This window comes from Streptomyces sp. NPDC031132 (genome assembly GCF_055570595.1).
Map to the genome: position 1 here is coordinate 55,362 of NZ_JBVIGX010000004.1, position 44,271 is coordinate 99,632.

34 protein-coding genes and 1 pseudogene (1 of these 35 cut by a window edge) are annotated in these 44,271 nt (G+C 72.9%); 13 read left to right on the top strand and 22 right to left on the bottom strand.

Going from position 1 to position 44,271, the window contains the following annotated elements; genetic code table 11:
- The 3 genes in view from ACZ49B_RS07960 to ACZ49B_RS07970 are tightly spaced (at most 20 nt apart) and all read left to right on the top strand, a layout consistent with a single transcriptional unit that may run on beyond the window.
- Positions 1–131, top strand: partial view of a YndJ family protein gene (locus ACZ49B_RS07960; RefSeq protein WP_468301725.1) — the 3' end only. Its footprint begins 739 nt before the window's first position; 131 of the gene's 870 nt are visible here — the last part of the coding sequence; its start codon lies beyond the left edge, outside the window; its stop codon occupies positions 129–131.
- Positions 128–661, top strand: coding sequence for a DUF1990 family protein (locus ACZ49B_RS07965; RefSeq protein ID WP_468301728.1), 534 nt, complete (start codon positions 128–130; stop codon positions 659–661). Before ACZ49B_RS07960 ends, ACZ49B_RS07965 begins: the two co-directional genes overlap by 4 nt.
- Before the next feature lie 20 nt (positions 662–681).
- Positions 682–2,121 (top strand): lipase maturation factor family protein, encoded by a 1,440-nt coding sequence (locus tag ACZ49B_RS07970; RefSeq protein WP_468301731.1) that lies wholly within the window; start codon positions 682–684, stop codon positions 2,119–2,121.
- Here the strand turns inward: ACZ49B_RS07970 and ACZ49B_RS07975 are convergent.
- Positions 2,107–3,090 (bottom strand): NAD-dependent epimerase/dehydratase family protein, encoded by a 984-nt coding sequence (locus ACZ49B_RS07975; protein WP_468301734.1) that lies wholly within the window; start codon positions 3,088–3,090, stop codon positions 2,107–2,109. The genes ACZ49B_RS07970 and ACZ49B_RS07975 overlap by 15 nt on opposite strands.
- A 168-nt stretch (positions 3,091–3,258) precedes the next feature.
- Positions 3,259–3,435 (bottom strand): hypothetical protein, encoded by a 177-nt coding sequence (locus ACZ49B_RS07980; protein ID WP_468301737.1) that lies wholly within the window; start codon positions 3,433–3,435, stop codon positions 3,259–3,261.
- 343 nt (positions 3,436–3,778) lie between these two features.
- Here ACZ49B_RS07980 and ACZ49B_RS07985 point away from each other — a divergent pair, with 343 nt between their 5' ends.
- A complete protein-coding gene (locus tag ACZ49B_RS07985) occupies positions 3,779–4,306 on the top strand; it encodes an HD domain-containing protein (protein ID WP_468302447.1) in 528 nt (175 codons plus the stop codon).
- 108 nt (positions 4,307–4,414) lie between these two features.
- Here ACZ49B_RS07985 and ACZ49B_RS07990 read toward each other — a convergent pair whose 3' ends face one another.
- A complete protein-coding gene (locus ACZ49B_RS07990) occupies positions 4,415–5,908 on the bottom strand; it encodes an SDR family NAD(P)-dependent oxidoreductase (protein ID WP_468301739.1) in 1,494 nt (497 codons plus the stop codon).
- Positions 5,909–6,154: 246 nt separating this feature from the next.
- On the opposite strand from ACZ49B_RS07990, the pseudogene ACZ49B_RS07995 reads away from it, so the two are divergent.
- Positions 6,155–6,967 (top strand): annotated as a pseudogene (locus ACZ49B_RS07995) (DMT family transporter); the annotation flags it as partial.
- Between the two features lie 24 nt (positions 6,968–6,991).
- Here the strand turns inward: ACZ49B_RS07995 and ACZ49B_RS08000 are convergent.
- Positions 6,992–8,251: a transglycosylase family protein gene (locus ACZ49B_RS08000; RefSeq protein WP_468301742.1), complete on the bottom strand. Its 1,260-nt coding sequence runs from the start codon at positions 8,249–8,251 to the stop codon at positions 6,992–6,994.
- Between the two features lie 185 nt (positions 8,252–8,436).
- Between ACZ49B_RS08000 and gndA the strand changes: the two genes are divergently transcribed.
- Positions 8,437–9,879 (top strand): NADP-dependent phosphogluconate dehydrogenase, encoded by a 1,443-nt coding sequence (gene gndA, locus ACZ49B_RS08005; RefSeq protein ID WP_468301744.1) that lies wholly within the window; start codon positions 8,437–8,439, stop codon positions 9,877–9,879.
- Between the two features lie 441 nt (positions 9,880–10,320).
- Here gndA and ACZ49B_RS08010 read toward each other — a convergent pair whose 3' ends face one another.
- From ACZ49B_RS08010 to panD, 4 genes are read right to left on the bottom strand one after another with little or no spacing between them, the layout of a single operon-like run.
- Positions 10,321–12,093, bottom strand: coding sequence for an FG-GAP-like repeat-containing protein (locus tag ACZ49B_RS08010; RefSeq protein ID WP_468301747.1), 1,773 nt, complete (start codon positions 12,091–12,093; stop codon positions 10,321–10,323).
- 19 nt (positions 12,094–12,112) lie between these two features.
- Positions 12,113–12,826 (bottom strand): aspartate/glutamate racemase family protein, encoded by a 714-nt coding sequence (locus ACZ49B_RS08015; protein ID WP_468301750.1) that lies wholly within the window; start codon positions 12,824–12,826, stop codon positions 12,113–12,115.
- Complete coding sequence (locus ACZ49B_RS08020; RefSeq protein WP_468301752.1) at positions 12,820–13,173, bottom strand: GNAT family N-acetyltransferase; 354 nt, start codon at positions 13,171–13,173, stop codon at positions 12,820–12,822. Before ACZ49B_RS08020 ends, ACZ49B_RS08015 begins: the two co-directional genes overlap by 7 nt.
- A gap of 16 nt (positions 13,174–13,189) precedes the next feature.
- Positions 13,190–13,609, bottom strand: coding sequence for an aspartate 1-decarboxylase (panD, locus tag ACZ49B_RS08025; RefSeq protein ID WP_132754471.1), 420 nt, complete (start codon positions 13,607–13,609; stop codon positions 13,190–13,192).
- 169 nt (positions 13,610–13,778) lie between these two features.
- On the opposite strand from panD, the gene ACZ49B_RS08030 reads away from it, so the two are divergent.
- The 3 genes from ACZ49B_RS08030 to ACZ49B_RS08040 all read left to right on the top strand — a co-directional run bounded on the left by ACZ49B_RS08030 (position 13,779) and on the right by ACZ49B_RS08040 (position 20,512).
- Positions 13,779–16,613, top strand: a complete 2,835-nt coding sequence (locus tag ACZ49B_RS08030) for a SpoIIE family protein phosphatase (RefSeq protein ID WP_468301757.1) — start codon at positions 13,779–13,781, stop codon at positions 16,611–16,613.
- Between the two features lie 122 nt (positions 16,614–16,735).
- Positions 16,736–17,881, top strand: a complete 1,146-nt coding sequence (locus tag ACZ49B_RS08035; protein WP_468301759.1) for an ABC transporter substrate-binding protein — start codon at positions 16,736–16,738, stop codon at positions 17,879–17,881.
- A gap of 165 nt (positions 17,882–18,046) precedes the next feature.
- Positions 18,047–20,512, top strand: coding sequence for a SpoIIE family protein phosphatase (locus ACZ49B_RS08040; RefSeq protein WP_468301762.1), 2,466 nt, complete (start codon positions 18,047–18,049; stop codon positions 20,510–20,512).
- Positions 20,513–20,568: 56 nt separating this feature from the next.
- Here the strand turns inward: ACZ49B_RS08040 and fusA are convergent, their stop codons facing one another.
- The 5 genes from fusA to ACZ49B_RS08065 all read right to left on the bottom strand — a co-directional run bounded on the left by fusA (position 20,569) and on the right by ACZ49B_RS08065 (position 27,360).
- Entirely contained in the window at positions 20,569–22,647 is a 2,079-nt protein-coding gene (gene fusA, locus ACZ49B_RS08045) for an elongation factor G (protein WP_468301765.1), read from the bottom strand.
- Between the two features lie 380 nt (positions 22,648–23,027).
- Positions 23,028–23,582 (bottom strand): hypothetical protein, encoded by a 555-nt coding sequence (locus tag ACZ49B_RS08050; protein ID WP_468301768.1) that lies wholly within the window; start codon positions 23,580–23,582, stop codon positions 23,028–23,030.
- Between the two features lie 70 nt (positions 23,583–23,652).
- Complete coding sequence (locus ACZ49B_RS08055) at positions 23,653–24,690, bottom strand: SCO0930 family lipoprotein (protein ID WP_468301770.1); 1,038 nt, start codon at positions 24,688–24,690, stop codon at positions 23,653–23,655.
- 163 nt (positions 24,691–24,853) lie between these two features.
- Positions 24,854–26,302, bottom strand: coding sequence for an NADH-ubiquinone oxidoreductase-F iron-sulfur binding region domain-containing protein (locus ACZ49B_RS08060; protein WP_468301773.1), 1,449 nt, complete (start codon positions 26,300–26,302; stop codon positions 24,854–24,856).
- Positions 26,299–27,360, bottom strand: a complete 1,062-nt coding sequence (locus tag ACZ49B_RS08065) for a hypothetical protein (protein ID WP_468301775.1) — start codon at positions 27,358–27,360, stop codon at positions 26,299–26,301. The genes ACZ49B_RS08060 and ACZ49B_RS08065 overlap by 4 nt, the downstream gene beginning before the upstream one ends.
- A gap of 531 nt (positions 27,361–27,891) precedes the next feature.
- Between ACZ49B_RS08065 and ACZ49B_RS08070 the strand changes: the two genes are divergently transcribed.
- Positions 27,892–29,172: a PucR family transcriptional regulator gene (locus ACZ49B_RS08070; RefSeq protein ID WP_468301778.1), complete on the top strand. Its 1,281-nt coding sequence runs from the start codon at positions 27,892–27,894 to the stop codon at positions 29,170–29,172.
- 178 nt (positions 29,173–29,350) lie between these two features.
- Here the strand turns inward: ACZ49B_RS08070 and ACZ49B_RS08075 are convergent, their stop codons facing one another.
- The 4 genes from ACZ49B_RS08075 to ACZ49B_RS08090 all read right to left on the bottom strand — a co-directional run bounded on the left by ACZ49B_RS08075 (position 29,351) and on the right by ACZ49B_RS08090 (position 34,738).
- Complete coding sequence (locus ACZ49B_RS08075; protein ID WP_468301781.1) at positions 29,351–30,169, bottom strand: RNA polymerase sigma factor; 819 nt, start codon at positions 30,167–30,169, stop codon at positions 29,351–29,353.
- Between the two features lie 150 nt (positions 30,170–30,319).
- A complete protein-coding gene (locus ACZ49B_RS08080) occupies positions 30,320–31,720 on the bottom strand; it encodes a DUF1996 domain-containing protein (protein ID WP_468301784.1) in 1,401 nt (466 codons plus the stop codon).
- A gap of 9 nt (positions 31,721–31,729) precedes the next feature.
- Positions 31,730–32,395 (bottom strand): DUF4142 domain-containing protein, encoded by a 666-nt coding sequence (locus ACZ49B_RS08085; RefSeq protein WP_468302450.1) that lies wholly within the window; start codon positions 32,393–32,395, stop codon positions 31,730–31,732.
- A gap of 246 nt (positions 32,396–32,641) precedes the next feature.
- Positions 32,642–34,738, bottom strand: coding sequence for a SpoIIE family protein phosphatase (locus ACZ49B_RS08090; RefSeq protein ID WP_468301786.1), 2,097 nt, complete (start codon positions 34,736–34,738; stop codon positions 32,642–32,644).
- Positions 34,739–34,944: 206 nt separating this feature from the next.
- On the opposite strand from ACZ49B_RS08090, the gene ACZ49B_RS08095 reads away from it, so the two are divergent.
- Positions 34,945–36,066 (top strand): PP2C family protein-serine/threonine phosphatase, encoded by a 1,122-nt coding sequence (locus ACZ49B_RS08095; protein WP_468301788.1) that lies wholly within the window; start codon positions 34,945–34,947, stop codon positions 36,064–36,066.
- 268 nt (positions 36,067–36,334) lie between these two features.
- Positions 36,335–37,888, top strand: coding sequence for an alpha/beta hydrolase (locus tag ACZ49B_RS08100; RefSeq protein WP_468302452.1), 1,554 nt, complete (start codon positions 36,335–36,337; stop codon positions 37,886–37,888).
- Positions 37,889–37,910: 22 nt separating this feature from the next.
- Here ACZ49B_RS08100 and ACZ49B_RS08105 read toward each other — a convergent pair whose 3' ends face one another.
- From ACZ49B_RS08105 to ACZ49B_RS08125, 5 genes are all read right to left on the bottom strand, one after another.
- Positions 37,911–38,354 (bottom strand): SRPBCC family protein, encoded by a 444-nt coding sequence (locus ACZ49B_RS08105; protein WP_468301790.1) that lies wholly within the window; start codon positions 38,352–38,354, stop codon positions 37,911–37,913.
- 120 nt (positions 38,355–38,474) lie between these two features.
- Positions 38,475–39,788, bottom strand: a complete 1,314-nt coding sequence (locus ACZ49B_RS08110; RefSeq protein WP_468301793.1) for an MFS transporter — start codon at positions 39,786–39,788, stop codon at positions 38,475–38,477.
- A gap of 6 nt (positions 39,789–39,794) precedes the next feature.
- Positions 39,795–40,208: a PaaI family thioesterase gene (locus ACZ49B_RS08115; protein ID WP_468301796.1), complete on the bottom strand. Its 414-nt coding sequence runs from the start codon at positions 40,206–40,208 to the stop codon at positions 39,795–39,797.
- 80 nt (positions 40,209–40,288) lie between these two features.
- Positions 40,289–42,313 carry an oxidoreductase gene (locus ACZ49B_RS08120; protein WP_468301798.1) on the bottom strand — a complete coding sequence of 675 codons (2,025 nt, stop codon included), beginning with the start codon at positions 42,311–42,313 and terminating at the stop codon, positions 40,289–40,291.
- Positions 42,314–42,403: 90 nt separating this feature from the next.
- Positions 42,404–43,087: a DUF4328 domain-containing protein gene (locus tag ACZ49B_RS08125; protein ID WP_468301801.1), complete on the bottom strand. Its 684-nt coding sequence runs from the start codon at positions 43,085–43,087 to the stop codon at positions 42,404–42,406.
- A gap of 105 nt (positions 43,088–43,192) precedes the next feature.
- Between ACZ49B_RS08125 and ACZ49B_RS08130 the strand changes: the two genes are divergently transcribed.
- On the top strand, positions 43,193–43,897 hold the full coding sequence (locus tag ACZ49B_RS08130) for an alpha/beta fold hydrolase (RefSeq protein WP_468301803.1): 705 nt from the start codon (positions 43,193–43,195) through the stop codon (positions 43,895–43,897).
- The last annotated feature ends 374 nt before the right edge of the window (positions 43,898–44,271 follow it).

The window sequence follows — 44,271 nt, forward strand, 5'->3', positions numbered from 1 at the left end:
CCGGGATCACGCACCCCACCCTGACCTGGATGGCCGCCACCCACGGCCTCGGCAACGCGCTCGGTTTCGCCCTGTGCTCGGTACTGGCCTGGCGCCGGCTGACCGTCGACCGAATGGAGATCACGCCATGACCCGCCTCATCAGCGACGGCCGTGACACCGTCAACTACCCCGACCGCGGGGCGACGCGGCGGCGGCCGCTGCCCGCCGGATACCACCACCTGCACCACCGCACCCGGATCGGCCACGGGCAGGCCGTCTTCGAGGCCGCCGGGACCGCCGTCACCACCTTCGGAGCCCACCGGGCCTCGGGCATGCTGGTCCGGGCCGGGCACGGCGCCGTCCGGGCGGGGAGCCGGGTGGTGGTCGGGATCGGCTTCGGACCACTGCGGATCGACGCCCCGTGCGAGGTGCTCTGGACCTCCTACGAACCCCACCGGGTCGGTTTCGCGTACGGGACGCTCACCGGCCACCCGGAGTGCGGCGAGGAGTCCTTCATGGTGCACCGGGACCCGGACGGCACGGTGTGGTTCGAGGTGACCGCCTTCAGCCGGCCGGCCGCCTGGTACACCCGGCTCGCCGGCCCGGTGATCCCCTTCCTCCAGCTGCGCTACGCCCGCCGGCTGGGCCGCACCGTGCGCAAGCTGGCCGCCGCGGCCTGATCCGCCCGATACTGGAAGCGATGGACTGGTTCACGGCGCCCGGTTACTGGCTGGGCCGGCTGGTCTTCCAGCGGGCCCTCGCCGGCGTCTACCTCTTCGCCTTCGTCGCGGCCGCCCTGCAGTTCCGGGCACTGATCGGGGCGCACGGCATGCTGCCCGTGCCGCGCTATGTGCGGTACGTGCCGTTCAAACACGCCCCGAGCCTGTTCCAACTGCGCTACTCGGACCGGCTCTTCGCCTGCTGCGCCTGGGCGGGGGCTGCCGTGGCCGCAGCTCTGGCCGCGGGGGCCGGGGACCTCGTTCCGCTGGGTGCGGCCATGGGGATGTGGGCGCTGCTGTGGCTGCTGTACCTGTCGGTCGTGAACGTGGGGCAGACCTGGTACTCCTTCGGCTGGGAGTCGCTTCTGCTGGAGGTGGGCTTCCTGGCGGTCTTCCTCGGCAATGCGCAGGTCGGGCCACCGGTGCTGGTGCTGTGGCTGCTGCGCTGGGTGGTGTTCCGGGTGGAGTTCGGCGCGGGGCTGATCAAGATGCGCGGGGACTCGTGCTGGCGCGAGCTGACCTGCCTCTACTACCACCACGAGACGCAGCCGATGCCGGGGCCGCTGAGCTGGTTCTTCCACCATCTGCCGAGGCCGCTGCACCGGGTGGAGTGCGCGGCCAACCACGTGACCCAACTGGTGGTGCCGGTGCTGCTGTTCACTCCGCAGCCGGTGGCCTCGTACGCGGCCGGGATCATCGTGGCGACGCAGCTGTGGCTGGTGCTGTCGGGCAACTTCGCCTGGCTGAACTGGATCACCATCACGGCGGCCCTGCCGGCGGTCGACTTCACGGGGCTCGCCGGGCCGCCGCCGGCCGCCGCGTCGCGCCCGGCGCCCGTCTGGTTCGCGGTCCTGGTGTGTGCGGTGACCGTGCTGGTGCTGGTGCTGAGCCGGCATCCGGTGATCAACATGGTCTCGCGGCGCCAGGTGATGAACCGCTCCTTCGACCCCCTGCACCTGGTCAACACGTACGGGGCCTTCGGCACGGTGGGCCGGATCCGGGACGAGGTGGTGGTCGAGGGCACCGCGGACCGGGTGCCGCGGGAGGACGGGGCGTGGCGGGAGTACGGGTTCAAGGGCAAACCGGGTGATCTGCGCCGGATGCCGGGCCAGTTCGCCCCGTACCATCTGCGGCTGGACTGGCTGATGTGGTTCGCGGCGCTCTCCCCCGGCTATGCGCGGGACTGGTTCGGGCCGTTCGTGGAGCGGCTGCTGGCGGGCGACCGGGACACGCTGCGGCTGATCCGCCACAACCCGTTCCCGGACGCCCCGCCCGTGTACGTGCGGGCCAGGCTGTACCGCTACCGGTTCACCACCTGGCGGGAGCTGCGCGAGACGGGCGCCTGGTGGCACCGCAGGCTGCTGCGCGAGTACCTCCCGCCGACCCGCCTCGCCGAGGCCTCCTGGTCAGAGCCCGAGTAGCGCGGCCTCCCGCTCGGGCGCGAGCCCCTTGGTCGAGCGGTCCGGGCGCAGGGGCGCCTCGCCTCCGATGGAGGACAGCCAGGTCCAGGTGTCGGCCACGGTCTCCTCGACGGGTCGGCACACCAGTCCCGCCGCCAGGGCCTTGCCGACGTCGGCACGGAACATGTAGTCGTGGGCCTCGCCCTCCGGGATCCACACGGGCAGTTCGGTCCAGGGCTCGATGCCGGCCGCCTCGAGGGTGGCGGCGTCCGTCCAGCGGGGTTCGGCGACGCCCCCGGCCGCGGCGACGCAGGCGTCGAGGAAGCCGCCCATCGTGGCGTGGCCGGGCGGGGAGACCAGGTTGTAGGCACCGCCGAGGCCGGCCTCGGCGGCGTCGAGGGTCCAGCGGGCGAGGTCGCGCACGTCGATGTACTGGATCGGCAGGTCGCGGGGGCCGGGGGCGAGGAACGGGCCGCTGCGCGCGACGCGGGTCAGCCACCAGGGCAGCCGGCCGACGTTCTCGTACGGGCCGAGGATCAGGCCGGCGCGCACCAGCAGGGCGCGCTCCCCGAGAGCGGCCTCGGCGGCGAGTTCACCGCCGCGCTTGTCCTCGGCGTAGGCGACGGAGTCGGCATCGGGCGAGCCCTCCACGAGGGGGCCCTCCTCGTCGAGCCCCGCGGGGGCCGGGTAGGCGTACACGGAACGGGTGGAGATGTACGCGTACCGTCCCACCCGGCCCGCGAGCAGCCGGGCGCTGTCGCGCACGGCGGTCGGGGCGCCGCCCCAGGTGTCGACGACCAGGTCCCACGCGCCCGTGGCGAGGGCGTCCAGGCCCCCGGGTGCGGTGCGGTCGCCGTGCAGGGCGGAGGTGCCCGGCGGCGGCGCGTGCTGGCCGCGGTGGAAGACGGTGACCTCCCAGCCCCGGGCCAGGGCGTCCTCGGTGATCGCGCGTCCGACGAATTCGGTACCGCCCAGCATCAGTAGCTTCATGCGGGCCAGCGTGCTGGAGCCGGAGGGCGGCCGGAAGTCTTGATCGCCGACAGCGATGACGCTCAGGGCGTACGGCCGACGGGAACCCCTCCGGAGTCCCGCACGGTCGGCGCAGCACCGCGCCCCCGTCACCGGTCGGCTCGGGGGCGCTGCGTGGCGTCGTGGGGACTAATCGATGCCGGGCAGGATGTGGGACTCCGCCAGGTCGTCTTCGTAGCCCGCGAGCCGGATGGGGGCGGACCGGGCCCAGACTTCGAGGCTGCCGAGCTCGTCGGTCTGGGGGCGGACCCGCCCTGCGGGGCGCTCTCCCAGCGTCTCGTCGGACTTCGTCGTCGTGTCTGTCACCGCGCACTCCTTTGTGTCGCGTAACCCGGAGGGCGAGCCGCGCGCCGGGCACAAGGGATAAAGGGTTTCCGGACGCGGTGGCGCCTTGGTGGAGCGTGGCCTGGATGCGGCCGTCTTGTGCCACTCAGAGTACACATATGAGCGCGTCCCTGCTCAATAGACTGGCAAAATCCACTCGACGGCTTGATTTCTCCGCGAGTTCAGGACGTCGTACGCCGATGTGTCCGTGACGGGTGGTCTGCTCGACCGCAGCAGCACGACTGGAGTACGGGCGGCGGAAGGAGCGGCGGTGGCGAGGTCCGGAGTGCCGGAGGTGCCGAGGGTCGACAGCATCGAGGAGCTGATGGAGCTGCTGCTCGCGTGCCGCGGGGCGTGGGACACGCCCGACCGCAGCGGAGACCCGGTCGATCTGCACGATCATGGGCTCCAGACTGCTGCACTGCTGCGCCGCTCGCATCCGTTCGACAAGGAGCTCCAGGTCGCCGGACTCGTCCACGACCTGGGTCATCTGCTCTTCCCGGGAGACGACGCGGGCCACGCCGACCATGCGGCGGAGGCCATCCGTCCGCTGCTCGGGGAACGGGTGGCCCGGCTGGTACGGCTGCACGTGCCGGCCAAGCGCCATCTGGCGGCCGTGGAGCCCGATCGGGTGCTGTCCCCGCAGAGCGCGCTGACGCTGCGCGCGCAGGGCGGCCTGATGGACGGGGCGGAGGTCCGCGCCTTCGCCGCCGACCCCGATGCAGAGGCGGCCGTGACGTTGCGCCAAGCGGATGACGCGGGCAAGGTCGTCGGGCTCGACGCGGGCGTGATGGAGGACTGGCGTCCGGTCCTGGAGCTGGTGGCGGCGAGGGCGTACGAGCGCACGCCGTGAAACGACCGTGCCCCGGCCCCCTCGAGAGGGGTGCCGGGGCACGGTCGTACGGCAGGCGGTGACGCGGGGCGGCGGGCCCCGGCGGCGGCGCGTGGCCGCCCGGGCCGGCTACCAGTTGGCCGGCGCGTAGTCCTTGAGGAAGACGCCGTACAGGTCCTCGCCGGCCTCGCCGCGGACGACGGGGTCGTAGACCCGGGCCGCACCGTCGACCAGGTCGAGGGGGGCGTGGAAGCCCTCCTCGGCCAGGCGCAGCTTGTCGAAGTGCGGGCGCTCGTCGGTGATCCAGCCGGTGTCGACCGAGGTCATGAGGATGCGGTCGGTCTGGAACATCTCCTGGCCGCTGGTGCGCGTCACCATGTTCATCGCGGCCTTGGCGGCGTTGGTGTTCGGGTGCCCCGCGCCCTTGTAACCGCGGCTGAACACGCCTTCCATCGCCGAGACGTTGACCACGTACGCCCGCCCGCTGGACGCCCTGCGGGCGGCCTCGGCCATCGCCGGCCGGAGCGCGCTGATCAGGATGAACGGCGACGTGTAGTTGCACAGCTGGGTCTCGAGCAGCTCCACCGGGGAGATCTGGTCGATGGTCTGCACCCACGTGTTGGTCTCGACGACGTCGGGCAGCAGGCCGCCCGCGTCGATGGCGGTGCCGTCGAGGTGCCGTTCGATGCTGGCGTTGCCCGCGACCAGGGCGAGGTCGGCGACCTTCTGCGCGTCGAGCCCGCTCACGCCGACGGGCAGCGCCGCCAGGCCGTCGACCGCGCCGGAGTTGAACGCGCCGATGACGTGGTGGGCGGGGAGCTCGCCGGCCGGCAGCGGGGCGCTCTCCCCCTCGACCAGCGCGGCGTACGCGCTGGGCAGGCGGCGCACGGTCTGCGTCGCGTTGTTGATCAGGATGTCGAGCGGACCGGCCTCGGCCACCTGGTCGGCGAGCGCCACGGCCTGGGCCGGGTCGCGCAGGTCGAGTCCGACGACCTCCAGGCGGTGCATCCAGTCCGCCGAGTCGTCCATCGCCTTGAAGCGGCGGATGGCGTCCTTGGGGAAGCGGGTGGTGATCGTCGTGTGGGCGCCGTCGCGCAGCAGCCGCAGCGCGATGTACATGCCGATCTTCGCCCGGCCGCCGGTGAGCAGCGCGCGCTTGCCGGCGAGGTCGGCGCGGGCCTCGCGCTTGGCCCGGTTCTCGGCGGCGCAGTCCTGACAGAGCTGGTGGTAGAAGTAGTCGACCTCGACGTAGCGCGTCTTGCAGATGTAGCAGGAGCGCGGGCGCTGGAGTATCCCGGCGATCCGGCCGGCCTCCGTGACCGAGGAAGGCAGGATGCCCTCGGTCTCGTCGTCGATGCGCTCGGCGGAGCCCGTCGCGGTGGCCTCGGTGACGGCCTTGTCGTTGGCGGTCTTGGCGGCGCGGCGCTCCTGGCGGCGGCGCTGCTTGACCGTGCGGTAGAGGCCCGCGGTGGCACGGCGTACGGTGATGGCGTCCGGGTGGTCGACGTCGAGCTTGTCGAGCTCGTCCAGCACGCTGAGGCAGAGGGCCAGCCGGTCGGGGTCGATGCCCGGCCCGTAGCCGTGGTCGTCCCCGGTCACGTGGTTGTCTTCGGTCACCGTCATGGCCGCTGCCGTTCCTTGATCACTCGTCCGCCACCGCCTGCTGCGGAAGTCCCCAAAACCGCCACTGTACGGATCCGACGCGCCGGGAACCAAACCCGTCCTCCCGCGTATCACGCACCGCGACAGGGCCGTCACCTTGGGCAGGGACCGACCGGCCTGTACTCCTTTCGGAGTATGCCCAAGGTATGACTGGTGACCACCTGTAGGAGGAGGAATAGGCAGCTCAGGTCGGGCATTGTGGAATTCATGAGTGCCCTAGCGCTGTCGGTCCTGCTCTGCCTGGTGTCCGCCGTCGCGTACGCGGGCGGCGCGATCGTCCAGGAACAGGTCGCGGCGAGCACCCCGGACCGCCCGTACGCGCCGCTGCGCCGGGCGGGCTGGTGGTGCGCGGTCGGGCTGAACGGCCTGGGCGCCCTGCTGCACGTGGTGGCCCTCGCGTACGGACCGCTCAGCCTGGTGCAGCCGCTCGGCGCGCTGACCATCGTCTTCGCGCTGCCGATGGCGGCGGTCCTCGTACACCGGCGGGCGGGTGCGGCGGCCTGGCGCGGCGCGGTGCTGGCCACGGTCGGACTGGCCGGGCTGCTGGCGCTGACCGGTGGGGACGCGGACACGGAGCAGCCGCTGGCGGGCGGGGAGCGGAGCCTGCTGCTGATCGTCACCGGGGCCGGGGTGGCCGTGCTCTTCGTGGCGGCGCACCGCATGCACCGCCCGGTGCTGCGCAGTGTGCTGCTGGCGGCCGCGGCGGGTACGGCCTTCGGCATGGCCTCCGTGTTCACCAAGTCGGTGGCCGAGGACTTCTCCCCGGGCGCGCTCGGCCCGCTGTGGCCCGACTTGGCGGCGATCGCCGTCCTGGCCTCCGGCGGACTGCTGCTTTCCCAGGCGGCCTACCGGGGCGCGGGGCTGACCGCACCGCTGGCCACGGTGACGGTGGTGAACCCGGTGGTCGCGGCGGCGGTCGGCATCTCCGTGTTCGACGAGGGCTTCCGGTACGGGGCGGCGGGCACGGCGGCGGCACTGGCGAGCGCCGTGCTGGCGGCGGCCGGCCTGATCCTGCTCACGGTCGTGCCGCCGCACGTACGGGGGTCAGATGCCGACGCCGCGGCCGCGGAGGTACTTCAGCGGGTCGATGTCGGAGCCGTAGCCGGGGGACGTGCGGATCTCGAAGTGGAGGTGCGGTCCGCTGGTGTTGCCGGTGGAACCGGAACGGCCGATCCGCTGGCCGCCCGAGACCTGCTGCCCGGCCTTGATGCCGAGCGCCGACAGGTGCGCGTACTGGGAGTACCGGCCGTCGGCGTGCCGGATGACGACCTGGTAGCCGTACGCACCGGCCCAGCCGGCGGAGACGACCTCGCCGGGGCCGACGGCCTTGACGGAGGTCCCGGTGGCCACCGGGAAGTCGACGCCCGTGTGGTAGCCGCTGGACCAGGAGGAACCCGCGACGCGGTACGAGGTGCCGATGGCGGCGTCCACGGGGGCGACGAAGCCGCCCGAGGCGGGCTTCTGCTGCACTGAGGCGGGTGCGGGGGCGGGCTTCTCGGCAGGCTTCTCCGCCGGTTTTTCGGCGGGTTTTTCGGCGGGCTTCTGCGCCGGCTTCTGCGCGTTCGGCTCCACGGGCTTGACCGGCTCGGCCGTCCGCGGCGGCTTCTCGGGGTTCTGCGCGGGCGGGGCCGGAGCGGCGGTGACGCGCAGGGTGAGCCGCTGACCCGGGAAGATCAGGTTCGGGTTGCCGCCCACGGTGGCCCGGTTCGTCTCGTACAGCGCCTGCCAGCCGCCCTCGACGTGCTGGCTCGTGGCGATCGCCGAGAGGGAGTCGCCGGGCGCGACCACGTACGGGTTCGGCAGGACCGAAGTCCCGGTCGGGCGGGGCGTGGTGGTCTGCGGGGCGGCGGGCTTCGCCTCCTGGACCTGTACCTGGACCTTCACGCCCTGGCCCTGGCCCTGCGGGGAGACGGCGGGCGCCGGGCCGCTGCGCGAGAGCCCGGCCTGCTTCCCGCAGACCGGCCAGGCCTGCGGGCCCTGTCCCTTGAGGACCTTCTCGGCGACCGCGATCTGCTGGTCCTTGGTGGCCTGGTCGGCGCGGGCGGCGTACGCGGTGCCGCCGAAGGCGCGCCACGTGCTCTGGCTGAACTGGAGTCCGCCGTAGTAACCGTTGCCGGTGTTGATGTGCCAGTTGTTGGTGGACTCGCAGTCGGCGACCTTGTTCCACGTGTCCACCGAGGCGGCGTGGGCGGTTCCGGCACCGATCAGAGGAAGTGCGAGCCCGGCGCCACCGGCGGTGACGGCGAGCGAGGCGCGGTTGATGCTGCTCGGCTGGTACCGGCGGTGCCGACCCCGTACACCCATGGGAGCCCCCATTGAAGACATCAGGAACCGCACAACCTAACGGCGCGATCAGAGCATGACAAGGGGCGCAACAGGGCGCACCTTCGCGGAAGTTGACAAGCTTTCGCATGGCGTGGGATCTGCCGGTATATCTGCCCGTGTAGCGTCGCTTTGACCCGCACATCGAAGCACTCAGGAGCGCATGCATGAGCAGCACGGCCCAGATCGGTGTCACCGGGCTCGCGGTGATGGGAAGCAACCTCGCCCGGAACTTCGCCCGCAACGGCTACACCGTCGCCGTCCACAACCGGACGGCCGCGAAGACCACCGCGCTGGTGGAGGAGTTCGGGCACGAGGGGAGCTTCCTCGCCGCCGAGTCCGCCAAGGAGTTCGTGGACGCGCTGGAGCGGCCGCGCCGTCTGATCGTCATGGTGAAGGCCGGGGATCCGACCGATGCGGTGATCCGCGAGTTCGCCCCGCTGCTGGAGCCGGGCGACGTCGTCATCGACGGCGGCAACGCGCACTTCGAGGACACCCGGCGGCGTGAGAAGGAGCTGCGCGAGCAGGGCATCCACTTCGTGGGTGCGGGCATCTCGGGCGGTGAGGAGGGCGCGCTGCTCGGCCCGAGCATCATGCCGGGCGGCTCGGCGGAGTCGTACGCGTCCCTCGGTCCGATGCTGGAGAAGATCGCGGCGAAGGCCGAGGACGGTACGCCGTGCGTCTCGCACGTCGGCCCCGACGGCGCCGGACACTTCGTCAAGATGGTGCACAACGGCATCGAGTACGCCGACATGCAGCTCATCGCCGAGGCCTACCACCTGCTGCGGGAGGTCGCCGGCTACTCCCCCGCGAAGATCGCGGAGACGTTCCGGGCGTGGAACCGGGGCCGGCTGGACTCGTACCTGATCGAGATCACGGCGGAGGTGCTCGCCCACACGGACGCCGAGACCGGGCGCCCGTTCGTCGACGTCGTGGCCGACGCGGCCGAGCAGAAGGGCACCGGCCGCTGGACCGTGCAGATCGCGCTGGACCTGGGCGTGCCGGTGTCGGGTATCGCGGAGGCGGTCTTCGCCCGGTCGGTTTCGGGCCACGCGGAGCTGCGTACGGCTGCCCGTGGGCTCGCGGGCCCGGCGGCCGCGCCGCTGTCGGCGGAGGCGGCGGACGCGTTCGCCGCCCGGGTGGAGCAGGCGCTGTACGCCTCGAAGATCGTCTCGTACACGCAGGGCTTCCACCAGATCCTGGCGGGCAGCGAGGAGTACGGCTGGGGCGTGGACCCGGGCGCGGTGGCCTCGCTGTGGCGGGGCGGCTGCATCATCCGGGCAGCTTTCCTGGACCGGATCCGCACGGCGTACGACGCGCAGCCGGACCTGCCGAGCCTGCTGGCGGACGCGGGCTTCGCGCAGGAGATCGGCGCGGCCCAGGACGACTGGCGGGAGGCCCTGGCGGCGGCGGTGCGCCACGGCATCCCGGCCCCGGCGTTCGCGGCCTCACTGGCGTACTACGACGCGCTGCGCGCGGAGCGGCTCCCGGCGGCCCTCACCCAGGGCCAGCGGGACTTCTTCGGGGCGCACACCTACCGGCGCACCGACCGCGAGGGCTCGTTCCACACCCTCTGGAGCGGCGACCGCTCCGAGGTCCGTACTCCCTGATCCTGCCAGACCCCACCGGCCAGACGAGACTTTGACGACACCCCCTAGCTCCGGGCGGCTCGGCTCCGCGCCCGGTCCCGGCTCAGCGGTCCCGGCTGAGCGGCCCGGGCTGCGGGATCGGCGCGGGCCCGGGCGGCGGCGGCACCGGATCGGGCTCGGGCACCGGCGCGGGTACGGGCGGCACCGGCCGTGGGATGGGCTCGGGGTCGGGGAACGGATGCGGCTCGGGCGGGGGCGGCACGGGATCCGGCCCGGGGGCGGGCGGCTGCGTCATCTCAACGTTTCGCACCATAAGCCCCACCTTCCCCGGATCCGCCCGGGTACGCCCGGTGGACGGGGCAGACAAGTGACCACCACTCCCGCCCCACCGGCTCTCCCCACGCAGAACGGCGCCCCCGGCAGCGAGAAGCCGCCGGGGGCACCGTCGTGCGCGCGCCGGGATCAGCCGCCGGAAACGGGGCTCCCGTCGAGGCCCGTGGCGGTACCGCGGAAGGCCACGACCTTCCCGTCGGCCGCGACGGCCCACAGGTCCGCCAGGCCGTCGCCGGTGAGGTCACCGCTCGATCCGAGGACCGGATAGGCCGCCTGGGCGATGCCCGAGGCGATCTTCACCCGGTTCGCGGACACACCCCAGCCGGCGGGGTCGAGCTTGCCGTCGGCGCCCTTGACGCCGAACACGGTGAACACATCGCCCGAGGCGTCGTCGCGCAGCCACAGGTCGGCGACGCCGTCACCGTTGGTGTCGCCCGGCACGACCGCCGTGTGCGTGTCCCAGTCGGCGCCGCCGACCAGGACGGGCGGGGCCACGTCGAGGAGGCTCATGCCGTTGCCGTAGTACGCCCACAGCTCCTTGCCCTGCTTCACCAGCAGGTCGGGAGTGCCGTCCGCGTTGAGGTCGCCCGCGTCGACGATGCCCTCGGCGTCGTGCCAGTGGTCGTCGGCGGTCTCGCAGCCGAGGTCGGGGTCGGCTACCGGGCAGCCGACGGTCAGTTCGACGCGGTCGTCCCGGACGACACCGTTGCCGGGGTTCGGGTAGACCCAGAGCATGTTCTTCCGCGCGGCCTCGTTGTACTCCATCACCACGAGGTCGTTGTGGCCGCTGCCGGACCAGTCGCCGCTCGCCACGACCTTGGCGCCGGCGGCGAGGCTGATCCCGCCGTCGACGGCCGGTGCGAAGGTGCCGTCACCGCGGCCGGCGGAGAACCGCAGCCGCCCGTCGGCGCCGAGGCTCCACACGTCGCGCAGGCCGTCGCCGTTGAGATCTCCGGCGCGGTCGGGGCCGCCGGGGCGCTTGTTCGCGTAGAACAGGTAGGTCGCGGTGTCGGAGCGGTTGCCGGCCTTATCGACGCTGTAGGCGTAGACGGAGTGCGGACCTTCCGACTGCGGCGTCAGGGATGCGGAGACGCCGGGCGCCACCGTGACCTCCGCGGGCGCGAAGTCCGTCCAGTAGACGACCTTCTCGATGTTCGCGGCGCCGCCCACGCCGAAGGTGAACGTTCCTGCGGTGCCCTCCGTGCCGGTCTGCGCGGGCCAGCCGTTCCTGCCGTCCGGGTACTCGGCCGAGGCGATCACCGGCGAAGCGGGGCGGGCCACGTCCGCGTCGAGCTTGACGCTCGTCGGCGCGAAGCGCTTCCAGGCACCGGTGTCGGACTCGTTCGCGGCGAAGAGGCCGACGGTGACGGTGGCCAGGTTCTTCGCCGCCGCCTCCTTGATCAGCGCGGTCGCGTCGAAGACGATCTCGCCGGCGGCGCAGTCCGGGCGGCCCTTCGCGGCGCTCACCGTGGACAACTTGACGCCCTTGGCGGGCTGCTTGTTCCAGGTGGTCGCGGCGGACACGGCGCCCGTGCTCCACAGCTCGACCGGCTTCGCCGTGCAGGACGGCGCGCCGGTGTTGCCGATCCGGAAGGTGGCGGAGTTCACCGTGGCGCCCTTGAGGCGGGAGGTGTCCAGCTGGACGTACGAACGGGTCAGCCCCTGGGCGGAGGGACCCTCGTTGCCGACCCGGAGGTCCTCCGCGGCCTTCCAGTACGAGCGGGCGGGGTACTTCTTGGACACGTGCGTCCAGGCCTGCGCGGCGACGGGAGCCTCCCCCGCACCCGCGACGCGCGCGGCCGGCCCCGCGGCCGCGGCCGCGGGCGCCGATATGACGGCCCCGGTCACGGCCAGACCGCTGACCAGGGCCAATGAGACGGCGCCCGCTCTCTTCTTGTGCATGTACGACTCCAGATGTTGATCAGTTCGGCGCGATCCTAGCCGCGAGATCAACATCCGGGTACGCATGAACGGGCTCTTGACGGGCTGCCTGGACGGCGGCCGCGAGGCCCGGCGCCGGGCTGGCGAGGAGGGGGGTGCGCGTCGTGGTCAGAGGGGTGGCTCCGGCCATCGAGGCCTGGGCCAGGACGATGACGTCCGCGTCCGTGACGGCGTCGGCCGCCTCGGCCACGAGGTCGAGGGAGCCGGCGGTGTCCCCCGCCGCGAAGCGGTCCCAGGCCCCGGCGACCAGATGCGTACGGACCGACACCGCGCGGCCGGCCCGCTCCGCCTCCTGCGCCACGAGGGCGACGGTCGGGGCCAGCGTCGACTCCACGGTGGCCAGGACCACGATGCGCGGGCCGGTGCGGACGGCCTCGGCCGCCATCGGGCGGTCGACGCGGAGCACCGGGACGCCCAGTTCGGGGGCGAGGGACTCCGCGACGCCGCCGATGCTCGAGCAGGTGACGAGGACCGGGTCGCCGGAGCCGGCCAGCAGGGCCCGCAGGTCCGGAGCCACCGAGTCCGGGTCCTGCGTACGGGCCCGCTCCAGCAGCTCCGGCACCACGAGGTGGCGCAGCACGGCGCCGGGGTGGTCCCGGTCCCGCAGGGCGTCGAAGACCGGCACGTGGACCGGCGAGGTGTGCAGCAGCGTCAGGCTCGTCGGACCCGTCGCGCCCGACGGGCCGGTCACCACAGGTCGGGGCTCGCGTCCAGCTGCGCCTTCGCCGCCGCGACGACCCCGGCCGGTGCCTCGGGCGCCTGGTCGGGGTGGCGGGCGGCCCAGCTCGCCGCGTACGGGCACAGCGGAACCACCGGTACGCCCTCGGCGGCGGCGATCCCGTAGAAGCCCTTCACCAGGTCCCCGGCGATCCCCCGCCCTTCGTGCCCGGGCTCGACGATGGTGTGCACCGCCACCAGGGCGCGGGGCGCCGCGTCGAGCACGAAGTACGCGATGAGGCCGACCACCTCACCGTCCTCGACGGCGAGCAGCCGTCCGGCCTTGCGATCGTCCTTGAACTCGATGGCCCCGGTCTGCGACATGGTCCCCGAACTCCCCTCAGACAGCCACCGCGTGGGGGCTGCGCTCCTGGTCCGTACCCGGCACCGGGGCGGACGGGTCCGCGCCCAGTTCGATGATGCGGTTGTCCGCGTCGACGTGCACGACGCGGGGCTTCAACGCCCGTGCCTCGGCGTCCTCGACCTGCGCGTAGCTGATCAGGATGACGAGGTCCCCGGGGTGTACGAGGTGTGCGGCGGCGCCGTTGATCCCGATGACCCCGGAACCGCGCTCGCCCTCGATGACGTACGTCTCCAGCCGCGCCCCGTTGGTGATGTCCACGATGTGGACGAGCTCCCCGGGCAGCAGATCCGCCGCATCGAGCAGATCGGCGTCGATGGTCACGGACCCGACGTAGTGCAGGTCGGCCTGGGTGACCGTGGCCCGGTGGATCTTGGACTTGAACATGGTGCGAAGCATGCGAATACTCCCGGTATGTCTGCTCCCTGCCTGCTCATCGCAGGTCAAGGGCGGTCCCCGGAGCCTACAACGATTCGCCTCGTCGGTCAGCTGTCCCCAGGTCTTCCACGCTGCACCGCCGGACCGTCGCGCCCGCTGCCGACCGCGCGCAGAGGTTAGAAGATGGATTATGAGCAACTATCTGGGAGGCCTCCGGCGCTGGCTGCTCCGCTCGGGCGCGAGCCCCTCCGCTCCCCCTCTGCGTTCCAGCTCAGGACACCCCCGGGAGCACCAGGAGCAAGCCCCGCCCGCCAAGGGAAGGGCGCGGCGGCCACAGCGGCTTTCCTCCCTCCTGAGCGCGCGCAGCGTGGCCGGCGAGGTGTTCCTCCTCCAGCTGGCCGTCGTGGTACTCCTCGTCGCCGCCGCCGTCGTGGCGCTCGTCGTGCAGGCCCGGAGCTCCGCCATGCTGGACGCCCGGCACCGTACCCTCGCCGCCGCCGGCACGTTCGCGGAGTCTCCGGGGATCGTCGCCGCCGTGCGCAGCCCCCACCCCAGCGCGGTCCTCCAGCCGAGCGCCGAGGCGGCCCGGAAGATCGCCGGGGTCGACGGCATCAACGTGTACGCACTCGACGGGCGCACCCTCGCCCACAGCGACCCGCGGCAGATAGGCAAGCGCGTCGTCGGCCCGTTCGCCAAGGCAGCGGCCGGCCAGTCCTTCACCGAGACGTTCGCCGGGTCCCTGGGGCAGTCCGTGGTCTCGGTGGTCCCCGTCAAGGACGCCGAGGGCAAGGTCGTCGCCGTCGTCTCCTCCCCGGTCACGGTCCAGAACGTCCAGAGCATGGTGAACGGGCAGCTGCCGGTCGTCCTCGGCAGCGCGGCCGCGGTGCTCGCCCTGTCCGCGGGCGGGACGGCCCTGGTGAGCCGTCGGCTGCTGCGCCGGACCCACGGCCTGGGGCCGGCCGAGATGACGAGCATGTACGAGCACCACGACGCGGTGCTGCACGCGGTGCGGGAGGGCGTACTGATCGTGGGCGGCGGCGGACGCCTGCTGCTGGCCAATGACGAGGCGCGGCGGCTGCTGGACCTGCCGGCGGACGCGGAGGGGCGCCCCGTCACGGATCTGGGTCTGGAGGAGGGGATCGCCGATCCGATCGCATCGGGCCGTTCCGCGAACGACGAGCTGCACATGGCGGCCGATCGGCTGCTGGCGGTGAACATCCGGCCCACCGCCCCCTACGGGAAGGCCGGAACCGTCGTCACGCTGCGGGACACCACCGAGCTGATGGCACTCTCCGGCAGGGCCGAGGTGGCCCGCGAGCGGCTGAAGCTGCTGTACGACGCGGGGGTGCAGGTCGGAACGACCTTGAACGTGGAGCGCACCGCGGAGGAACTGGCGGAGGTGGCGGTCCCGCGGTTCGCCGACGTGGTCACGGTCGACCTGCTGGAGCCGGTGCTGCGCGGCGAGGAGCCGCCCGAAGCGAACACCGAGATGCGCCGCACCGCCGTCGTCGGCCTTCGGGGCGACCACCCGCTCTCACCCGTCGGCGAGCTGATCCGGTTCGCTCCCGCCGGACCCATGGCCGCCGGGCTGGCCGGCGGCCGTGCGGTCCTGGAGGCGGACCTGCGCGCCACCCACAGCTGGCGGGCCCAGCACCAGGCCAACGCCCTGCAGATCCTGGACCGCGGCATCCACTCCCTGATCGTCGTACCCCTGCAGGCCCGGGGCGTGGTGCTGGGGATGGTCGGCTACTGGCGGGGGCAGGACTCCCCGCCCTTCGACGAGGAGGACGTGTCCTTCGCCGAGGAGCTGACCGCCCGGGCGGCCGTGTCCGTCGACAATGCCCGCCGCTACACCCGCGAGCACACCATGGCCGTCACCCTGCAGCGCAGCCTGCTGCCCCGGGGCGTACCGGAGCAGTCCGCCGTCGAGGTCGCGCACCGCTATCTGGCCGCCCAGGCCGGGGTGGGCGGTGACTGGTTCGACGTCATCCCGCTGCCCGGCACCCGAGTGGCCCTGGTGGTCGGCGACGTCGTCGGCCACGGTCTCCACGCCGCCGCCACCATGGGTCGCCTGCGCACCGCCGTGTACAACTTCTCCACCCTCGACCTGCCCCCGGACGAACTCCTGAGCCACCTGGACGAGCTGGTCGCCCACATCGACACCGACGAGCAGGAGTGGCAGGGGATCACCGGAGCCACCTGCCTGTGCGCCGTCTACGATCCCGTCGCGGGGCAGGTGACCGCCGCCACCGCCGGGCATCCGGGCCCTGCTCTGGTCGCCCCCGACGGGACCGTGTCCTTCCCCGAGGTGCCGGTCTCCCCGCCGCTGGGCCTGGGCGCGGGCATGCCCGTGGAGACCATGACGCTCACCTTGCCCGAGGGCTCCCGGCTGGCGCTCTTCACCGACGGGCTGATCGAGAGCCGCGACCATGATCCGGACGCCGGACTGGCAGCGCTGCGCGCCGCCCTGTCCGGGCCCGCCCGCACCCCGGAGGAAACCTGCACCGCGGTGATCGACGCGATGCTGCCCACCCGCCCCAGCGACGACGTCGCGCTCCTGGTGGCCCGCACCCGCCTGCTGGACCCGGCGCGGATCGCCGAGTGGGACGTGGCCCCCGACCCTGCGGCGGTGTCCCCGGTGCGCAACGCCTGCGCCCGCCGACTGGCGGAGTGGGGCCTGGAGGACATCTCGTTCACCACGGAACTCATCCTCAGCGAGCTGATGACCAACGCCATCCGCTACGGCACCGAACCCATCCGGGTGAGGCTGCTGTACGACCGCTGCCTGGTCTGCGAGGTCTCCGACGGGTCCAGCACCTCCCCGCACCTGCGCCGGGCCGCGGACACCGACGAGGGCGGCCGCGGCCTGTTCCTCGTCGCGCAGTTCGCCGAGCGCTGGGGCACCCGCTACACCGCCCGCGGCAAGATCATCTGGAGTGAGCAGGCGCTCCGCGAGGGGGCCTCACCGGCCGCGATGGATCTCGGGGAGGCGCTGCTGGCCGCGTGGGACGACGAGGGGTTCTGAGCGGGCGCCGCTACGGCAGCCGCAGGGAAGACGGCGGACACCACCCTCCGGGACTGCGCCGCCGGGTCCGGCGAACATACGCTGGCCTCGATCGGTACGCGACCGCCCGACATGGAGCCTTTGTGCCCGCACCCCGTCTCCGGACAGCCTTCGTCGCCACCCTCCTGGCCCTCGCAGCGGCGCCCCTCGCCGCCTGCGGGGACAAGCCCGTCGCCGCGCCCAGGGCGCCGGCGGTGGCCACCTCCGCCGCGGACGCCGGCGGCATGGCGGCACTGACGGCGGCGGCGAAGAAGGAGGGCTCGCTCAACACGATCGCGCTCCCGCGCGACTGGGCCAATTACGGCGCACTGATCGACGGCTTCGAGAAGAAGTACGGGATCAAGGTCACGGTGGAGAACCCGGAAGGCACCAGCCAGGACGAGATCAACGCCCTGAAGGAGCACAGGCGGGACGGCCGTGCCCCCGACGTGATCGACGTGGGGGGCTCGTTCGCGCAGTCGGCGGCCCGGCAGGGCCTGCTCGCTCCGTACGAGGTCGCCGCGTTCGACCAGATCCCCGAGGAACAGAAGGACAAGCACGCCCGCTGGTACAACGACTACGGCGGCTACATCTCGATCGGCTGTGACGCCAAGCGGGTGAAGACCTGCCCCTCGACCTTCGCCGATCTGCGCAAGCCCGAGTACAAGGGCCAGGTCTCGCTCAACGGCGACCCCACCAAGTCCGGCTCCGCCTTCGCCGGCGTGTATGCGGCGGCCCTGGCGAACGGGGGGTCGTTCGACGACATCCAGCCCGGGATCGACTTCTTCGCCGAGCTCAGCAAGAACGGCAACTTCATCCCCGTCGAATCCACACCGGGCACGATCGCGAGCGGCCAGACCCCGATCAGCATCGACTGGGACTTCCTCAACCTCGGATACGCCGACCAATTCCGCGAGAACCGCGCGGACGTCGACTGGCGGACCGCCATCCCCTTCGACGGGAGCTTCGCCGAGTACTACGCGAACGCGGTGAACAAGGACGCCCCGCACCCCGCGGCGGCACGTCTGTGGCAGGAGTACGTCTTCAGTCCGGAGGGCCAGAACATTCGGCTCGGCGCCTATGCACGCCCCGTCCTCATGGACGCCATGGCAAAGGACGGCACCCTCGACAAGGCTGCCGCGGACAATCTGCCGACGGTGGAGGGCACACCGACGTTTCCGACGGAGGCGCAGCGGGAGAAGGCGCGCGAGACCGTCAACCGCAACTGGGCCAAGGCCGTCTCGGGCTGAGGGGCCGGGGCGGCCCCGCCCCGCATGGGCCCGCTTGGCACGGCGGGCGGGGTGCAGCGCGGTTTCGAGCGGGCCCCGACCCACGCTGCACAAGCGGTGACGCAGAGCGATAATTGCACGGGTAGGGCAGGAGTCGTTCCGCAGATCCGGAAGTGGGGCGCGGCGATGCAGGACCCGGTGTTCCACGATGCCTCCGGCGTGGTTGCGGAACCGGGCGACGAGACGTACGCCCTGCTCGACGCGCGCGGCGTGATCATCGGCTGGGGGCCGGGGGCGGAGCGGCTGCTCGGGTACGGCGCCCGGGAGGTGCACGGGTGGCGCGGGGCCGATCTGCTGCTCTCGCGCTCCGAGCTCGGGCACGCGGTCCTGCGGCACCGGAGCGGGCGCGGGGTCGAGGTGGCGCTGCACGCACGTCCCATGGTGTCCACGGGCGGTGACCGGCAGTGGCTGATCCAGGCGACCGACACCGACGCCACGCGCCGGCACGAACTCAGCGAGGCCCTGATCAGGGGGCTGTTCACCGAGTCCCCTTTCCTCATCGACGTCTTCGACACCCAGCTGCGCTTCATCGCCCAGAACGACGCCCTGCGCCGCGGCGCGGGCTTCGCGAACGAGGAGTTCGTCGGGCGCACCATGTCCGAGGTGGCGCCGCCCGATCTGCTGGACATGGAGGCCCTCGAGGCCCGGCAGCGCCATGTCCTGGAGACCGGTGAGGCTCTGGTCCAGACCGAGGTACGGGGCCTGCTGCGGGGTGATCCCGACCGGCAGCACGTCTGGTCCGAGACGATCCTGCCGCTGCGCAGCAGCTCCGGAGAGCTGATCGCGCTCGCGCACGCCGTGGCCGACGTGACCGAACGGGCCCGGGCCCGCGAGCGGTTGGCGCTGGTCAACGACGCGAGCACGCGCATCGGCACCACCCTGGACGTCCTGCACACCGCGCAGGAGCTCGTCGACGTCGCCGTACCGGAGTTCGCCGACCACGCCTACGTCAACCTGCCCGCCCAGGTCTTCGGCGGCGTGGAGCCGCTCGTCGGCCCGGTGGGCGCGGCCGAGACGCTGCTGCGCGCGGCGACTTCCTCCGCGCCCGGAATCCCGGTGAAGGCGGCGGTCGCGACGGGCGATCCCGACCCTTTCACCACCGGGCCGGGCTCCCTGTTCACCCGGGCCATGGTCAGCGGTGAACCGCTGCTGCTGACGGGCGAGGAGCTGATCGCGGAGCTCACCCCCGTCGACCCCCGGCAGGCCGAGCGGGTCCGTGCGTACGGGGTCCACTCCTGGCTGCTCGTACCGATGTCCGCCCGCGGGGCGGTCCTCGGCGCCGCGGTCTTCGTACGCCACGCCCGCGCCCACGGGTTCGAGCCGGACGACGTGCTGCTGGCCGAGGAGATCGCGGCGCGTGCGGCGGTGTGCATCGACAACGCGAGCCGCTACACGCGGGAGCGGACGGCGGCCCTGGCCCTGCGGCGCAGCCTGCTGCCCCAGCGGCTGCCCGTCCTCGGCGCCCTGGAGGCGGTGACCCGCTACCTGCCCGCGCACGGCCACGCGGAGCTGGGCGGGGCCTGGTACGACGTGATCCCGCTGTCGGGCGCCCGGGTGGCGCTGGTGGTGGGCGACGCACAGGGGCACGGCCTGAACGCCGCGGTGACCATGGGCCGGCTGCGTACCGCCGTACGGACCCTCGCGGACCTCGACCTCTCCCCCGACGAGCTGCTCTCGTACATGGACGACCAGATCCACCGGTTCGTGGACGAGCACGGCCAGGACGAGCTCAGCGGCCCGCGCCCCGGCGGGGCGGCCGGGACGACCTGTGTGTACGCCGTCTTCGATCCGATCTCGCGGCGGTGCGCCGTGGCCTGCGCGGGCCATCCGCCGCCGGTGCTCGCCCCGGTGGGCGGGGAGCCCGCCCTCGTCGCCCTGCCCGCCGGGCCTCCCCTGGGCTTCGGCGGATCGCCGTTCGAGAGCGCCGAGCTGACGCTGGACGACGGGGACGTACTGGTGCTCTACACGCACGGCCTCGTCGCGGCGCCCGACCGGAGCGTCGACCTCGGCCTCGAGCGGATCCCGGAGGCGCTGGCGGGCATCCCGCTCGCCGCGCCGTCCGGACCGGGGCGCCGTGGGAACGGGCTGGACGAGGCCTGCGACGCGGTGATCGGCCGGCTGCTGCCGGTGCTCCCGCAGGACGACGTGGCGGTGCTGATGGTGCGCCTCCACGAACTGGACGCGGGCCACCACGTCACATGGGACCTGCCCGCCGAGCCCGAGGTCGTCGGCCGCGCCCGTGCGCTCGCGACGCGTCAGCTGGCCGTATGGGGCCTGGAGGAGCTGGAGTTCACCACCGCGCTGGTGGTCAGCGAGCTGGTCACCAACGCGATCCGCTACGGGAGCCCCCCGATCCAGCTGCGGATGATCCGCGATCGCGAGCTGATCTGCGAGGTCTCGGACGGCAGCAGCACCTCCCCGCACGTACGGCGCGCGGAGGAGACCGACGAGGGAGGGCGCGGGCTGTTCATGGTGGCGCAGCTCGCCCAGCTCTGGGGCACCCGCTACCACGCCCGCGGCAAGACCATCTGGGCCGAACAGCCCTTCCCCGAGGGGTTCCTGGAGGAGGCGGACGACGCCGGCCCCGGCTGACGGCGGCGCCTGCGACCCTGCCCCCGGCCGCGGGTCGCGGCCGGGGGCAGGAGGGCCTACTCGTCGGACAGGGCTTGCCGGTACGCCGCCACCGGGGCGGGGGCGTAGCCCGTGGGGCGGGTGGTGAACGTGCCCCGGCCCTGGGTGCGGCTGCGCAACCGGGACGCGTAGCCGAACAGTTCGGCCAACGGCACGGTGGCGGTGACCGCCGTCGTCCCCGTCCTCGCGGCCGAGCCGGAGACCCGTCCGCGCCGCGCGGCCAGATCGCCCAGCACTCCGCCGACGGCGTCGTCGGGCACGGTCACCACGACCTCGACCACCGGTTCCAGCAGTTCCATCTTGGCGGCGCGCAGGGCGTCGCGCAGCGCGAACCTGCCCGCCGCCCGGAACGCCATCTCCGAGGAGTCCTTGGGGTGCGTGGCCCCGTCGGTCAGGGTCACGCGCAGCCCGGTCACGGGATGGCCGCCGAGGGGGCCCTCGGCGAGCGCGTCGCGGCAGCCCGACTCCACCGCGCGGACGTACTCCTGCGGCACCCGCCCGCCGACGACGGCCGACCGGAACTCGAACGCGCCGTCGCCGCCGGCCTCCCCGTCCTCCAAGGGGGCGACGTCGAGGACCACATGGGCGAACTGGCCCGCGCCGCCGTCCTGCTTGACGTGCCGGTACACCAGACCCGTCACGCCGCGCGCGACCGTCTCCCGGTACGCCACCCGCGGGCGGCCCACCGCGATGTGCAGCCCGCGGCTGCGCCGGATCTTCTCCACCGCCACCTCCAGGTGCAGTTCGCCCATCCCCGACAGGACCGTCTGGCCCGTCTCGGGATCCGTCCGGACCACCAGCGACGGGTCCTCCTCGACCAGTCCGGCCAGCGCCGACGACAGGCGCGCCGTCTCGGTGCTGTTGCCCGCCTCCACCGCCACGGACACCACCGGTGCGGCGGCCTTCGGCGGTTCGAGGACGAGCGGAGCATCCGGTGCGCACAGCGTGGACCCGGCGCGGGTGCCCTTGAGGCCGACCACGGCGACGATGTCCCCGGCCACGGCGCGGTCCGCCTCGGCGTGCCGGTCGGCCTGCACGTGCAGGATCCGTCCGATCCGCTCGGTGCGGCCGGTGCCCGCGTCCAGCACGGTGTCCCCCTTCCTCATCGTTCCCGAATAGACCCGCAGGCAGGTCAGCCGGCCGGTCGCCGTCGCGCTCACCTTGAAGGCCAGCGCGGCGAAGGGCGCCGACGGGTCGGCGGCCCGTTCCTCCACCGCCGCGCCACGGGTCCCCCGTACCGGCGGCATGTCGGCCGGCGAGGGGAGGTAGGACACGACGGCGTCGAGCAGCGGCTCGATCCCGCGGTTGCGGTACGCCGAGCCGCACAGCACGACGACGCCTTCACCGCTGCGCGTCAGGTCGCGCAGCGCGGCGGTCAGCGTGGAGGCGGAGAGCGCCGACGTGGCGCAGCACTCCTCCAGGGCGGCCGGGTGGAGTTCCGCCACCCGCTCCTCCAGCAGCCGCCGCCGGCGCCGTGCCTCCTCGTACAGGGCCTCGGGTACGTGGCCCGTCGCGAACGAGTCGGGCCCCTCGCCCCAGACCAGCGCACGCATGTGGACGAGGTCCACCGTCCCGGTGAAGCCGTCCTCCTGCCCGATGGGCAACTGGACGACCAGCGGAACCACGTGCAGCCGCTCCTGTACGGATGCGACCGCCAGGTCGAAATCGGCTCCGACACGGTCCATCTTGTTGACGAACACGATGCGCGGCACGCCGTGGCGGTCGGCCTGGCGCCATACCGACTCGCTCTGCGGTTCGACGCCGGCGACGGCGTCGAACACCGCGACCGCGCCGTCGAGCACGCGCAGCGAGCGCTCCACTTCGTCGGAGAAGTCGACGTGTCCCGGTGTGTCGATCAGGTTGACGCGGTGGCCGTCCCACGTACAGCTGACGGCGGCGGCGAAGATGGTGATGCCACGGTCGCGCTCCTGGGGGTCGTAGTCGGTGACGGTCGTGCCCTTGTGGACCTCGCCGCGTTTGTGGGTGGCCCCGGTGGCATAGAGGATCCGCTCGGTGACGGTGGTCTTCCCGGCGTCGACGTGCGCGAGGATGCCGAGATTGCGGACGGTGGTCGAGGTGTTCAGGTGGGTGCGCATGGCCCGAGGTCTTTCTGCAAGGTCGAGAAGAGGGCAGCGCGATTTCCGGACGAAGGAAGGACGAGGACGTGCCGGGGCAGGGCCTGGCCACGCCCCGGGCGGGCCCGGGCACACGAGGCCGGCACGCCTGCCGAACAAGAGGTCGTGTCATTCGTCGCGGACGTCCGATGGCGGCCGCGCAGCCGTCATCGGGAAGGCGAAGACACCAGGATCACGTCGTACCGGGACCGGGGAACGAAGACGGCGATGCGGTGACACATGGCCCGGCTCCCCTCGATCGACGAATCGCCCACCACATCCCGTGGTGGCACGGGAGCGAGTGTAGGCACACGGCAGCGGCCCGGCACCGCAATTAACTGCGGGCCGGGCCGGACGCCCCCTCAGGAGGCGGCGGGACGCGGGGAGTCGTCCCCGCCGGTGTGGGAGGAGCCGTGGGAGGCGTCGTGGGGGGCATCGGGGGAGGCGCCGGGTGAGGCACCGGTACTGGCGCCGGGGCCGGCGTCGTGCGCGGCGGCACCGTGGCCGGGGGCGGTCTCGATGGTTCCGCCCAGGCGGGTGCGGGCGGGGGCGAGGGCCTCGGCGGATGCCGCCGTGATGACCCAGGTGGGCCCGACGAGGTAGGTGCCGCCGTACATCTGCGCCTCCGCCAGCCAGGTCTGCCGGCCCTGCTCGGTGGTGAAGGTGGCCATCCGGAAGCCCTCCTGGCCCGCCCCGCACGCCCCCTCCCGGAGTTCCTCCGCGTCGACCGTGATCTCGGGCGTGCAGCCGAGGGCGGCGGCGATCTCCTGGAACGGGGCGGGGCGGGCGGATGGTGCCGGGGAGGACGAGCTCGCGGCGGGATCCTGCGGACCGGCGGCCACCCGGGCGGCGCAGCCGCCGCACAGCAGCGTCGCGAGCAGCGCGGCGGCAGCGGCGAAACGGGGTGAACGGGGCATGGCTGGCAGCCTCACAGAGGTCGGGGCGGGATCGGTGCCTGCGGCTCGGGGCACGGCGGCCCAGGGCTCGTCACGCCGTCGGGGGGACCTTCTTGCCCTCGGGGGTGACCGCGAACCAGAGGCCCTGCTTGTTGTGTCCGTTCGTCTGGCCGGGCTCGGTGTCGCCGGTGAACGTGTAGACCGGCCAGCAGTCGATCGTCAGCTGCTCGCTGCCGTCGGGCCGCTTCACCGATCCGACCAGCTTTCCGGAAATTCCCTCGGCCTTCGCCTTGTCCACGGCCGGGGCGGGCTTCCAGGTGTCCAGGCAGGCACCGAGGCAGCCGAACTTCATCGGCCACGCACTGTCCTTGTCGAATCGGTAGAGCGTGCGCCATTGCCCGTCCACCAGGATCTTGCCGAGTTTTTCATTGTCGGCCACGGAGAGTTCCGTGCCCGCCTTCATATCCATCCCTCCCATTCCGCCGCCGCCGTCCGCCTTCTGTTTCTTGTCGATCGCCTTCTTGCCGTCCGGTGCCAGTGCGTGCCACGTGCCGCCGACGCCCTCGCCCTTCGCCTCGCCCGCCTTGGTGTCCTTCGCGTAGCGGTACACGGGCCAGCCGCCGAGGGTCAGCTGCTTGCTGCCGTCGGCCCGGGCGACGGAGCCGAGGAGGGCGGTGTCTATGCCGGCGGCGGCCGACGCGTCATCGGCCGGGACGGCGGGCCACGCCATGGCGCAGTCCCCCTCGCAGTTGGACTTGGGGGGCTGGGGCGTGTCCTTGTCGAAGCGGTAGAGGGCCATTCCGGCGCTGTCGGTGACCACGCTGCCCACGCTTGCGATGTCGCGTACGGACAGCTGCCCCGCCGGCCCGGCCTTGCCGGAACCGGAACCGGAGCCGGAACCAGAGCCGGAGCCGACGTCCGAGCCCGACCCGGAGCCGGCGGCCGCGTCTGCCCCGTAGCCGCCCGCCCCGTAGCCGCCCGCCCCGTAGCCCGTGTCGTATGCGCCTCCGAGGGGCTTGCCGGCCCCCGCCGGCTGTACGGAGTTCGAGTTGCGCGCGCCATTTTCGCTGCTTCCGCATCCCGTGGCCGCCAGCAACAGAACCGCGGCCACCGATCCGGCAGTTGTCATACGACGCATCTTGTTCACGATCACTCCTTCGGGTTGAACCCGGGGGGTTCGTCTACTGCCTTATTCATAAGGCCTGAGAAGGGCACCGAATTCGAATGAGCGGGAATTTGTCAGATGACGCTAACGCTTGAACTCCCGCCGTCGGCAGCCGTCTACCGCCGGCTCATTCCTGAATGCGCAGCGCGAGCGCGGGACAGCGCCGGACCGCTCGGAGGGCCTTCGGCCGCAGCCTTCCGGGGACCGTCATGACGGCCTCGGCCGGGTAGCCGTCCCGGTCGAGGCGCACCACGTCGGGCAGCACGTCCACGCAGAGCCCGTGGCCCTTGCACAGCGTCCAGTCCACGACGAGCCGTTCGGGGTTCTCGTCGGCGGGCAGGGGCAGCGCCCCGAGGACACGGCGCCCGCAGCCGCTGCCGAGGGCGTGGTCGCGCATCTCCTCGGGGAAGACGGCGAGCGCGGAGGCCATGAAGGCCGAGGTGCCGTCGGGATGGCTGCACGCACCGCGGCGCAGCACTCCTCGCATCCGCACCTCGACCGCCTCCAGGGCGGACCGGCCTCCCCCGGCCACCAGGGCCTCCACGGCGTCGGCGAGCGAGGGCAGTCCTCTGACGCACGGGCCGCACTGGCCGGCGGTCTCGTCCGCCATCCAGCGCATCACGCGGGCCACTTCGCCGGCCGGGCAGGTGTCCTCGGGCAGCGGCAGGACGGCACCCGCCCCCAGCGTGGCCTTGTACGAGGTCAGGGACTCCCGGGAGAGCAGCGCCGTTCGCGCCGCCGCCGCGGTCAGCCATTTGCCGTGGTACCCGCCGACCAGGACGCCCTGGCCGGGGGACGAGCCGCACAGGTCCAGGACGTACGCCAGGGACGTCCCGAGGGGCGCCTCGACGACGGTCGAACCGCTGATCGTCAACATGACGGTACCGGGCTCGGTCGGCAGGCCGACCGAGCGGAATCCCGGCACGCCGAGCCGGGCCGCGACGGCGAGTTGGGCGTACGTCTCGGTGTTGGAGAGCAGGGTCGGCAGGCCGCTCAGCCCCCGCTCGCTGGTCCGGACCTTCTGCCCGTTCGGGATGGCGGCCCCACCGTTGAGGCCGTTCACGAGGGAGGTCCCCTCTCCGCTGACGAAGCGCTCGGGGAGCCGGCCGACGCGGACGCGGCTGCCGGCCAGGCCGCGCTCGGCGACGGCGGCCCGCAGTGACTGCTCCACGTCGTCCCGGGTCACTCCGATGGCCACTTCCTCGGCGCCGATCGCGTCGGCCGCCAGCAGCGCGCCGTCGAGCACGAGGTGCGGGGAGTGCAGCAGCATGGCGGCGTCCTTGAGGCAACTCGGCTCGCCCTCGGTGCCGTTCACGACGAGGGCGGTCCGCCCCTCCTTCGTCCGGGCGGACCGGATGACGGCTTTGAGCTTGCGGGCGAACGGGAAGCCCGCTCCCCCGCGGCCCCGCAGGTCTATGCCCTCGGCGAGCTCCACGAGATCGTCCGAGTTGTACTGCGGCAGCGGGCCGTGCACCACCAGGTGGCTGGCGCGATCGAGCCGCGGCAGCGCGTCGAGTCCTGCCAGCAGCCTGGGCTGGCCGACGCACCCGAGGGCGGGATCGACGATCGAGGTCACTGCCGGCCCCGCATCCCGTCGAGCGGCTCACCGAAGCGGTCCGTGGCCGGCCCGGCCCCGATGCCGCTGGGGATGAACACCGTGTCGTACGGCTCGGTGCCGTACCCCGCGCCGTACGGCACCGAGCCGTACGGCGGGAGGATCTCGGTCGTGGCCTCCAGGGCCTGCCGGGGCGAGGGCACGGGGCCGAGGCCCGACGGCGCGCGGACCGGGTCCGGCTCCTGCCCGACGGCCCGCCGGCCCGACTGCCGGGCGATGCGTGCCGTCAGCCGTTCGGCGGCCCACTCGGCGGGCTGCCGGACGAACCGCTGCGGCGCCGTCCGGGGCCGGGGCGGCGCCGCCTGGGGGGCGGACGCCGGGGCGGCGGCCGGACGCGGCGGCGTGGCGCGCAGCCTCGCCCGGAGCCGGACGGCGAGCACGCCGGCGACCCCGATCAGGCAGAGGGCGTACGCCACGGTCACCCAACCGCTGGCGGCGCGGCCGGACTTCAGCCCGTGCACCAGGGACGCCCCCCACGCCGGGTACGCGCCCACGTGCAGGGCCCGCCACCACACGGAGCGGCCCTTGGTGGCGAAGGCGCTGCGGACCGCGCCGGAGACCGCCGTGGAGACGAAGACGTATCCGGCCAGGGTGCCGAGGCCGATGAGGAACGGCCGGTCTTCATCGACGAACGGCATGAAGGCGGAGGCGACGCCCGTCTGCGCCTCGGCGACCTTGACCCATATGTGCAGGAGGAGGAAGCCCAGCCCCGCGACGGCGAGGCCGCGGTGGGCTCCCTGGGCGACGAGCCGGTGCCCGGAGGTGAGCACCGTACGGTCCGTGGCCGCGAGCCCCCACAGGACGGCGGAGGTGAGCGAGACGAGCGAGAGGACGCCCGCCCCGAAGTCGAGGAAGTCCCAGAGGTTGGTCAGGGTCACGCCCGCCCGGGCCGCCACGGCCAGGGCGAGCAGGCCCGCGAGGGCGGCGGTGACGAGGGTGGCCGGGCGCACGCCTCCGGCGGGGGACAGCAGGGGCGGCCGCCTGACGGCCCGCCGGCCTGCGGCCGCGGCTGCGGCCACGCCGGCATGGCGTCTGGTGCGGCTGGCCCGGTGTGAGCGGGGCGTACGGGCTGGGGGCAGGGGCATCTAGTTCTCCCATACGCCCAGGCCCGAGGCACTCCACCGCGCACTCGGCGCCCGGGGTAGTCGACGGAACTGCTCCGCGGTGGGCGGGAGATGAGGTCTCAGGTCTCACCGACCGGGAGCGGGGGCCGGAGTGCAGAAGCATCGTGGAGCTTCGCAACGCCTCCACAGTATTTATCTAATCGTGACAAGTTCTTGCGCGCGTGGCATCGTCACACCGAACGTCCGCGGAAGATTCCCTTCCAACCGGTGCGGTGGCACCCCCTAGACGCTTTGTCCGCCACCACACCTCCCCGACGGCAAAATGAAAGCAAAGCCGCGGGACTGCAAGTGGATGGCACTCTCCTGGAGGGTGTACGAGGCGCTCAACTCCCCCGTCCGCACTGGCGCAGACGGGGAGGGAGGCGGCTCGGCAGGCTTGTCACCCTCCCACGGGGCAGGCCGTACCCCGGCATGAACGAGGTAACAATGTGCGAACTTCTGAACCGCATCTGGGCTCGTCCCCGAGGCGAATGGACCCGGGTCCTGCGCAGGGAACTCCCCGCGCTGGCCGCAGGGATGGTGGAGGAGCTGAGGGAGGAGCTCCCCGGGTTCTCCGCCCTGGTCGACGACCTCGACGAGGAGGTGGTCAGACAGCGGCTCGAAGTGGCCCTGCTCACCGCCCTCGGGTACCGCGAGCCCGCGCCGCAGAAACAGACGCGGCCGGCGGCCCCGCATCCCGGCCGGAATCCTGACTGCGACCTGGACTCCGGTCCGGATCCCGACCTCGACTCCGACTCGGACCCGATCCGGGACGAGGAGGAGGACGAGCACGACTACGCAGCCCAGCTCGACCGCCCCGACGAAGAGGAGGAAGAGGAGCACCGCGGCCCGCCCCGGCTCCGGGACCCCGGCCGCCGAAGGCAGTTGGCCCCGCTGAAGGTCGTTCCTCCCGAAGGACTCGGAACCCCCTCCGAACGCTCTCGGCGTGAGCTGTTCTCCGCTCTTACGAGTGACATGCCCATGGCTGAAATCGCCCTCTCCGAGCTGGCCGCCGCGGCCGGCTGGCCCCTCCCGGCCGAGATACGCGCCATCGCCCTGGCCACACCGGGCGAGACCCAGCAGCTCGCGGCCGTCCTGGACGACGGACTCGCCGGCATGGTCGGCGGCCAGCCGTGCCTGCTGGTCCCGAGCAGTCCCGACCCGGAGACCCGTTCGGCCCTGGAGGCCCTGCTGCGCGGCCGGTTCGCCGCCGTGGGCCACCCGGTCGCCCCCCGGGACACCGCCTCCTCCCTGCGCTGGGCCCTGCGGCTGCTGTCCCTGACCCCGAACCGCGCCGGCATGGAGGCGCGGGCCCTCTTCGTCGACGACCACCTCTCGACCCTCCTGCTGCTCCAGGACGAGCCCCTGGCGCACGCACTGGCCGCACGCTGGCTGCGGCCGCTGGCCAACCTGACCCCGCGCCAGAGCGAACGGCTCGAAGTGACCCTGCTGGCCTGGCTGGAGGGCGGCGGCGCCCCCGAGGCCGCGAAGGCGCTGAGCGTGCACCCCCAGACCGTGCGCTACCGCATGCGGCAGCTCGAGAAGCTCTTCGGACCCGGACTGCGGGACCCGCGTACGCGCTTCGAGCTCGAGATGGCCCTGCGCAGCCGGCGCCTGATGGCCCAGGTGCGCCGTGCGAACTCCCGGGTGAGCCGCAAGGTACGGGTCGCCACGACGGACTTCCGGCCGCTGGGCGTGGGCCGCATGGCCCGCGTCAACGGCCTGTAACCCCCGACCTCCCGACCCCCGAAGCCCCCCGAAACCCCCGAACCCTCAAACCCCCTCGACCCTCGCACCCCTCGACTCCGCGGAACCCCCCGGTCCCCGGAACCCCCGCACCCAAGCATTCGGCCCCGGTCCCCTCGCCGCCCACGCGCAGCAGGAGGAGGACCGGGGCCGCCGCGTGTCACAGGCCGACGAGCACCCCCGACGCCCCGGCCCGCAACGCGGCATTGAGGTCGAGCAGTTCGGCGTACGCGCGGGAACAGGACCGGCAGGACGCCAGATGACGGGCGAGGCCGCGGCCGCGGGGTGTTGCACGGCGCCGGATCACCGCCCCGAGCACGCTGCCGTAGTGACGGCACCGCTCGTCGGTCGTCGTGTCCAGATGGGCGCGCAGGTACGCCTCGCGCAGTCCTTCGCGGGCCCGGAAGGCCAGCGAGGTCACGGCGCTGGGGGTGATGCCGAGCAGCAGGGGGACGTGGTGCGGGCAGTCGTCCTCGACGAGGGTGTGCCAGAGGACGGCTCTCCATCGTTCGGGCAGGGCCTGGAAGGAGCGGGCGACGAGCCGGCGGTCCTCGCTGTCCAGGAGCCGGCGCTGCGGGTCGTCCCCGTCGGGGCCGGGGCTGCACCACGCCTCGACGTCGGGGGTCAGGAGGGTCCGGCCGGCGCCGTCCCGCCACTCGGCGGCCGTGTGGCGGACCACCGACAGGAGGTACGGACGCCAGTGGTCCCGGGGCCCGGCGCCGGAGCGGACGGCCTGCAGGGTGCGGATGAACGCCTCCGAGACGAGGTCCTCGGCGTCCTGCGGTGCGCGGCAGCAGCGGCGCGCACATGCAAAAGCGGCGGCACTGTGCCGCCGGTACAGGAGCTCGCAGACGGCCGGATCCCCGTCGCCGGCCGCGTACGCCGCTCTGAGCTGCTGTATGAGGTCCTGGTCGGAGGGCTCTGGCTCGGGCCCGGGTTTGCGTTGCGGACCGGGCGTGGTGTGACGAGAGCCGGGCATGGCACTCCTCGTGTGGGTCTCAGGGCCCGCGGGCCCCTTCGGGCAGTGGCACAAGCGCGAACGCGGTGCCGGCCCGAAGTCGGCTTCGGTCCGGCACCGCTCTCGGGGCGACGCTGGGGAGGTGGGAGGGGGAGCGTCGCCCCGAGGGACTCAGCGGCAGGCGCGCCCGTCGTTGATGCAGCGCACCGCACCGGCCATCAGGCCGTTCGACATGACGTTGATGAAGTCTCCGTGGTCGGTCACCGGCTTGTGGAGCTGCTCGGGGAAGCTGTCCACGGCGAACCGGGAGCCGGGCGGAACGCTGTAGACGATCCGCTGCACCAGCTGCGGGATGGCCTTGAAGCCCTTCTTGCAGTTGCCGTTGGCGTCGGCGAAGGCCACGTGGGTGCGGTGGTTGGCGCTGTCGACGTTCTTGCCGTCCCAGCAGCTCTGGAAGTTGAAGGTCCGTACGACGTCACTGCCCTTCGGGCACACCGGGTACTTGTCCTTCAGCTGGCGGTTCTCGAAGCCGGTGCAGCTCCACGACGCGTTCGCATTCGCGTTGCCGTTGGTGAGGGCCTTCGCGTCGCCGGTGATGATCCGCATGAAGCGGGGCATCGCCGCGACCTTGCTCACGGGGCTGCCCTTGAACTCGATGGTCACCTGCTTCGGCTTCAGGATCGTGCCGACGTTCGCGTCCTGGCCGCCGCCGGGCGCCTTGGCGTCCTTCTCCGCCTTGCCGTCGCGCAGGCGCAGCACCGGCCAGTAGTACGTCGACTGGTCGCCGTTGGTGCAGGTGGTCCCGGACTGGGCGAGGCTGTTGTTGGTGGAGAAGGCGTCGGTGGTCTTGTTGCCGACGTAGTCGTGCATGTGGTGCGCACCGTTGCTCACACCGGGCGCGACGATGACGTTGTCCGGGTTGAAGTGGGCGTTCTCGTTGCGCCCGCACTGCACTGCGAAGGATCCGGTGGAGGCTCCCCCGCGGACTGCGGGCTTGCGCACGTTGGGCTTCACGTTGCCGATGGCGACGAAGTCGCTGCGGGCCGGTCCGCCCTTGGCCTGCTGTTGCTGCTGCTGTTGCGGTGCGCTCTGCTTCGCGGCTCCCTGGGCGCCGTTGTCGGCGGCCGGCTCGTCCGCCGGGTCGGCGGCCGCCGCCTCCTTCATCACGCACCCGCTGAGCCCTTGCAGTCCGGCGGGCTTCTGGCCCGCCTTCCCGAGCGTGTCGGACACGTCAGTGATGGTCTTGTCGCGCTGCTGCTTCAGTCCGCCGAGGAGCGACTTGCGATTGGCCTGGCCGGAGGAGAGCTGCTTGTAGGCGTCGGCGACCTGGGTGTCGAGCTGCGCGAGTTTCGCGTCCACCTCGTTCCGGGCCTGGTCGGGGACGTTGTCGAGCTTGTCGCCCACGTCCGGGCAGTCGATGGTGGCGGTCACGGGCGCCGTTCGGGCGTCCTGCCCTGCGAAGGCGCCCTGGGCGACGATCACGACCCCGCCGCCGCCCAGGACGAGGGCGGACATCGCGGCGAGGATCTTGTGCTTCGGCCGCAGACGGCGTTTGTGGCCCTTTTGACTCATGCGATCACTTCACTTCGTCGGTCGGGAATTGGGGGAGAAGGCGGGGGGCGGCGCGGAGGGGGTGCCCGGCGGGGCGTCCGCGAGGCCGTCGAAGTCGACCAGCCCACTGGCCTCGAGGACCGAGATGTGGTCCAGGACCGTGTTGTTGGCGTCCGTGGCCAGGGCCCGGACCATGGAATTGCGGGTCTGTGCCCGGATCTGTGCCACGAGGGTGAACACCTTGCCGTGGGCCCTGCGCAACAGCTGGACGAACAGCTGCTCGTACTGGGGTCCTTGGGCCTGGTCCATCTGGTCGAGCCAGCCCTGCTGTTGTGCGCTGGGCCGACTGGGGAGCTCCATGCCGAGGGCCTGGCCCACCTCGAGGACCCTGCGGTCCAGTTCGGTGTGGCCGTCGACGAGGTGCTCCCCGGCGGTGCGGATCGCGGGCCGGTTGCCGCGCTGCAGGGCTTGGCGCCCTGCGGGCAGCTCCCACAGGCCGGCGAGCCGCACCTTGCGGACGAAGTCCCGGTCCTGGGGGGTGAGCGGCCCGAAGGCCGTGCTCTGGATACCGGCGCCGTCGTCCTCGGCCGCCGGAGCGGTGGCTGCCGCGGCGTTCCTCCCGCCGAACTTCTGCACGGGAATCAGCAACGCGATCAGGGTGAAGGCGAGGGCGCCGATGACGACGCCCGTTGCCATCACGTGTCTCGAAGCTACCGACATGCTGCCGACGGCCGACCGACGGAAAGACAGCACTGTGCCTCCTTGCTGCGTGGACCGGGAGGGGCTGCGGCCGCTCGGGCTGCGGCAGTTGACCGTGCCGTGGCACCCGCGCTCCCCGGGTGCCACGGGACGCTAGTGCCAGTTGTGGTGCCTGTTTGGAAGGACCATCACGAATGGACAAACATCCGGGCAACGCCTCGAAAGGCTGGTACCGTGCGGGCGCTACTGCCCCGGCGCCCCGGACAGCGGGTGGGTCCGGGCGATGAGCAGGGCCACGTCGTCGCGGTCGTCCGGCTGGCGCAGTTCGCTCAGCAGCAGGTCGCAGGTCTCCTCGAGGGGACGGACCGGGCCGCCGAGCAGTGAGGTGAGCACCTGCAGGCGGGTGTCGATGTCCTGATCGCGGGTCTCGACGAGCCCGTCGGTGTACAGGACGAGCTCGTCGCCGACGCCCAGATCGAGGGCGATGGCCTCGAAGGGTACGCCGCCGACCCCCAGGGGCGTCCCGGTCGGCAGGTCGAGGAGTTCGGGCGGCCGCCCCGGGCTCGTCCGTACGGGCGGCAGGTGGCCGGCGGTGGCGATGCGGCACCGGCCCCGGTGGGGGTCGTAGACGACGATCACACAGGTGGCCATGGTGTGCCCGAGCCCGGTGGTGGTGTGGTCGAGCCGGGCCAGGACGGTGGCCGGGTCGAGGTCGAGCTCGGCCAGCGTACGGGCGGCGGTGCGCAGTTGGCCCATGGTCGCGGCGGCGTTGATGCCGCTGCCCATGACGTCCCCGACCACGAGGGCCGTCTTGTCGTCGGGCAGCGGGATGACGTCGAACCAGTCGCCGCCGACTTCGCCGGCGGCCCCGGCGGGCTGGTAGCGGTAGGCGATCTCCAGGCCCGGGGTGGGGGTGGGGTGGTGGGGCAGCAGATGGCGCTGGAGGGTGAGGGCGGTGCGGCGCTGCTTCTGGTACCAGCGGGCGTTGTCGATGCAGACGGCGGCGCGGCCCGCCAGCTCGCTGGCGAGCAGGACGTCGTCCTGGTCGAACGGCAGCGGGTTGTCGGTGCGTTGGAGGCCGAGGGCGCCGATGACCTCGCCGCGGGCGATCAGCGGCACCGCGAGGTACGAGTGGAGCCCGGCCTCGGCGAGCAGGGCGGCGGCCGCGGCGTCCCGGGCGACGCTGGCGAGGTCGCCCTCCGTGAGGTTCGCCAGGAGCACGGGGCGGGCGGACTGCACGCACTGGGTGACCACCCGGGTGGCGTCGTAGCGGGCGATGGAGCCGACCGGGTCGGCCGCGAGGGTGGCGGGGGTGGGGCGCGCGGCCTTGACGGCGAGGGCGCGGAACCGCACGGTCTCGTCCGTCGGGTCCCCGGGCGGGTGGTCGCCCGTCAGCACGGCGTCGACGACGTCGATCGTGGCCAGGTCGGCCAGGTGCGGCACGGCGATGTCGCCGAGCTCGCGCGCCGTGACCCAGAGGTCGAGGGTGGTGCCGATGCGTACGGAGGCGTCGGCGATCAGGGCGAGCCGCTGGCGGGCCAGGGCGACGGCCACCGAGGTCTTGTGCTGCTCGGTGACGTCGACGACGGACGCGGCGACCCCGATCGGCCGCCCGGCCGGGTCGTCGAGCCGGTAGAGGGAGACGGACCAGGCGTGGTCCTGGTCGGGATCCGCGGGCGTACGGCCGGTGGTGAACTGGTTCAGCTGGGGCCGGCCGGTGGACAGGACCGACTGCATCGCCGCCTCGATGGACCCGGCGTCCAAACGGGGCAGCACCTCATGGACGTGGCGTCCGATGTGCTCGGCGGCGGGCAGTCCGTTGATGCTTTCCAGGGCCGGATTGACCAGGACGTAGCGGAGCTCGGAGTCCAGGACGGCCAGTCCGATCGGGGACTGGGCGACCAGCCGCATCGACAGGGCCAGGTCGCGCTCCACACGCCGCAGGGTGGCCTGGTCGGAGGCGATGCCGAGGGCGTAGAGCCGGCCCTGGCCGTCCTCGAGCCGCATGTTGCGGAACTCCGCCACCCGGCTGCTGCCGTCCTTGTGCACCACGGGGAACGCCCCGGCCCAGGGCTCTCCGCCGGCCATCACGTTCTCGAAGAGGGAGAGGACCAGGTCCAGGTGCTCGTCGTCGACGAGGAGCTGCGCCGCGAACCGGCCGAGCGCCTCGTCGGGGGTGTAGCCGAACAGCTCCTCGGCCTGCGGGCTCCAGAGCGTGATCCGCCCTTCGGCGTCGAGGACCACCGCCGCGACGCCGAGCACGTCGAGCAGGCCCGGCCCGGTGGAAGGGCCGACCTGGGCCGGTTCCGCATCGGCCGGGAAGGCGTCCGCCGTACTCATGCCGGCCGCTCCTTCCCGTCCGCTGCCGCAGGGGCGGTACACCGGCTCGCTCGCTCTCCGCGCCCGGGTCCGCGCCCGGGTCGTCTCCCATCCTCTCTCCACTCCCCCGCACCGGCAGCGCAGCCGCATCCTGATGGGGCCGTACGACGGAGCGCGGGGCCGTACGACGGAGCGCGGGAAGGGGGGGTGCGGTGTATTCAGGAGTCATGGACCATCGGCCGCCGCATCCGAGCCTTCGCCAGGTCGGCGAACCGCGCCTGCCCCTGCTGGCGGTCCCCTTCGCGCTGATCGCGGTCGTCACGGTGGTCGACGTCCTCGCGCCGCCCGATGTCCACCTCGGTCCGTTCCTGGTTGCGGCCCCGGCCGTCACCGCCTCCTTCGCCGGGCCGCGGATGACGGGGTTCGTCGGCGCGGTGGCCGTCCTGGCCCAGGTGACGGTCGCCGTGACCCGGACCACCGCCACCGATCTGAACCACACCTTCCAGATCATTGCCCTGGTCCTGATCTCGGTCTTCGTGACCCTCTTCGCACATCTGCGCGAGGTCCACGAGAAACAGCTGACCCAGCTGCGTTCGGTCGCCGAGGCCGCGCAGGAGGTGGTCCTGCGGCCGCTCCGGGACCGGATGGGCCCGCTGCGGCTGGCCTCCGTCTACCTGGCCGCGGAGGCCGAGGCCCAGATCGGCGGGGACCTGTACGCCGCCACCCGCACCCCGCACGGCACCCGGATGATCATCGGCGACGTCCGCGGCAAGGGCCTGGAGGCGGTCGGGGACGCCGCGCTGGTGCTCGGCGCCTTCCGGGCCGCCGCCCACCAGGAGGTGGACCTGCCCGCGCTCGTCGCCCACCTGGAGGCCGCCGTGGCCGCGGACCCGGACGGCACGGGCGAGCCGGCCGGCGACGGAGGCGAGGCGTTCACCACGGCGGCGGTACTGGACATCCCCGATCAGGAGATGACCGTACGGCTCATCAGCTGCGGGCACCCCCCGCCGCTGCTCCTGCGCGGCGGCCGGGCCGTCCCCCTCGAGGTGGACCACCCGGCGCCGCCGCTCGGCCTGACCCAGTACGTGGACACCGGCTTCGCCGCACAGTCGTTCACCTTCGAGCCGGGCGACGTCATCCTCCTGTACACGGACGGCGTCATCGAGGCCCGCGACGCCGCCGGCGAGTTCTACCCCCTGCCGGCGCGCGCCGCCGACTGGCCGGGCGACGGCCCGGACGCCCTGCTGGGCCACCTGTGCGCGGACCTGTTGGCCCATTCCCCGGGCGGCAGCCTGGGCGACGACGCGGCGATGGTCGCCATCGAACGCGTCACCGGCCGCTCCTCCTGACCCGGTAGCCCCCTCCCCGCCCGGCCCTGCTCCCGCTGCCGTGCGCTGCTGCCGTGCGCTGGGCCGCGCGCTGCCCTCGGACGGGCCGAAAGGCGCACCACGGCACGGGCGCCGCTTCAACTCCTTCCGCGTGTCGGCCAGTTGTCCGGATTTGAGCTCGTTCGTGAGGAGCATACGGACCGGCCCTTCGGGATGATTCGCCCAGAGCCCGCGTGCAACAAGGTGATGAGGCCATCGAATTCACGGAAGGAAACGGCTCTTCGTGAACATGAAACGCCTCGCACCGATGCTCGCTGCCGCCGGTCTGATCGCGACCACGATCCCCCTGCTCTCCGCGACCGGGGCCGCCGCCGCCACGGCCGCCGAGTACACCCCGCAGAAGCCCGCGTGGCAGCGCTGCAGCACCGACCAGCCGGCCTCGTACGAGTGCGCGACCCTCAAGGTCCCGCTCGACTACCGGCGCCCCGGGGGCGCCACGATCGACCTCGCGATATCGCGGATGAAGAGCGAGAACCCGGCCAAGCGACACGGTGCCATGCTGCTCAACCCGGGTGGGCCGGGCGGTTCCGGGCTCGATCTGCCGCTGATGATGAACGAGTTGATGCCCAAGGACGTGCGCGACCAGTACGACCTGATCGGCTTCGACCCGCGCGGCGTCGGCGCCTCCAGCCCGATCACCTGCGGGCTGACCGACGCCGAGCAGAACATCGACCGGCCGTACAAGGAGGAGACGTTCCAGGCGGACGTGACCTGGGCGCGTACGGTCGCCGAGAAGTGCCGCGAGAAGGCCGGCTCGGTGCTGCCGTTCATCACCACCCGCAACACCGCGCGCGACATGGACGCGATCCGCTCCGCGCTGGGCGAGAAGAAGATCTCGTACGTCGGCTACTCGTACGGCACGTACCTGGGCGCGGTGTACACGCAGATGTTCCCGCACCGCACCGACCGCTTCGTGCTCGACAGCGGCGTGGACCCGCAGCGCGCCTGGCGCGGCATGATCCAGGTGTGGGCGACCGAGGCGGAGCCGGCGTTCGAGCGGTGGTCGCAGTGGACGGCCGAGCGGGCGTCCGAGTTCCAGCTCGGCGACACGCCGGACGCGGTCTCCAAGACGTTCTGGGACCTGGTGGCCCGGGCGGACAAGCAGCCGATCGAGTTCGACGGCATGAAGCTCACGGGCGACGACATCCGCACCGCGCGGGCCATGTTCTTCTACCCCTCGCAGGCGGCGCCGCTCGTCAAGGCGCTCAAGGACGCGGCGGACGGAAAGCCCGTCAAGCCGACCGCGCCCCAGCTGAAGCTGCTGAAGCCCGCCGCCGAGCCGGCGTCGGACAACGGCACGGCCGTGTTCCTGGCCGTGGTGTGCGGGGACACGGAATGGCCCCGCTACCCGGAGCAGTACGCGCGGGAAGCCGCCAAGGACAAGGTCAAGTACCCGCTGTACGGGGACTTCGCCTCCAACATCAAGCCCTGCTCCGACTGGCGGCGGCCGATCGAGCCCGCGACGCCGATGAAGACGAAGGCCGACGTGCTGACCGTGCAGAACGAGTGGGACTCCCAGACCCCGCTGGTCAGCGGCCAGGGCCTGCACAAGGCGCTCAAGGGTTCGCGGATGGTGCTCGCGATGGGCGGTGAGGGCCACGGCGTGTACCTCGTCGACCCGAACTCCTGCGCCAACGCGACGGTCAACTCCTACCTGACGACGGGCAGGCTGCCCGCCGAGGACGTGACCTGCCGGACGGCTCCGGGCTCGCAGGAGCGCCGCTCGGAGATCGCCCCGCAGTCGCCGCAGCGCTTCCCGGTCCTCTCCGACCGGAGGTTCTGACCCCGCAGGCTTCGGCCGCCGCTCAGGACGCCTCCACGGCGGCCTTGATCCGGCGGCCGAAGTCGGGGGCGTCCTTGCGTGCCGCGCTCAGCGCGAGGCCCACCAGCAGTTTGCCCAGCCCGTGCCCCTCGAGGGTGTTGAAGATGCGGACCCGGGTGCGGTCACCGGGCAGCGCCTCGAAGTCGTACCCGCCCTCGGCCGTGACCAGGTTCTTGCTCTGCTCCGTCCAGCGGACCAGCCGCGGCGGCTCGAAGCCGGTGATGCGGAACGCGCGGCCGGTCTTCATCCCGGCGTCCTTCACCGTGCTGCGGAATACGGTGCCCACGCCGGTCGGGCCGTCCGGCGTCCGGGTGATCTCCTGGACCCGCGGGCTGAACTGCGGGTCGTTGCGGCCGTCGGCCAGGTAGGCGAAGACCTCCCCGACAGGCCGGTCGATCTCGACGGTCGCCTCGAACTGTCCGGACATGGCTGCTCCTCCGTACGCTCCCCCGTGATCCACGATCGCAGACCCGCGCCCTCCGCGCGCACCGCGCGGACCGGCAGCCCGGCCGGCAGCACCTGAACGTGCCGGAGCAGCCCGCCGGCGTCACGGCCGCCGCGACCGCCCCGGACCGGTGACCGGCCCCCGGGCCGCAGATCCGGCGACCGCCTCCCCGGCCGGGGCACCCGCGATCCGGCTGCCCCGCAGCGGGGTCAGCAGCCCCGCGCCGACGATCAGCAGGCAGAAGACCCCGGCGGCCACGCTGACCGCCGGGACCCCGTGCCGGGCGGCCAGCACCGTGAGGGCGGCCGCGCCCACCGGGCCCGAGGCGTTGTGCACGGTCCAGAAGGCGGAGGTGACCCGCCCGAGCAGCGGGTCCGGGGTCACCTCCTGGCGCAGGGTCATGGAGCAGACCCCGCCGAGGGTCATCCCGAACATGAAGACCGCGGCCAGTACGGCGATCACCGGCAGGCTGCGGCTGACGCCCGTCCCCGCCACCGCCCCGCCGATCAGGACGACCGAGCCCAGCCAGCAGGCGCCGAACCCGAAGGTCCGGCGCAGCGGCCCGGCGGCGAAGGCCGCGCCGACGACGCCCAGCCCGCTCACGGCGATGACGAAGCCGACGGTGGTCTCACTCCGGCCGAGCTCCTCCTGGATCCGGTAGACCAGCAGGTCGGTGGCGCCCATGGTGACGAAGGTCAGCAGCGTGAGCAGCACGGTCAACGGGCGCAGCACCGGGTGGGTCCACAGGAAGCGGAAGCCCACCACGAACATCTCCCGCAGCTTCCCGGGTTCGGCGGCACGCGGCTTCGGGGCGGCCGACCCGTCGGCGCCGCCCCGCCCGAAGGCCACCCACCGCAGGCTCACGGCCGAGACCAGGAAGGTCGCGCCGTCCACCCCCAGGGCCCAGTCCGCGCCCACCCCGCCGGCGATGAGCCCTGCCGCCGCCGGCCCGCACAGGGTCCCGACGGCGAAGGTTCCCATCAGCCGCCCGTTGGCGGCGGTCAGGTCCTCGCCGCGCACCAGGTTCGGCACCGCCGTCACGTACGCCACGTCGAACAGCGTCTTCAGGGCGGTGACCAGCGCCGTCACCACGTACAGCACCCAGATCCGCGGCCCGGCCAGCCAGATGAGCGGTACCGCGCCCAGCAGCAGCGCTCGTACGAGATCGCAGCTGATCATCAGGCGGCGCCGGTCCGTCCGGTCGACCACGTGGCCGGCGAACATCCCGGTCGCGATGCCGGTGACCCCCGTGACGACGGTGATCAGGCCCATCTGGACGACGTCACCGGTGGCCTCGAGGACCAGCAGGGGCAGCGCGAGCAGCGTGATCGATCCGCCGAGGACGGACAGCGCCTGGCCGAGCCAGAAGACGTTGAAGTCCCGGTTCCGCCGGAGCGGGGGGTGGTCGGCCGGCACCCGTGCTCAGCCCAGCAGGGCGTAGACGGTGGACGCCGTGGCGGCCGGCTCCGGCGCGCCCTCGGGGGTCATGGTGACGTCGGCGAACGCCATCCGCTTGCCGAGCTTGGTCACCCGTACCTGGATCAGCACGTCCGTGCCGAGGACCGGCCGCTGGAAGCTGGTCGACTGCTGGACGGTGGTCATCGGCCCGTACGCCCCGCGCGCGGCGGAGATCGCGATGACGGTGGCGGTGTCGGCTGCGGCCATCAGGGCCTGCCCCGACAGGCCGCCACCGTCCCGGGCCAGCGCCTCGGACCAGGGCAGCCGCAGCACGGCGTGCCGCTCCCCGGTCTCCTGGACGGTGAGCCCGAGGGCGAGCACCCAGGGGGCGAAGTTGTCGGCGAGGATCTTGTCGGCATCTGCGGGTGTCAGCGTCACCCGCAGATTGTGGCGGCCCGGCCCGGGCCGCACAACACCATTGATCCGTCAGGGCAGTACGCGCCCCCCGGGTCGGAGGATCAGAGCGTCGCCGCCAGTTCCGTACCCTGGCGGATCGCCCGCTTGGCGTCCAGCTCGGCGGCCACGTCGGCGCCGCCGATCAGGTGCGGCCGGCCGCCGGCCGCGAGCAGCGCCTCGTACAGGTCGCGGCGCGGCTCCTGGCCGGTGCAGAGCACCACCGTGTCGGCGGGGACGAGCTGCTGCTCCTCGCCGACGGTGATGTGCAGGCCCTCGTCGTCGATCCGGTCGTACGTGGCGCCCGCGACGGAGACGACCCCGCGGTGCTTGAGCTCCGCGCGGTGGATCCACCCGGTGGTGGTGCCGAGGCCGGCGCCGACCTTGGTGGTCTTGCGCTGGAGGAGGTGGACCTGGCGCGGGGGCGCGGGCCGCTCGGGGGCGGTGAGGCCGCCGGGGCCGGTGTACGCGGTGTCGACGCCCCAGTGGCGGAAGTACGTCTCGGGGTCCTGGGAGGCGCCCTCGCCGCTGTCGGTGAGGAACTCGGCGACGTCGAAGCCGATGCCGCCGGCGCCGACGACGGCGACGCGCTCGCCGACGGGGGCGCCGTCGCGCAGCACGTCGAGGTAGCTGACGACGTTGGCGTGGTCGACGCCCTCGATGTCGGGGGTGCGCGGGGTGACGCCGGTGGCGACGACGACCTCGTCGTAGCCCTGGAGGGTCTCGACGTCGGCGCGGGTGTTCAGCCGGACGTCGACGGCGCGGGCGGCGAGCTGGGTGCCGAAGTAGCGGATGGTCTCCTCGAACTCCTCCTTGCCCGGGATGCGGCGGGCGATGTCGAGCTGTCCGCCGATGTGGCCGGAGGCCTCGAACAGGGTGACGGCGTGGCCGCGTTCGGCGGCGGAGACGGCGCAGGCGAGTCCGGCCGGGCCGGCGCCGACGACGGCGACGCGCTTCTTCAGCTGCGTGGGCGAGAGCACGAGCTCGGTCTCGTGGCAGGCACGCGGGTTGACCAGGCAGCTGGTGATCTTGCCGCTGAAGGTGTGGTCGAGGCAGGCCTGGTTGCAGCCGATGCAGGTGTTGATGGTCTCGGAGCGGCCTGCGGCTGCCTTGGCGACGAAGTCGGCGTCGGCGAGGAAGGGGCGGGCCAGCGAGACCAGGTCGGCGCGGCCGTCGGCGAGCAGCTCCTCGGCGATCTCCGGGGTGTTGATGCGGTTGCTGGTGACGAGCGGGACGGAGACCGCGCCCATCAGCCGCTTGGTGACCCACGTGTAGGCGCCGCGCGGAACGGAGGTGGCGATGGTCGGGATGCGGGCCTCGTGCCAGCCGATGCCGGTGTTGATGATGGTGGCGCCGGCCGCCTCGATCTCCTTGGCGAGGTGGACGACCTCGTCGAGGGTGGAGCCGCCGGGGATCAGGTCCAGCATGGAGAGCCGGTAGATGAGGATGAAGTCCTCGCCGACGGCCGCGCGGGTGCGCCGGACGATCTCGAGCGGGAAGCGCACGCGGTTCTCGTACGCGCCGCCCCAGCGGTCGGTGCGCTTGTTGGTGGCCGCGGCGATGAACTCGTTGATGAGGTAGCCCTCGGAGCCCATGATCTCGACGCCGTCGTAGCCGGCGAGCTTCGCGAGGCGGGCGGCGCGGACGAAGTCCTCGACGGTGCGCTCGACCTCGACGTCGCTCAGCTCGTTCGGGACGAAGGGGCTGATGGGGGCCTGGAGGGCGCTGGGGGCGACCAGGTCCTTGTGGTAGGCGTAGCGGCCGAAGTGGAGGATCTGCATGGCGATCTTCCCGCCCTCGGCGTGCACGGCCTCGGTGATCACCCGGTGCTCGGCGGCCTCTTCCTCGGTGGTGAGGCGGGATCCCCCCTCGAAGGGGCGGCCGGCGTCGTTCGGGGCGATGCCGCCGGTGACGATCAGGCCGGCGCCGCCGCGGGCGCGCTCGGCGTAGAAGGCGGCGAGGCGCTCGAAGCCGCCCGCGTGCTCCTCGAGGCCGGTGTGCATCGAGCCCATGATCACGCGGTTCGGCAGGGTGGTGAAGCCGAGGTCCAGGGGGCTCAGCAGGTGCGGGTACCGGCTCTGGGAACTCATGAGGGGCGCCTCCTCGCGCGGGGGTGATGAACCTGTTCTAGGCGAGGAGGGCCCGATTGTGCAACTAGGTGCATAACCAAGTGGCGGAGTTCACGCCTGCGCCTGCACGGCCGAAACCTTCCGTACGAGGACGACGGCGAAGCCGGCCGCCACGACGAAGAGCAGGTCGGACGCCATGCCGACCAGCGTGGCGTCCCGTAGCCCGGCCTGCGTCTCGGCAGCGGCGCCCATCCGGCTGGAGACCAGCGAGGCGAGCATCGCCGCGCCGAAGGCGACGGACCAGGCGGTGACGGGAGCCGCGGAAACGGGCGCGGCGGCGCGAGGCTGCTTCGACGCACTGGCCGCCCACACGCTGGTGGCGATCCCGTGGGCGAGGAAGGTCCAGCCCACGAACGGGAGGAACCAGATGGCGACCGCCCAGCCCGGCCCCCTCCGGAACAGCTCGGGGGCGTAGACGCCGGCGTTCACCCTGACCCGGTGGAACCAGACGACGAAGACCACGGCAGTGGGGAGCATCGCCAGCAGCGACAGGCTGGTGGCCACCGTGAACAGCCGCCAGGACGGGTCCGTGTCCCGGGTGCCGTCGAGGGCCAGGTACCAGCCCGCGTCGGCGGCCAGCAGGAGCAGCCGGGTCGCCGCGCACACACCCAACAGCACGGTCAGCGCGGTGGCCAGCCCCTTGGGCGAGCGGAGCAGCGAGCGTACCGGGGGCGCGCCGAGCGGGGGCAGCGATCTGGTGCCGAAGGACATGACGAGGAACCCCCACGGGTGCACGGTGGCATGAAGAAGCCCGCCGACGGGGGCGGGCTGCCAGGAACATACTTCACCGGCACAGCCCCGTCCACGCCGTCCCGTGCGCCGCCACGTACCCTCGCCAGGGTGGCAGAACACCTCACCCTGACCGTGAACGGGATCCGGCTGGCGTACCAGGCGGCGGGCGCCGGGGGCGACGACCCGCCGGTGGTGCTGTTGCATGCGCTGGGCGAGCGCGCCGAGGACTGGGCCCTCGTACGGGACGCACTCGCGCGAGACCGGCGCGTGTACGCCCTCGACCTGCGCGGGCACGGCCTGAGCGGGCGGCCGGCACGGTACTCGGTGGAGCTGATGCGGGACGACGTCGTGGGCTTCCTCGACGCCCTGGGGCTGGACCGGATCGACCTGGTCGGGCATTCGCTGGGCGGCGTGGTCGCGTACCTGGTCGCGGCGGAGCAGCCGTACCGGATCGGCCGGCTCGTCCTGGAGGACGCCCCCGCGCCGCTCCCCCGCACGTCCGCCGCCCCGGTGCGGCCCGAGGGGGAGCTGGACTTCGACTGGGCGATGGTGCTCGCCGTCAGGCCGGAGCTCGACCGGCCCGATCCCGCGTGGCTGACCGCCCTGGAGCGGATCACCGCCCCCACCCTCGTCGTCCACGGCGGCCCCGCGAGCCACCTCGCGGCCGCCTCGTTCGACGAGATCACCGCGCGCATCCCCGACGCCCGCCTGATCACCCTCCCGTACGGGCACCTGATCCACGCGGCGGCGCCCGAGGAGTTCACGCGGACGGTGACGGACTTCCTCGCAAACGACGCGGCGGCAGGCTCCTGACCCGCGCCGCGCGAGATCGCGCGGCGCCGGCCGGCCGGGCAGGGCGTGGTCCGGGTCGGCGAGGACGAGTGGACCGGCGGCGCGGCGGACGGCGGGCGGCTGACGACGAGCGAGGTCGCGCACGCCTGGGCCACCGAGGCCGTGCGGGACGAAGACCTGGCCCCCGCGGACCGGCTCCGGCTCGCCTTCGCACCGTACTGGCCGCCGGCCACCGCAATCGGGGCCTGGACCCCGAGGTCTGGGAGGCGGCCGAGGGGGGGGGGGGGGGGGGGGGGGGGGGGGGGGGGGGGGGGGCTGGGCGCGGGGGGGGGGGGGGGGGGGGGGGCGGGGGGGGGGAGGGGGGGGGGGGGGGGGAGGCGGGGGGGGGGGGGGGG

What these genes read in the sequence shown, in the direction of transcription:
- ACZ49B_RS08055 (WP_468301770.1), bottom strand. Translation starts at nt 24,690, where the DNA reads ATGACAACTGCCGGATCGGTGGCCGCGGTTCTGTTGCTGGCGGCCACG.
- ACZ49B_RS08020 (WP_468301752.1), bottom strand. Translation starts at nt 13,173, where the DNA reads ATGTCGCAGACCGGGGCCATCGAGTTCAAGGACGATCGCAAGGCCGGA.
- ACZ49B_RS08090 (WP_468301786.1), bottom strand. Translation starts at nt 34,738, where the DNA reads ATGAGTACGGCGGACGCCTTCCCGGCCGATGCGGAACCGGCCCAGGTC.
- ACZ49B_RS08100 (WP_468302452.1), top strand. Translation starts at nt 36,335, where the DNA reads ATGAAACGCCTCGCACCGATGCTCGCTGCCGCCGGTCTGATCGCGACC.
- ACZ49B_RS07970 (WP_468301731.1), top strand. Translation starts at nt 682, where the DNA reads ATGGACTGGTTCACGGCGCCCGGTTACTGGCTGGGCCGGCTGGTCTTC.
- panD (WP_132754471.1), bottom strand. Translation starts at nt 13,609, where the DNA reads ATGCTTCGCACCATGTTCAAGTCCAAGATCCACCGGGCCACGGTCACC.
- ACZ49B_RS08070 (WP_468301778.1), top strand. Translation starts at nt 27,892, where the DNA reads ATGTGCGAACTTCTGAACCGCATCTGGGCTCGTCCCCGAGGCGAATGG.
- gndA (WP_468301744.1), top strand. Translation starts at nt 8,437, where the DNA reads ATGAGCAGCACGGCCCAGATCGGTGTCACCGGGCTCGCGGTGATGGGA.
- ACZ49B_RS08105 (WP_468301790.1), bottom strand. Translation starts at nt 38,354, where the DNA reads ATGTCCGGACAGTTCGAGGCGACCGTCGAGATCGACCGGCCTGTCGGG.
- ACZ49B_RS08030 (WP_468301757.1), top strand. Translation starts at nt 13,779, where the DNA reads ATGAGCAACTATCTGGGAGGCCTCCGGCGCTGGCTGCTCCGCTCGGGC.
- ACZ49B_RS08120 (WP_468301798.1), bottom strand. Translation starts at nt 42,313, where the DNA reads ATGAGTTCCCAGAGCCGGTACCCGCACCTGCTGAGCCCCCTGGACCTC.
- ACZ49B_RS08085 (WP_468302450.1), bottom strand. Translation starts at nt 32,395, where the DNA reads ATGGCAACGGGCGTCGTCATCGGCGCCCTCGCCTTCACCCTGATCGCG.
- ACZ49B_RS08075 (WP_468301781.1), bottom strand. Translation starts at nt 30,169, where the DNA reads ATGCCCGGCTCTCGTCACACCACGCCCGGTCCGCAACGCAAACCCGGG.
- ACZ49B_RS08040 (WP_468301762.1), top strand. Translation starts at nt 18,047, where the DNA reads ATGCAGGACCCGGTGTTCCACGATGCCTCCGGCGTGGTTGCGGAACCG.
- ACZ49B_RS07990 (WP_468301739.1), bottom strand. Translation starts at nt 5,908, where the DNA reads ATGACGGTGACCGAAGACAACCACGTGACCGGGGACGACCACGGCTAC.
- fusA (WP_468301765.1), bottom strand. Translation starts at nt 22,647, where the DNA reads ATGCGCACCCACCTGAACACCTCGACCACCGTCCGCAATCTCGGCATC.
- ACZ49B_RS07985 (WP_468302447.1), top strand. Translation starts at nt 3,779, where the DNA reads ATGGAGCTGCTGCTCGCGTGCCGCGGGGCGTGGGACACGCCCGACCGC.
- ACZ49B_RS08000 (WP_468301742.1), bottom strand. Translation starts at nt 8,251, where the DNA reads ATGGGTGTACGGGGTCGGCACCGCCGGTACCAGCCGAGCAGCATCAAC.
- ACZ49B_RS08095 (WP_468301788.1), top strand. Translation starts at nt 34,945, where the DNA reads ATGGACCATCGGCCGCCGCATCCGAGCCTTCGCCAGGTCGGCGAACCG.
- ACZ49B_RS08050 (WP_468301768.1), bottom strand. Translation starts at nt 23,582, where the DNA reads ATGCCCCGTTCACCCCGTTTCGCCGCTGCCGCCGCGCTGCTCGCGACG.
- ACZ49B_RS07965 (WP_468301728.1), top strand. Translation starts at nt 128, where the DNA reads ATGACCCGCCTCATCAGCGACGGCCGTGACACCGTCAACTACCCCGAC.
- ACZ49B_RS08010 (WP_468301747.1), bottom strand. Translation starts at nt 12,093, where the DNA reads ATGCACAAGAAGAGAGCGGGCGCCGTCTCATTGGCCCTGGTCAGCGGT.
- ACZ49B_RS08080 (WP_468301784.1), bottom strand. Translation starts at nt 31,720, where the DNA reads ATGAGTCAAAAGGGCCACAAACGCCGTCTGCGGCCGAAGCACAAGATC.
- ACZ49B_RS07975 (WP_468301734.1), bottom strand. Translation starts at nt 3,090, where the DNA reads ATGAAGCTACTGATGCTGGGCGGTACCGAATTCGTCGGACGCGCGATC.